Source organism: Asticcacaulis sp. P2_C5, assembly GCF_056404555.1.
The window spans coordinates 173,015-230,685 of sequence record NZ_JBFUDU010000003.1 but is presented as its reverse complement, the minus strand read 5'-3'; the positions used below and the strand labels follow the sequence as shown (position 1 = coordinate 230,685).

Annotated in this window: 46 protein-coding genes (2 of these 46 running past the window's edge); 25 read left to right on the top strand and 21 right to left on the bottom strand. The window is 61.3% G+C overall.

Annotated elements, in window-relative coordinates:
- The 3 genes in view from AC1DXO_RS06970 to AC1DXO_RS06960 are tightly spaced (at most 59 nt apart) and all read right to left on the bottom strand, a layout consistent with a single transcriptional unit that may run on beyond the window.
- Positions 1-70: the start of a type II toxin-antitoxin system VapC family toxin gene (locus AC1DXO_RS06970; RefSeq protein WP_476977393.1), read on the bottom strand. The gene continues 311 nt to the left of window position 1, outside the view; the window shows 70 of its 381 coding nt (coding positions 1-70); the start codon lies at positions 68-70; its stop codon lies off the left edge, out of view.
- Entirely contained in the window at positions 67-555 is a 489-nt protein-coding gene (locus AC1DXO_RS06965; RefSeq protein ID WP_476977392.1) for a hypothetical protein, read from the bottom strand. The genes AC1DXO_RS06970 and AC1DXO_RS06965 overlap by 4 nt, the downstream gene beginning before the upstream one ends.
- Positions 556-614: 59 nt before the next feature.
- Entirely contained in the window at positions 615-1,355 is a 741-nt protein-coding gene (locus AC1DXO_RS06960; protein WP_476977391.1) for an alpha/beta hydrolase, read from the bottom strand.
- A 74-nt stretch (positions 1,356-1,429) separates the two neighbouring features.
- Between AC1DXO_RS06960 and AC1DXO_RS06955 the strand changes: the two genes are divergently transcribed.
- From AC1DXO_RS06955 to AC1DXO_RS06945, 3 genes are all read left to right on the top strand, one after another.
- Positions 1,430-2,647 carry a glycosyltransferase family 4 protein gene (locus AC1DXO_RS06955; protein ID WP_476977390.1) on the top strand — a complete coding sequence of 406 codons (1,218 nt, stop codon included), beginning with the start codon at positions 1,430-1,432 and terminating at the stop codon, positions 2,645-2,647.
- A 158-nt stretch (positions 2,648-2,805) separates the two neighbouring features.
- Entirely contained in the window at positions 2,806-3,327 is a 522-nt protein-coding gene (infC, locus tag AC1DXO_RS06950; protein WP_476977629.1) for a translation initiation factor IF-3, read from the top strand.
- A gap of 67 nt (positions 3,328-3,394) precedes the next feature.
- Entirely contained in the window at positions 3,395-3,763 is a 369-nt protein-coding gene (locus tag AC1DXO_RS06945; RefSeq protein WP_476977389.1) for a cupin domain-containing protein, read from the top strand.
- A gap of 37 nt (positions 3,764-3,800) precedes the next feature.
- On the opposite strand, the gene AC1DXO_RS06940 is transcribed toward AC1DXO_RS06945, so the two are convergent.
- Positions 3,801-4,694, bottom strand: a complete 894-nt coding sequence (locus tag AC1DXO_RS06940; RefSeq protein ID WP_476977388.1) for a DMT family transporter — start codon at positions 4,692-4,694, stop codon at positions 3,801-3,803.
- Positions 4,695-4,917: 223 nt separating this feature from the next.
- Entirely contained in the window at positions 4,918-6,219 is a 1,302-nt protein-coding gene (locus tag AC1DXO_RS06935; protein ID WP_476977387.1) for a Y-family DNA polymerase, read from the bottom strand.
- Positions 6,220-6,307: 88 nt separating this feature from the next.
- Here AC1DXO_RS06935 and AC1DXO_RS06930 point away from each other — a divergent pair, with 88 nt between their 5' ends.
- Both AC1DXO_RS06930 and AC1DXO_RS06925 read left to right on the top strand, forming a co-directional pair.
- Positions 6,308-6,856, top strand: coding sequence for a hypothetical protein (locus tag AC1DXO_RS06930; RefSeq protein ID WP_476977386.1), 549 nt, complete (start codon positions 6,308-6,310; stop codon positions 6,854-6,856).
- A gap of 299 nt (positions 6,857-7,155) precedes the next feature.
- Positions 7,156-9,030 carry a hypothetical protein gene (locus tag AC1DXO_RS06925; protein WP_476977385.1) on the top strand — a complete coding sequence of 625 codons (1,875 nt, stop codon included), beginning with the start codon at positions 7,156-7,158 and terminating at the stop codon, positions 9,028-9,030.
- A 14-nt stretch (positions 9,031-9,044) separates the two neighbouring features.
- On the opposite strand, the gene AC1DXO_RS06920 is transcribed toward AC1DXO_RS06925, so the two are convergent.
- Together AC1DXO_RS06920 and AC1DXO_RS06915 are read right to left on the bottom strand one after the other, a co-directional pair.
- Positions 9,045-9,797, bottom strand: coding sequence for a helix-turn-helix domain-containing protein (locus AC1DXO_RS06920; RefSeq protein WP_476977384.1), 753 nt, complete (start codon positions 9,795-9,797; stop codon positions 9,045-9,047).
- 554 nt (positions 9,798-10,351) lie between these two features.
- Positions 10,352-13,315, bottom strand: coding sequence for a TonB-dependent receptor (locus AC1DXO_RS06915; protein WP_476977383.1), 2,964 nt, complete (start codon positions 13,313-13,315; stop codon positions 10,352-10,354).
- Between the two features lie 635 nt (positions 13,316-13,950).
- Here AC1DXO_RS06915 and AC1DXO_RS06910 point away from each other — a divergent pair.
- From AC1DXO_RS06910 to AC1DXO_RS06900, 3 genes are all read left to right on the top strand, one after another.
- A complete protein-coding gene (locus AC1DXO_RS06910; RefSeq protein WP_476977382.1) occupies positions 13,951-15,456 on the top strand; it encodes a glycoside hydrolase family protein in 1,506 nt (501 codons plus the stop codon).
- A 109-nt stretch (positions 15,457-15,565) separates the two neighbouring features.
- Complete coding sequence (locus AC1DXO_RS06905) at positions 15,566-16,825, top strand: oligosaccharide MFS transporter (RefSeq protein WP_476977381.1); 1,260 nt, start codon at positions 15,566-15,568, stop codon at positions 16,823-16,825.
- Positions 16,825-17,994: a glycoside hydrolase family 88 protein gene (locus AC1DXO_RS06900; RefSeq protein ID WP_476977380.1), complete on the top strand. Its 1,170-nt coding sequence runs from the start codon at positions 16,825-16,827 to the stop codon at positions 17,992-17,994. The genes AC1DXO_RS06905 and AC1DXO_RS06900 overlap by 1 nt, the downstream gene beginning before the upstream one ends.
- Before the next feature lie 9 nt (positions 17,995-18,003).
- Here AC1DXO_RS06900 and AC1DXO_RS06895 read toward each other — a convergent pair whose 3' ends face one another.
- From AC1DXO_RS06895 to AC1DXO_RS06875, 5 genes are all read right to left on the bottom strand, one after another.
- Entirely contained in the window at positions 18,004-19,083 is a 1,080-nt protein-coding gene (locus tag AC1DXO_RS06895) for a LacI family DNA-binding transcriptional regulator (RefSeq protein WP_476977379.1), read from the bottom strand.
- A gap of 106 nt (positions 19,084-19,189) precedes the next feature.
- Complete coding sequence (locus AC1DXO_RS06890; RefSeq protein ID WP_476977378.1) at positions 19,190-20,920, bottom strand: glycoside hydrolase family 43 protein; 1,731 nt, start codon at positions 20,918-20,920, stop codon at positions 19,190-19,192.
- A 1-nt stretch (position 20,921) separates the two neighbouring features.
- Positions 20,922-22,871, bottom strand: coding sequence for a glycoside hydrolase family 97 protein (locus AC1DXO_RS06885; protein WP_476977377.1), 1,950 nt, complete (start codon positions 22,869-22,871; stop codon positions 20,922-20,924).
- A 162-nt stretch (positions 22,872-23,033) separates the two neighbouring features.
- Positions 23,034-25,739: a family 78 glycoside hydrolase catalytic domain gene (locus tag AC1DXO_RS06880; RefSeq protein WP_476977376.1), complete on the bottom strand. Its 2,706-nt coding sequence runs from the start codon at positions 25,737-25,739 to the stop codon at positions 23,034-23,036.
- 125 nt (positions 25,740-25,864) lie between these two features.
- Positions 25,865-26,911, bottom strand: a complete 1,047-nt coding sequence (locus tag AC1DXO_RS06875) for a glycoside hydrolase family 43 (RefSeq protein ID WP_476977375.1) — start codon at positions 26,909-26,911, stop codon at positions 25,865-25,867.
- Between the two features lie 273 nt (positions 26,912-27,184).
- Between AC1DXO_RS06875 and AC1DXO_RS06870 the strand changes: the two genes are divergently transcribed.
- The 3 genes from AC1DXO_RS06870 to AC1DXO_RS06860 all read left to right on the top strand — a co-directional run bounded on the left by AC1DXO_RS06870 (position 27,185) and on the right by AC1DXO_RS06860 (position 32,765).
- A complete protein-coding gene (locus AC1DXO_RS06870) occupies positions 27,185-30,649 on the top strand; it encodes an arabinofuranosidase catalytic domain-containing protein (RefSeq protein WP_476977374.1) in 3,465 nt (1,154 codons plus the stop codon).
- Positions 30,650-30,723: 74 nt separating this feature from the next.
- Complete coding sequence (locus tag AC1DXO_RS06865) at positions 30,724-32,394, top strand: S41 family peptidase (protein ID WP_476977373.1); 1,671 nt, start codon at positions 30,724-30,726, stop codon at positions 32,392-32,394.
- Entirely contained in the window at positions 32,391-32,765 is a 375-nt protein-coding gene (locus tag AC1DXO_RS06860) for a hypothetical protein (RefSeq protein WP_476977372.1), read from the top strand. The genes AC1DXO_RS06865 and AC1DXO_RS06860 overlap by 4 nt, the downstream gene beginning before the upstream one ends.
- A gap of 186 nt (positions 32,766-32,951) precedes the next feature.
- On the opposite strand, the gene AC1DXO_RS06855 is transcribed toward AC1DXO_RS06860, so the two are convergent.
- Entirely contained in the window at positions 32,952-35,825 is a 2,874-nt protein-coding gene (locus AC1DXO_RS06855; protein ID WP_476977371.1) for a M16 family metallopeptidase, read from the bottom strand.
- Positions 35,826-35,880: 55 nt separating this feature from the next.
- Positions 35,881-36,318, bottom strand: coding sequence for a hypothetical protein (locus AC1DXO_RS06850; protein ID WP_476977370.1), 438 nt, complete (start codon positions 36,316-36,318; stop codon positions 35,881-35,883).
- A gap of 183 nt (positions 36,319-36,501) precedes the next feature.
- Between AC1DXO_RS06850 and bufA2 the strand changes: the two genes are divergently transcribed.
- The 6 genes from bufA2 (at position 36,502) to AC1DXO_RS06820 (ending at position 41,157) form a co-directional block, all read left to right on the top strand.
- The gene (gene bufA2, locus AC1DXO_RS06845) at positions 36,502-36,783 is read left to right on the top strand and encodes a BufA2 family periplasmic bufferin-type metallophore (RefSeq protein ID WP_476977369.1); all 282 of its coding nucleotides are present in this window, start codon (positions 36,502-36,504) and stop codon (positions 36,781-36,783) included.
- 66 nt (positions 36,784-36,849) lie between these two features.
- Positions 36,850-37,689, top strand: coding sequence for an MNIO family bufferin maturase (bufB, locus tag AC1DXO_RS06840; protein WP_476977368.1), 840 nt, complete (start codon positions 36,850-36,852; stop codon positions 37,687-37,689).
- On the top strand, positions 37,686-38,411 hold the full coding sequence (locus tag AC1DXO_RS06835; protein ID WP_476977367.1) for an HvfC/BufC family peptide modification chaperone: 726 nt from the start codon (positions 37,686-37,688) through the stop codon (positions 38,409-38,411). Before bufB ends, AC1DXO_RS06835 begins: the two co-directional genes overlap by 4 nt.
- An 88-nt stretch (positions 38,412-38,499) precedes the next feature.
- Positions 38,500-39,048, top strand: coding sequence for a YbhB/YbcL family Raf kinase inhibitor-like protein (locus AC1DXO_RS06830; RefSeq protein WP_476977366.1), 549 nt, complete (start codon positions 38,500-38,502; stop codon positions 39,046-39,048).
- A gap of 101 nt (positions 39,049-39,149) precedes the next feature.
- Positions 39,150-40,496, top strand: coding sequence for an MFS transporter (locus tag AC1DXO_RS06825; RefSeq protein WP_476977365.1), 1,347 nt, complete (start codon positions 39,150-39,152; stop codon positions 40,494-40,496).
- Between the two features lies 1 nt (position 40,497).
- On the top strand, positions 40,498-41,157 hold the full coding sequence (locus tag AC1DXO_RS06820) for a DUF3885 domain-containing protein (protein ID WP_476977364.1): 660 nt from the start codon (positions 40,498-40,500) through the stop codon (positions 41,155-41,157).
- A gap of 254 nt (positions 41,158-41,411) precedes the next feature.
- Here the strand turns inward: AC1DXO_RS06820 and AC1DXO_RS06815 are convergent, their stop codons facing one another.
- Positions 41,412-43,676, bottom strand: coding sequence for an ATP-binding cassette domain-containing protein (locus AC1DXO_RS06815; protein ID WP_476977363.1), 2,265 nt, complete (start codon positions 43,674-43,676; stop codon positions 41,412-41,414).
- Between the two features lie 95 nt (positions 43,677-43,771).
- On the opposite strand from AC1DXO_RS06815, the gene AC1DXO_RS06810 reads away from it, so the two are divergent.
- Entirely contained in the window at positions 43,772-44,989 is a 1,218-nt protein-coding gene (locus AC1DXO_RS06810) for a serpin family protein (RefSeq protein ID WP_476977362.1), read from the top strand.
- Positions 44,990-44,998: 9 nt separating this feature from the next.
- Here the strand turns inward: AC1DXO_RS06810 and AC1DXO_RS06805 are convergent, their stop codons facing one another.
- The 5 genes from AC1DXO_RS06805 to AC1DXO_RS06785 form a co-directional block, all read right to left on the bottom strand.
- Complete coding sequence (locus AC1DXO_RS06805) at positions 44,999-45,406, bottom strand: DUF1801 domain-containing protein (RefSeq protein ID WP_476977361.1); 408 nt, start codon at positions 45,404-45,406, stop codon at positions 44,999-45,001.
- A gap of 14 nt (positions 45,407-45,420) precedes the next feature.
- Entirely contained in the window at positions 45,421-45,813 is a 393-nt protein-coding gene (locus AC1DXO_RS06800) for a VOC family protein (RefSeq protein WP_476977360.1), read from the bottom strand.
- A gap of 36 nt (positions 45,814-45,849) precedes the next feature.
- On the bottom strand, positions 45,850-46,272 hold the full coding sequence (locus tag AC1DXO_RS06795) for an SRPBCC family protein (protein WP_476977359.1): 423 nt from the start codon (positions 46,270-46,272) through the stop codon (positions 45,850-45,852).
- Positions 46,269-46,592, bottom strand: a complete 324-nt coding sequence (locus tag AC1DXO_RS06790; protein ID WP_476977358.1) for an ArsR/SmtB family transcription factor — start codon at positions 46,590-46,592, stop codon at positions 46,269-46,271. The genes AC1DXO_RS06795 and AC1DXO_RS06790 overlap by 4 nt, the downstream gene beginning before the upstream one ends.
- A 411-nt stretch (positions 46,593-47,003) precedes the next feature.
- Positions 47,004-47,483 (bottom strand): GFA family protein, encoded by a 480-nt coding sequence (locus AC1DXO_RS06785; protein WP_476977357.1) that lies wholly within the window; start codon positions 47,481-47,483, stop codon positions 47,004-47,006.
- 101 nt (positions 47,484-47,584) lie between these two features.
- On the opposite strand from AC1DXO_RS06785, the gene AC1DXO_RS06780 reads away from it, so the two are divergent.
- Positions 47,585-48,679 (top strand): hypothetical protein, encoded by a 1,095-nt coding sequence (locus AC1DXO_RS06780; RefSeq protein ID WP_476977356.1) that lies wholly within the window; start codon positions 47,585-47,587, stop codon positions 48,677-48,679.
- Here AC1DXO_RS06780 and AC1DXO_RS06775 read toward each other — a convergent pair.
- Positions 48,674-49,879: a DUF5009 domain-containing protein gene (locus AC1DXO_RS06775; RefSeq protein WP_476977355.1), complete on the bottom strand. Its 1,206-nt coding sequence runs from the start codon at positions 49,877-49,879 to the stop codon at positions 48,674-48,676. The two genes, AC1DXO_RS06780 and AC1DXO_RS06775, sit on opposite strands and share 6 nt — an antisense overlap.
- A 171-nt stretch (positions 49,880-50,050) precedes the next feature.
- Between AC1DXO_RS06775 and rpmI the strand changes: the two genes are divergently transcribed.
- The 6 genes from rpmI to AC1DXO_RS06745 form a co-directional block, all read left to right on the top strand.
- A complete protein-coding gene (gene rpmI, locus AC1DXO_RS06770) occupies positions 50,051-50,248 on the top strand; it encodes a 50S ribosomal protein L35 (RefSeq protein WP_476977354.1) in 198 nt (65 codons plus the stop codon).
- 15 nt (positions 50,249-50,263) lie between these two features.
- Positions 50,264-50,623 (top strand): 50S ribosomal protein L20, encoded by a 360-nt coding sequence (gene rplT / locus AC1DXO_RS06765; RefSeq protein WP_476977353.1) that lies wholly within the window; start codon positions 50,264-50,266, stop codon positions 50,621-50,623.
- A 453-nt stretch (positions 50,624-51,076) separates the two neighbouring features.
- Positions 51,077-52,150, top strand: a complete 1,074-nt coding sequence (gene pheS, locus AC1DXO_RS06760; protein ID WP_476977352.1) for a phenylalanine--tRNA ligase subunit alpha — start codon at positions 51,077-51,079, stop codon at positions 52,148-52,150.
- Between the two features lie 54 nt (positions 52,151-52,204).
- A complete protein-coding gene (pheT, locus tag AC1DXO_RS06755; protein WP_476977351.1) occupies positions 52,205-54,589 on the top strand; it encodes a phenylalanine--tRNA ligase subunit beta in 2,385 nt (794 codons plus the stop codon).
- A 110-nt stretch (positions 54,590-54,699) separates the two neighbouring features.
- Positions 54,700-56,472 (top strand): DUF1800 domain-containing protein, encoded by a 1,773-nt coding sequence (locus AC1DXO_RS06750; RefSeq protein ID WP_476977350.1) that lies wholly within the window; start codon positions 54,700-54,702, stop codon positions 56,470-56,472.
- A gap of 17 nt (positions 56,473-56,489) precedes the next feature.
- Positions 56,490-57,671: the 5' portion of a DUF1501 domain-containing protein gene (locus AC1DXO_RS06745; protein ID WP_476977349.1), read on the top strand. The gene runs 240 nt beyond the window's last position; the window shows 1,182 of its 1,422 coding nt (coding positions 1-1,182); its start codon is at positions 56,490-56,492; its stop codon lies off the right edge, out of view.

Genomic DNA, 57,671 nt, shown 5'->3' with positions numbered 1-57,671 from the left:
ACACTATTTCGTGACCCTTTTCCTGCCATATCAGGGCAAGAATGGCAGAGGAATCGAGAACTGCCGTCATTCGCGGCCAGCTTCAAGCCTGCGTTCTGCGATAAGTTCGTCGACGACGGAGCCTGTACCTGTGTCCTGCGCGCGGGCCAGTTCCTGCATGCGTTTCACGGCGCAGGCGGGCGAAATGATACGCAATTCACCGTCAATGACCTGCGCGGTCAACTTGCCGTCATCACCGATCATCATCAGTCGGCGCAAGTCCAACGGTACAAGCAAACGCCCGTCGGAACCGATTTGAACCGCCTGCCTGTCCGACGAGCGGGCCGGCGGCTGTTCAGCAAATCCCGCCGCGGCTTGATCATATGCTTTTTGCCATTCATGATACTGCGTACTGGCCGTGCCCTCATTGCCGCCGGATGCCACGACTCTTTCCACGACTTCCTGACGCGTTGCCTTCCGGCCCGTTTCGCGGCTAACGAGATCGGCTATGTCCCAGACTCGCCCCGTCTTTGTTCCCGGCTTCGGGCGAAAACGGCCAAAGGTTTGCATATTCATGATGGCGCCTCCAACGTCTCCAAGATTACAATAATTACCCAAAAACGTCAATTTACATATTAATTGCCACTTATTGAATAAATTCGCAACTCCGTCACCATCTGCACAAGCAAGGCCAGGTCCTGATCACGGGACAGGCGGTGATCGCCGTCCTTGATCAAGTGGATATGGGCGTCCCGCGACGTCATGGTTTTCAACAGTCGCACCCCATGTTGCCAGGGTACGACCTCGTCCTTCATGCCGTGCAGGATACGTACCGGCCCGTCAAAGGCCAGGGCCGTGTTGAGGACATCATGCGCCTGCGCTTCGTCGAAAAAGGCTTGGCTCAACGGTACCGGCCGGTTATAGCCCGGCATCATGAAGACCCCGGTCTGCGCCAGTTCACGTTGCGCCGCGGGCGTCAGGGACGGCAGCATGAGCTTGGTGACGAAATCGGCCGCCGGCGCGACAAAGCCCGCCGCCGCGACTTTGCCCGGCCGCGCCAAGATCAGTGAGGCCAGCATATGCCCGCCCATGCTGGAACCCACCGCGACCACCGGCCCGTCGGTCAACATATCGGCCACAGCCAGGGCATTGTCGCGCCACCGGCCGACACGGGCTTGGGCAAAATCGCCACCGGTCTCGCCGTGGGCGAAATAGTCGAAACAGAGAAAGTCCCAGCCCCGCTCTCGCGCCACTGCGCTCAGGGCGGCGATCTTGGCGCCCTGCATATCGGACAGAAATCCGCCCAGCCATAGGATGGTCGGGCCGCTGCCCCGGACGCGCCGCCAGGCCAGACGATCGCCATTCGGTGCCGTCAACCACTCAGGCTCTTGATTCCAAACGTTTGTCATGGTCAGTGGCGTAACCCACCGTGCCTGGTTAAACAAGCCATATGCCCATCTCGACTATGTTCACAGGCTGCGTTTTGCAGGTCGTTCCGGAACTCGACACCGGCGGCGTCGAGCAAACCGTGCTCGACGTCAGCGATGCAATCCGCAAGGCCGGCGGGCGATCGATCGTAGCGACCAAAGGCGGGCGCCTGGTCGACAAGCTGAAGGCATCCGGCGCCACGGTAGTGCTGATGCCGGTGCACAGCAAGAACCCGCTGACCCAATTGAACAACCACTTCACCCTGCGTCGCCTGATCCGGCGTGAACAGGTCGATATCGTCCACGTCCGCTCGCGCGCGCCGGCAATGGCGGCGATCTCGGCAGCGCGGGCCGAAAAGATCCGTTCGGTCGCGACCTATCATGGCATCTACAACGCCAAATCAGCCCTGAAGCGCTGGTACAACAGCCAGATGACGCGCGCCGACATGACCATCGCCAATTCGGCCTATACGCGCGACCACGTGCTGAAAACCTTTCCCAATGCCTTGCCCGAACGCGTGATCAGCATACCGCGCGGCATCGACATGCACCGTTTCGATCCGGAAGCCTTCGACGTCCGCAAGATCATGGCGCTGGACGAAGCCTGGGGCACCGACCGCAACGACACGCGTACGCGCTTTCTGCTGGCCGCCCGACTTACCCGCTGGAAGGGCCAGGTGCTGATTATCGAAGCCGCCAACCTGTTGAAAAAGCAGGGTATCGAAAACTTCCTCGTCTTCATGGCCGGCGACGACCAGGGCCGCGCCGAGTACAAGGCGGCGCTGGAAAAGCTGATCGAGGTCCATGGCCTGAAGGATCAGGTCCGGCTGGTCGGCCATGTCAGCGACATGCCCAGCGCCTATACCATGTGCCATTTCGCCCTGACGCCGTCGATGGACCCGGAGGCGTTTGGGCGCACCGCCGTCGAGCCCCAGGCCATGCAGCGCCCGGTCCTTGCCGCCGCTCACGGCGCCACGGTCGAGACGGTTGTCGACGGCGTCACCGGCTGGTTGGTCAGGCCTGGCAATGTCGCGGCCTGGGCGGAGGCGATGAAAACCGCAATGGCGCTGCCCGATGAAGCGCGCTTCGCCATGGGGGTCAGGGGTCGCGCCCATGTCAAGGCCAGGTTCAGCCTCGACACAATGTGCGACAGCACCCTTGATGTTTACCGCGCCCTGCTTATCTTGAGCGAACGCCAGCGTGCCGGTCCGGTGCCGTCGGATTTTTCCGAGCCAGCCTGACATCCTGAAAATTTAACCTACTAATTAACTTTGCGAGGCTATTTGGGATTGCGACTTTGGGCGCTTCCCGTATAATCGCGCCCAACTCTTCGAGAGCACGACTCTTCAAGAGCCGATTTCCCATTAACGATCACAGGAGAAGACCTATTCGTCGCCCGATTCAAGCCCCGCCCCCTAAAGACGGCCCCCGCATCAACCAGGACATCAAGGTCCCGCGTGTATTGTTGATTGATCAGCACGGTGAGAAGCAAGGCATCATGCCGACCTCCTCCGCGTTGGAAGCCGCAGAAGAAGCCGGACTGGATCTCGTCGAAGTCTCCCCTACCGCTGATCCACCCGTCTGCAAGATTCTCGACTACGGCAAGTTCCGCTTCCAGGAGCAGAAGAAGAAGGCCGAAGCGCGCAAGAAGCAGAAGGTCGTGGAAATCAAGGAAATCAAGCTTCGCCCGAACATCGATATCCACGACTATGAAGTCAAGGCCAAGGCCATGCATCGCTTCTTCGAAGAGGGCGACAAGGTCAAGGTAACCCTGCGTTTCCGCGGCCGTGAAATGGCCCACCCTGAGCTGGGCATGAAACTGCTCAACAAGGTCAAGGCCGATTTCGAGCCCACCACCAAGGTCGAATATGAACCAAGGATGGAAGGCAAGCAGATGATCATGATTTTGGCGCCGAAATAGGCTGCCGATCTGACACGGAGAAAGCCCTGCGCGTGCGGGGCTTTTTTATGCCTGATGTGGAGTGACTATGTCGCACTTTATCCGCTTTGATCGCGCCGACCTGCCGGAGCCGGAGCATTTGTGCCCGGACCCGGAAAAGGTCATTGCCGGCGATCCCCGCTTCACCCTGTGGACCCTGGATGCGTCGATGGACGATACGCGGTTTGCCGGCTACTGGGCCTCAACACCCGGGACATGGCGCGTGGCCTACGACGAATGGGAATATTGCACTCTGGTCGAAGGCCACGCCATTATCAGCGAAGACGGCCAGCCGCCGGTCGAGCTCAGGCCCGGCGACCACTTCATCTTCCGGCCCGGTTTCACCGGCAAGTGGCAGGTGATCGAGCCCGTGGTGAAGACCTTTGTTGTGCTTATGCCCCGCCCTCAAGGAGCGTAGCGTTAGGGCACGCCAAGAGTCCTCAGGGAGCGTAGCGTCAGGGCAGGCTAACGGCCTTGCGGCGGATCAGGACCAGCGGATTAAAGCCAGTAATCAGCGCCGTGCCAAGCAGCACGATCACACCGCCGAAAACGGTTTGCAGGCCGATATGCTCGCCCAGAAATAACGCCCCCCACAGAACGCCGAACGCCGGGATCAGGAAGCCGACGCTGAGCGCGGGTGCTGCGCCAATGGCGTCGATCAGGTTGAAATAGAGCAGATAGGCGATGCCGCTGCACATCACGCCGACGGCGACGATGGCCAGGACAACCGGCGCGCTCAAAGCGTGCTCAGGCGGGAAGAAGGGTGCGGCCGGAAACATGAACAGACAGGCCGCCCACAGGCTGCCGTGAGCATTGGAAAAGCCGTCGACGCTACGCGCCTGCTTGGCATAGACGGAGGCCAGGCCATAGAGGAACCCGGCACTCAGGCCCGCCGCAACGGCGAGACCGGCCGCCGGCGTCAGGTTGGCGCTGTCCAGGCCGACCAGAATGGCGACACCGGTAATACCGAGCAGAAGACCGAGCCCCGACTTCCACGTCAGGGCGGTGCGCAGCCAGATAGCGGAGACGATGGCGCCGAAGATGGGAGCCGTCGCATTGAGGATCGACAACAGCGACGCCGGCAGGGTCTTGGCGGCAAAGGCAAACAGGGTGAATGGCAGGGCCGTGTTGAGCAGGCCCAGGATCAAAAAGTGCTTCCAGTGGCTTTTGATGTCGAGCGAGCGCCTTTGCATCACCGCCACACCAAGCAGGAACAGCGCCCCCAGCGCCACGCGCAGGGCGATCAGGAAGGGCGGCGAAACAAACGGCGCGGCGATGCGCATGAACAGGAAAGACGAGCCCCATATGGCCGCCAGGACGATCAGCTTGGTCAGGTTAAGCAGGGACATTTTAGTTTCCGATTTAACGACAGCACTTGAGCCATGGCGACTATTTAGGGACGCGTCACTCCGATTCTTGCTGTGCGACGGGTTTTGGCACTGACCTTACGGTAAGTGGCGGGAAAGTATCGACAGGATAGCTACCCCTCCGCCCGCTGCGCGGGCACCTCCCCATTCCCTTCGCAAGAGCTTCGGGTACAGGGAGGAGGGAAGTTCCGTCTGCCTCGCTCCGCTATTCCCAGAACTCCTCGGATTCGGGAATGCGATTGAACGCAATCTTTGCGCCGACGAAGTCATGCAAGCGGGCGCGCGGGCCGATCGTCACCGTGTCCTTGCCGAAACGCTGGTTCAGACCGTCGAGTGCACCCAGCAGCTTCATATGTTTCGGGTCTTCGGCCGTCTCGGTGGTCCAGCCGAACAGGTCGGGCCCAGCACTTTCCTCCGTCAGCCCCAGGCAGGTGATCGAAACCTTCTTGACGCGGCTCTCGCCAAGCTGGGTCGTGGTGCGGTTCCACAGCGTCTCCATCGCCTCAAGCAGGCGAAAACTGTCGGCGGTCAGGGCAAAGCGCGCATCGGCCTGCGCCCTGCCCTCGCCGCGAATGGACAGGTTGAGACCCGAGCACTTGTAACCCATCCGGCGCAGACGCGAACCACACTTGGCCGTCAGGCGGCGGGCGACGGCGCGAGCCTGATCGACCGGACGCAGTTCGCGCGGCAAAACATGCGAATGGCTGATACTGGCCCGTTCGGTGGTTAGCTCCGGCGGGTCGATACCGTGCAGGGCGTACCAGAAGTCGGCCCCGCCGATCCCGCCCCAGATCTGGCGCATGCGCGACGGCGACAGCTCCCACAGTTGCGCCACCTCGTGCACGCCCGCAGCCCGTAGACGCCGGTCCATGGCCGAGCCGATCCCGGCGAAGTCGTTGAGCTTCAGGTCGAGCAGGGCGCCCGGCATACGGTCCTGGCGCAGCACGGTCAGGCCCAGCGGCTTCTTCATGTCGGCCGCCGTCTTGGCCAGCAGTTTCGACGCCGCGATGCCGATCGAGGCCGTCAGGCATTCACCGACATTTTCCAGGATATAGCGTTGCATGCGATGGCCCAGGGCGCGGGCGGCGGCCTCGTGCTGCTGCGGGCCGGTCAGCCGACAGGCCACCTCGTCGATGGAACAGACCTTGTCGACCGGCATGACGCGATCGACCTGTTCCAGGATGCGGTTGTGCAGGTCGACATAGCGGTCGGGCCTGGCTTCGACGATGCACAGGCCGGGAATGCGTGCCTTCGCCTCCCTGACCTGGGTGCCCGTCTTGACGCCGAAGGCCTTGGCCTCCTGGCTGGCGGCGATGGCCGAGGTATAGTCGCTCATCACCGGCACGACGATCACCGGCCGGCGGCGCAGGCGCGGATCATCCTGTTGTTCGCAGCTGGCGAAATAGCTGTTCATGTCGAGATACAGCCAGCGCAAACCGCCGCCATCATCCCACGAAGGACTTGGCCAGCGTGAATCTATGCCTGCTCTGGTCGTTCCGTCAGCCATATCGGAACATATCAAGAACGATACCGTAGAGTCAAGATGGCACCGGACGCATTGCTTCGTCGGTACAATATCGTTATCTCCTCCGGCTATGACGACGGAGCGCGACATCATATGGCGAGGAGCCCGTGTCTACGGTTGGGAGGACGCCTATCGTCCGTTGATCGGCCATCCTGTCCGGGCGCTGGCCTGGCTGCCCATCACCTGCGACACGCCAGGCGTAGTCGGCGACCTCGACCTGCCGCATTTCAGCTTTTCCGGTGCGGTTCATATGGTCTCCGAGAATGGCAGCGCTGTATTCCTGACCTGGACGCAGGTCGGCGATCAGTTCGTACTGGCGGCCAGTGACGAGCAGTCCTGGATCGAACACACGCTGGACCGTATCCATTGCAGTACGGAGATGTGGAATCCAATTCGCGGCGCGGTGCTGGTCGAGGTCGAGCTTTACGCCGCTTCGTTCGATGACAACCCTGGCGTATTTGGCGCACGCCACCGTTTCAGTTCGGCGGACGGCGAAGGCTTTTTCTGGATCGGTACGGGAGGTCGTGACTTTGTCGGCGATGGCGACGATCTGTGGGTCGGAATCGACGTCGAACCGGCTAATATCAGCGACTTGGTCAAGATACAGTCGGTGAAATGAATTGACCGGGTTCGAAGATTCTACGGCAGGGCCAGAAGCTGGGCAAAACCGCCGTCGGTGATCCGATCAAGATGGGCGCGGAATATCTTCCTGTTGCTCGCAACTGGTGAAATAGCTGTTCAGTCGAGATACAGCCAGCCCAGACCACCACCATCCTCCCGTCCGGAACCGATGCCTGCTCTAATGGTCTCTCAACCACCACGGAACATAACAAGAACAATCTGGAGGAGTCAAGGCACCTCTGCTCCTGCTTGGCGGACGCTCTGTGAAGATGCTATGCTATCCAAAAGGGGATGACGATGCGCTTTGTTGTGAGCCTTGCCTATTCGGTTGGGATGGCTGCGGTTGCGGCCTGGCCGGTGCGCGCGGATACTCCGCATCCGCCTCAGGTCATTAGCGAATTGTCGCCGCAGATCGAACCGTCGGTCTATCCGCAGGGTTATCTCGGTCAACCCGTCGGCGTGCGCTTAAGCGACGGCCGCGAAGCCGTAATCTATGACGATCCAAGTGAGATTCCCCAGCCTGTGCCAGCCGGCGCACACAGGGTCGAGCTGGATGACGGCCGTACTGCGGTAGCGATGGATATCGTCACACCGCTTCTTCCCTACACGCTCGCGGGCTTTATTGCTCCGGCGGGCCCGACGCAGATGACCACTGGCGAGGTCAGCGGCGATGACGCCATTGCCACGATACCTTATCGTTACAAAGACATGTTCCGCCTGAAGACCGGGGTCACGATCGATACCGCCGATGGCAAACATTACACGCTGGTCGCCGGCAGCCGTGGTTTCTATGCCGGGCGTTACAGCTACGGCCCGCAGGAGCGGACGGCGCGCATGGTGTGTGTATTGACGTCCGGATCAGTTGATGGTCAGGCTACGCTGTGCGCGCTGAAGCCGGAGGACACGACGCAAAGCCAGTGGATATTCACCGGCCCCAATACGCTCACTCCCTTGTACTACCGTTATTATTTCACCTCTGGCTACGGACGCGCCCTGACTGAGATTACGACCTTTATAGCGCCACTGGATATCGAAGACGAACCCGCCCGCACCACCGAAACCGCGACTCTGGAACTGCGGGCGCCTTATTGGCGCGACCATACGGGCTATACACAATGGTGGACAGGACAGCGCCTGGTTTGGTCCGACATCACGTTTGGTGATACGGTTTCCTATGCGACGGAAAGTGGGCTGCTGACTCTGACGGCGATCGAAGGCTTTGACCTGCGCAGCCGTGTGAGCTTTGCCGCCGGACCGATCGCGGAACCTTCTGCGACAGCTTCCGTCGACACCGGCCCGGATCCGAGGCGGGCCGCCCGCCAGGGACCACTTATATCCGAAGGCCCGCTCGTCCTCGCTCCGAAAGGCAAGATCCGGCGCGTGCTGTTGAACGACGGCCGCCGAGGTTTCGCCTTCTCCGATCCGAGTGCTATCGCCGATCCTCTACCGTTCGTTTACGACAAGGTGCCCCTGTCCGGTGGCGAGGTGGCGGTGGTTCGCTACCCCCTTCCCCCCCTCCTCCCCGATAGCCTGGCTGTGGTGGTTGATGGCGACGCCGCGGTGGAGGTCACCACGGGCTCGGTCGACAGTCGGACGGCGATTCTTCGCATGCCGGTCCATTACAACAAGATGTTTCGGCTGAAGACCGCAGCGACGATAAAAGGACATGCCCTGCCGGCCGGGACGCTGGGCTTTTACGGCGGCGATTATACCGATGATCGCGGCAAAGCCAGCCGCTTATTGTGCGTCTTCGACCCTGCTGTTGCTGACCTGACACGGACCCTGTGCGCCTTAAAAGCCGAGGACGCCAAGGCCTCGGCGCGCTGGTATTTTACGGGTCCCGATACCGCCGCGCCCGACTTTATTCCCGTCCTTTCGTCACGGGACGATGTAAACCGTATCGCGCCACTGAACATCGAAGACGGCAGTTTCGCCCTACCGCACGACCTGTTTCTGGAGATGCGCGTGGCATGGTGGGGCGGAAACTATTCCGGCATCATGTGGACGATAAGCGAGCGGGTCGTCAGGGTCGAGAGCGACGATCTCGATCGTCAGGACCATCACGGCCGGCTGACCTTGGAACGGGTGCCCGGCGACGACAGGCGGACACAGGTTACCTTCCTTCCGGATGCGGCGGCTGGACCGCCGGCAGAGGTTCCGATAGCTGAGTAGATTCAGGTGGGGCCCTACGGCAGGGCCAGAAGCTGTGCAAAGCCGCCGTCGCTGATCCTGTCGAGATGGGCGCGATAGGCGGCGTAGTCGGGCGTATCCGGCGCAATGCGGCCAAAGGTGCAGGGCGCCTTGCCCAGAGGAATCAGGGCCAGCACGACCGAAATGGGTGACAGATGGCTGCCCGGCCCGGCCTTGAGCGTCGCCAGCAGGCCGTACATCTCGCCGCTGATCAGGGGGCGGCTGAGGATGGCGAGACGAAACTGGCCCTCGTCATTGGTTTGCAGATAGATGTGCCCCGACTTGTTCGGCACCGAGACCACGCCTTTTTGCGAATATGGGGCATCGACACGGTCGGCCTCGTGAAAGCTCAGGCACGCGGCGTCCGTGTCCCAGACAATATGCGTACGGTAGGCGTAGATGGCGTCGCCGCCGCCGAACGACGGCCGCAGGGTCAGGTAGTCGCCTTCCAGCCATTTGACGGCGCTGCGGGTATAGGCGCCCAGGTTTTCGGCCGCGGAGCCATGATGGGCCGGGACAGCTTCGGCAAGCGGGCGCAAGGTCATGTTCAGCGCGCTCTCCAGCCGGACCAGGGTGGCCAGGGTAAAAGGCCGGCTGCCATTGAGCGCCTTTTCCAAGGTGGACAGGCTGAGCTTTGCCGTGTCGGCCAGGGCCAGGCGCGACATGCGGCGCCGCGCCAGCTCTTCGCGGACCTTGACAGCGACCTCGCGGCTTTGCGCGATCGGGAGTTCCGTCGATTTCGAATCCATTACGCTCCTCGTTACGGACACATACGTACATATCCGCACAGCGCTGCACAAGACGTGCCGTGCACGAAGCCAGGGCGGCGGAAAATGACCGATTGATCCGCTAACGCCCTGTGGGCACGGATGCTAGTGTGGAGACGTCAATAGCCGGCACACCACCTACCTCAAACTGTTGGTTTTATTGGCACTTGATCCGCTGCGTACCTCTGGGGGGAGGTTGGATCAACTGAAAGGGGGCTGTGGCCGGCCCGACGCCCCTTGGGCCGGCCATAGAGTTCCCCGATTAGCATCTCCCATCCACGACAAAAAAAGCCGTGACTCGGGAAGAGCCACGGCCGTCAGAGTCATCCGCAGGGTCAGGGAGCTGTCCGTACGGTCTTCAGGGCTGATGGAGGAAAGTAGACACCAGCCCTGGACGGGATTGAAAAATGCAGGGGCGCCAGTTCAAGACATGAACGGACGCCCCTGTTTACGCTTTACGCTACTAACACTCGTCTCAGCTTTGTTTTGTCGCGCAATTTAACCGAAAAGTGGCGACCACTTTATCGGATTGCGCTCTAGCCCCCGAACTTGTAACGGAGAGCGACACTGTAGGTCCGGCCGTTCAGGTAGTGCTGACGCTCGATGCCCGACTCGAGTCCGGGTTCGCCGTTGAAGCGATCCAGCCCCTTGTCCGTCAGGTTGGAGCCGTTCACCGACATCGTCAGTTGCTCATTGATCTTGTAGTTGAACGAGGCATCGAGGATGCCATAGGCGCCGATATAGCGACCATCGATCGGATTCAGCGAAGCGCCGAACAGGATCGACGACGAACGCCAGGTATAGACCACCCTCGCCGAGATCTGGCCGTCGTCATAGACGCCGGTGAGACTATAGCTGTCCTTCGACTGGAACGGCTGGGCGACGTTGATGATGTTCGGCACTGCGGCGCTGCCGAAGTTGACCGGATTCTTGGTCGTTACATGCGTGTAGGAACCTGACGCGCCGAAATTGCTCCAGGGTGCCGGCAGGACGTCAAGGAAGCTTTGGAACGCCAGTTCATAACCGGTGGCATTGCCCTTGAGCGCGTTGACCGTGCGCGTAATCATATACTGGCCGCCCGAGCAGCCGTTGGTTGTGGCCGTATTGGCCGGGACGCCGGCAACGGTTTCGCAGTTGTTGACGCCATTGAAGAAGCCCTCGATCTCCTTGTCGAAGACGTCGACGGAGATATAGTTCGTCTTGCTGAAATACTTCTCGAACGAGATGTCGTAGCTGTCGGCGATCAATGGCTTGAGGTCCGGATTTCCGGCGTTTCCGAAACCGGTGACCGTATTGACGCCGACCGCCGGATTGAGATTGCCCAGCGGTGCACGGGTCAACCCCTTGCCATAGCCGAGACGCAGCAAGGTATCGGGAGTAATGTGGACGATCAGGTTCGCCGACGGCAACAGGTTGGTATAGGAGGTTTCCGCTTTGATCGCCGTCAGCACGCCGGTCGACGGATTGCTCGTAAAGGCTCGCACCAGCCCGTTGGTATTTACCGCACGCAAGCCGATATTGCCGGTCAGGCGTTCTTCCATGGCCGAGAAATCACCCTGGACATAGACGGCCTGCGTATCTTCCGCCGTGAAGCGCCGCGCGCCCTGAATTTCCGGCCACGCGCCTTCAATCGGAATACCGGCGAGAGGGAAGTTGTTACGGACCGTGTCACCCAGCAGGGCATCCGGCGAGAACACCAGATAACCGCCGCTGTAGCCCGCCTGGCCACGCATCCAGTTGGTCGGAGAGCCTTCAACCAGGCCCGGCATCGACGCAACAGAGATACCGTTCGAACGGTTTGCCGTCAGGCCCAGACCATCGGTTGTCAGGTTCTTGCCGCCGTAGCCGAAGTTCTTGTACAGGTCTTCCTGGTGAGCGAAGCGCGCGCCGAACTTGACTTTCGTGAAAACGCCGGCGTCGGCGTGATAGACGGCGTCGAACGCGGCGGCAAAGCCCTTGTCGTCCCAATGCTGGTTGGAGCCGTTGCCGTACTGATTGAAGTACCATGTGTCGGGGCTGGTCAGCGAAGGTCCCGAGAACGACACCGCGTGCGGATTGTCGCTGAAGGCGCGGGTAATGTCCCAGGTCAGGCCTGAGGCCGCGGCAAGGGTCACGCTGCGATTGTCCTGGGTGCGATCAGCCTTGATGTAGGAGAAGTCGCCCTTGACCTCCAGCTTGTCCGTGGCCTGCCACTCGAACCCGGTCGCCGCAATCCAGGTGACATAGGGGCTGTGTTCATCGCCGCCTGTCGTTTGCAAGCCCGACTTGAGGAAGGTGCCGCTCTGGAAACGCTGGCTGGTCACGACGGCGTCGCTGCCGCCGTTGCTGTTACGGTTGGCCAGGCTTTCCGTCAGGGCGAACGGCGCCGTCACCAGGTTCTGCACCGTGCGGCTGTCGCTGGGCTGCAGGAAGCGGTAGCTTTGGTGATAGAGATAGGAGGTATAGTTCAGGCCGGCGTAGAAGCGCAGTGAGTCATTGACGACCCAGTCGGCCGCCAGGTTCAGTCCCTTGCGTTCGCGCTGGATGGTTTCCTGGAAAACGTTGGCAAATGTGCCGCCCGCGGTGATGATATTGGCCTGCTGCGCACTGGTCAGCGGCACGCCCGTGAAACTGTTGGCAGCAAGGTTCGGCGTATTGGCGTTGGGGGAGCCAAGCGTCGGCACATCCGCCAGGAACCAGACATCCGTGCGACCGGCATAGGTCTGGTTGGCGCCGGCTGCTTTGGCGCCGTCTGAGCTATATTCGGCATCATCGGCGCGAATGGAGCGGCGGTAGGACGCACCGCCATTGGCCGGATTGTTGTCGGAACGCCCGGTGCTGGTCTGGTAGACGGCCGCGGCCATGACGCCGATGCGCCCGCCGCCGGCCAGGTCCCACTTGTCTGCAAAGGTCGCATAGACTTCCGGATCGAGCTCCTTGGCGAGGTCGTTATAGCGCGCCGTGACGCCGAGACCGAACGTCTTGGAGCGGAAATCGCTCGGGTGGCGCGTCCGGATATTGACCAGGCCACCGATGCCGCCTTCGATATGCTCGGCCGACGGGTTCTTGTAGACGTCGATGCCGGCAACCATGCCCGGGATCGCGTCCTCGATGTTGAATTCACGCGCACCCGCCGTGAAATAGCTGCGGCCGTCGACCTGCGACGCCGTCTGCCCCGACAGGCCGCGAATGGTCAGGCCGCTGCCGTCGCCGACCGGCGAAGCGCCCTCGCCGCCATAACGGTAGCCCTGGACGCCGGGAACGCGGGTCAGGGTTTCGGCGACGTTGGGATCGGGCAACTTGCCGATGTCTTCCGCCGTAATCGAATCGACGATTTCCGTCGCATTCTTCTTGATCTGGACCGATGACCGCATGCTGGCCCGGACACCCGTAACGACGACAGTCGTATCTTCGGGCGCCGGGGCGTCCTGGGCCGCCACTTCAGTTGCAACGACGAGGCCTGCGGCGATTGTCAGGGCAAGGCCTGAAGCACGCAATAACAGATGGTGTGATGATCTCATTTCGGGTTCCTCCGCTGGTTGGCATTTCGCCTGTTTTTTCGCCGGGTCGTTCCCGAGCTTTCTTACGTTGCGCGGGGAGCAGGAAGGTCCCGTATTTCGCTGCGCGAGGCAGATCACGGGCTGTTTCCGGCTCTCCAAATAGGTCTGATACCGTCACCTCAAATTTGGTATCGATATCACGATTATGGAGGTACACGCGTCGAACAAAAAGGTCAATCAGGCAAAGTCAGACGACCTGCGGGATGATACATTTTTGGCACATTTTTTCGGCCTAAAAACAGAATTGACAGCGGTGTCAAAGGATAAAAATTTCCACAAATAACTGTTTTTAAATGATAAAAAAAATATTATAATTGGTATGGATACCACGCCCACGCTTTGTGACCCCGCCAAAAACGGAGAGGTTCAGCGCTCCACCCCCATGGACGATAAGGTAATATATTACTAATGCAACGATTGGACTTTCCGAAATTCAAACGACTTGATGCTACCGATACCGCCTGAATCGCGCTCAAATTTGAGGGGGTGACAAAAGCTCAGTATCTTGATATCGATACCATCAATCAGGCCGTTGACAGCGGATTAGGCCGCAGACCGCGAAACGGCCTATAAATGGATCGGGAGAGGAACCCCAAGTGACCAAGACTGCCATAGTGCCCGCCCTTGCGCTCCTGGCCATGTTGCCAACCATTGGCCATGCTGCGCACGCGCGCCCTTTCCGCAGCCCCCTTGCAGCCAGCTCGCAGGTGCAGGTCTTTCCGTTTCCGCAGCCGATCCGTTACGACCATCACAATGACGACTATACCGTCCGGGTCCGCGTCCCGGGGGGTGAATGGCAGGACCTCTACGAATACACCGTCACGGTCGACTGGGACAAACCGCAGAAAGACGCCTCGATGGTGTATTTCAATTTTGCCGGCCCGGTTGAAGTCGCCGTCCAAAAAAACAACGGAAACTTTCGCGACGTCGCCATTCGCCCGACCTCGAAAGGCATCAAGTCGCTCACCAAGGACGGTATCGTCTATTTCACGCTGACAAAGCCGGAAGATTTAAGCGTCGAATTCGATGGAGACCATCTGCATAACCTGCACATCTTTACCCAGGGAATAAGGCCCGACCTGCCGGTCACCCCGGTCAGGGCGACAAGCTATGATATCGCCGCCGGCGTCAATCCGGACCTTTCGAAGGCGGTGGTCTATTTCGGCCCCGGCATATTCACACCAACCGATGCCGACGGCGTTTTCCATATCCAGTCCAACTCCACCGTCTATGTCGACGGATCGGCGATCATCAGGGGCGGCTTCAAACTGGACGGCGTCGAGAACGTCACGATCAAAAGCGACGGCTTGTTTGACAGCAACACCCTGCTGGAAATCAGAAATTCAAAAAACGTCACGATCGACGGCCCCATCTTCTTCAATCAACTGCATGGCACCTTGAGGTGCACATCGTCCGAGAATGTCCAGCTCACCCATATCCGGACGATCGGCGGCGGCCAGTGGTCCGATGGCCTGGGGAACTTCAGCTGCAGGCACGTCAGAATCGCGAACAGTTTCGTGCGCACGTCCGATGACAGCATCACCATCTACAACCATCGCTGGGACAGCTACGGCGACTCGAGCGACATTGTCGTCGAAGACTCCACACTGTGGGCGGATGTAGCCCACGCGGCCTTCATGGGGATTCACGGCAATACCCCCTCACCGGCCCACCCGGATCCCGAAATTATCGAAAATGTCCGCTTCAGCAATATCGATATTCTCGACGTCGATGAGGACGAGCCGGAATATGAAGGCGCGATCGGGATTACCGCCGGCGACGACAACCTGATCCGCAACATCGTGTTTGAAAATATCCGCGTAGACAGGATCGAGGAGGGCAAGCTCTTCAACTTTCACGTCGGTTTCAACGCAAAATACAACACCAGTCCAGGCCGGGGGATCGACGGCGTAACGCTGCGCGACATCAGCTTTACCGGCAAGGGATCGCCCGGTGCATCCGTCATATTCGGCTATGACGCCAGCCGCGCCGTGACGAACATTCATCTGGAAAACGTAACCATCAACGGGAAGAAGATAACGGCCCCTGCCCCCGGCGTTCTTCAGATCGGCGATCACGTCTCCGGCGTAACCTATCAATAGGCTTTCGGACGTATCGCGCCACACATGGCCACCGGCCGGGACTATGCGCCTCCGACCATCAAAGCGGCCACAACGACCTTCCGCCGGAAAAACGAAACAGGACCAGGATATGCAATCGGAACTACAGACCAGCGCGGCAGGCGAAAGGCGGCATACATATACGCTGCTGAGCCTGTTCCTGTTCGCCTATTTTTTCGCGCAGGCTATGACGATTTCGCTGCTGCCGCTGTGGCTCAAGGGCCCGCTGGGCTTAAGCGGAGAACAGACGGGCATAGTTATCGGTGCGAATTCCCTCGCCGCCCTGATTTCGCAGCCGATTTACGGCTTCGTGTCGGACAAGATCGGCATGCGCAAGCATGTCCTCAGCTTTCTGGCGCTGATGGTGGTCGCCAGCGTCGTGTTCTTTACCCAAATCTACGAACCCCTTCTTCGTTCGAACCTGATGCTTGGGGCGGCGGTCGGCGGCGCCTACCTCGGATTGACCTTTTACGCCGGCAGCTTCGCCCTCGAATCCTATGTCGACCGCCTGGGCCGGTACTATGGTTTCGAGTTCAGCCGGGTACGGCTTTGGGGCTCCCTCGGATTTGCCTGCGCGGCGTTCTTCTCGGGTCAGTTGTTCAATATCAGCCCGGCAATCAATTTTGCCTTCGCTTCCGGCGCCGGCCTCCTGCTGTTGCCGGTCGTTTTTCTTCTCAAGCCGGCGCTCACGGCCAACACATTGGAAGCGTCAAAATCCCTGAAACTCGCCGACTCGCTGGCTGTCCTGAAGATGGGCCGGTTTTGGGGCTATATGGTGCTGATCCTGGGCGTGACCGACCTGTATCTGGTCTTCGACCAGCAGTTTCCCGCCTATTACGCATCGCAGTTCGCCGACCTGGCGCACGGCCGCGCGATGTTCGGATATCTCAACTCGGCGCAGATCTTCGTCGAAGCCGCCGGCATGTTCGTATCGCCGTGGATTGTCGCACGCCTGGGCATCAAGTCGTCCCTGCTCCTCGCGTCGGCGATCATGATTTTCCGCATCGCCGGTTCCGGCCTGGTCTCCGGCCCGGTCGCTATCTCGGCGATGAAAATGCTCCACTCCGTAGAGCTCCCGATCCTTGTCGTCGCCAATTTCAAATATATCGCCAGGCATTTCCCGACGCACCTTGCCTCGACCATCTACATGGTTGGAGTCAGCTTCGGCCATTCGCTGGGGCTGGCCCTGCTGTCGCCCCTGGCCGGCCGCGGATACGATCATATCGGCTTTCCACATACCTATCTGTGCATCGCCGGCATCGCCCTGGTCTTCTGGGCGGGCGCGTGGTTTGCGCTCTCGCCCGACCAGACAGGGCGATCCAGCTCCATTTCTGACAGTGAGATTGCTTAGTGACTGCATTGGTCGAATCCGCCGCCAAGCCGGCCCCTGTATTGCAGAAGGCGCGCATCGACCGTGCCGTCGCCATTGCGATCGCACGCCTCCGCGCGCAGTTGCCGCGCTTTACCGACGAATTTCCAGCACCGTCGTCGATCAACGGCACATTCCCGGCCATGGACAATTCGGAATGGACCAATGGATTCTGGACCGGCAGCCTGTGGCTGGCCTATGAGCTGAGCGGCGATCCGGTCTTTCGCACTGCCGCCGAACGCCAGGTCGCCACATTCACCCGCCGGATCGACGACAGGAACAATGTTGAACACCACGATCTCGGTTTTCTTTACTCATTGTCGTGCGTCGCCGCCTACAAGCTCACCGGTAATGAAGCGGCCCGGGCGTCTGCCCTGAAGGCCGCCGACACGTTGCTGACCCGTTTTCTGCCGGTCGCGGGAATCATCCAGGCCTGGGGCGACCTTAACGACCCCGAGGAAAGCGGGCGGATGATCATAGACTGCAATCTCAACCTGCCGCTGCTCTATTGGGCCAGCGACACGACCGGCAATCCGGACTATCGCGACGCCGCCAACCAGCATATCGCCCAGGCCGCCAAGTATATTGTGCGTCCCGACTATTCGACCTATCACACCTTCTATCTCGACACGAAAACCGGCGGGCCGCGGCACGGCAGCACGCATCAGGGCTACAGCGATACATCCTGCTGGGCCCGGGGACAGGCGTGGGGCATGTACGGGTTTCCCCTGGCTTTCCGCTACAACCGGGACGCCGGACTGGTCGACCTGAGCACGCATCTCGCCGATTATTTTCTGGCCCGTCTGCCGGCCGACGGCGTGTGCTGCTGGGACCTGGTCTTTACCGACGATGTGACGGAACGCGACACCTCCGCCGCTGCCATTGCCGCGTGCGGCCTGCTGGAGATGGCGCGACAGCTGCCGCTGCTGGATACGCGGCGCGCCGACTACGAAGCCTGGGCCGGCGCCATCATGGTCAGCCTGACGAAAAACTACGGCCTGGCCGAAGATGATCCAAGCGACGGCCTGCTTTCCAATGCGGTCTACCACATGCCCAAGGGCATCGGCGTCAACGAACGCTGCTTGTGGGGGGACTATTTCTATCTCGAAGGGCTGATGAGACTCTCCCGCACCTGGGAGCCGTACTGGTGAGCCAAGCGATTACCGCGGCAGCACGCCCTGGAAGGGCCCCTTGATGCCGTGATCCGGCGCCAGCCCCGTGGAGCCGCGCTCGATCAGCGTAAACTTCATCAGGTGGTGCACCGGCTTGCTGGCCTGGCCGCTCTTGATCGCCTTTATCTGTTCGAAAAGCGTCGCCACGGAGGACCGGCCCATCGCCGCGATAGGCTGATGGATCGTGGTAAGCTCCGGCCAGATCGTCGTCGCGACCGGCGTATCGTCGAACCCGGCCACCGACAGGTCATCCGGGATCACGATATGCAGTCCGTGCGCCACCGCAATCACAGCCGCGGCCATGTCGTCATTGCTGGCAAAAATGGCGGTCGGACGATCACGGCTTTCCAGAAGCGCGCGGCCCGCTTCCAGTCCCGAGCGGTAGGTAAAGAGCCCCGACGCGATCCAGTCCTCATTGACCGGAATTCCGGCCTCGGCCAGCGCGGCCAGGTATCCCTCGTAGCGCAGGGCCGTCGGGGTGTGAGACGGGTCCCCCTTGATGAAACCGATCCTCTTGTGACCCAGTTTGACAAGACGTCGCGTCATCGCCAGGGCAGCCTTGAAGTCATCCACCCGAACCGCCGACACGTCCGGCAGGGGCTTGCCCGTCGCCAGCGCCAGGACGGGAACGCCGGCCTTGGCCAGCATATTGACGGTGGCGGGTGAGTCACACAGGGGCGGCGGCACGATAACGCCGTCGACGCCGGCGCCCAGCAATCGCTGAACCGCCGCCTTCTGCGATTCCAGCCCGGTGCATTTTTCGAGAATGAGCTGGCACCCCAGCTTGCTCGACTGTTCCAGCCCACCCAGCATGATTTCGTTCAGGTAGGACGCCGACGGATTGGAGTAAAGCACGCCGATGCGCACGCCGCCCATTCCCGAGCGGGTCGATCTCGCCGCCATGTTCAGGGAGTAGTCCAGGGCCTTTACCGAAGCCATGACCTTGGCGCGCAAGGCCTCGCTGACCGGGACATTCTGATTCAGCACGCGCGACACAGTCATCGAACCGACGCCGGCGTGCTTTGCGACATCGTGAATCGTAACAGATGACCGCGCGGCACGTTTCAACGGACAGGCAACTCCAGGATTTGTTTCTATGCGCGCCGCACCTCGACACGGTGATTCCGTGTCAATATGCCTTGCTCCAACCGGTATGCCTGACTACCGATAAAAATCAATGCAGCCCCACACTGAAACTGTCGAAGTCGGCCCAGCCGACGCGGGTCGACGTGCTCGACGGTGTTCCCGAAGGCGCCTGGGCAAACAAGCCGATCTGGGCTCCCACCCACCGGCCGGGCTTGCTGGTAAAGCCATCGCCCAGCGGCGTCCAGGTCACGCCGTCGAGGCTGTAGCTGAAGGTGACACGGGCGTCGGTCGTCTGCAACATGGCCGGCCAGATCGGGCGATAGTTAGGCGCCGGCGCCGGCACGGAGACAGGTTGGGCTGTCAGCTTCAGCCAGACATCGCCGGCGACCTTCGGACCGGTGACCTTCACTTCGGGCTGGAAGGTGTCGGCGTCCGATCGCGTGACCTGCACGACAAACGTTCCGTCCCGGGTATTTTCCACACCGATAAAGCCATAGCTGGCGCCAAAAAAGACAAGACCGGCTCTTTCGCCTTCCCATTTAGGTGACAAAGCCATTTGGGTGACCGCGCTGAAGCTCAGATTGGGCAGTTTCTGGGTGAGTTCGTTACCGGCCTCCCACAAATTGCCCGACGATGATATCGACTTCAGGCGCAAAAATCCCGGCCGGGCCGAGAGGTCGAGCCAGTCGTCACCGGGGTTGGAATTCCACTGCCACGCTGCGTTCAGGGCGCCGTCGAAGGAATCGTCCGCGACGGGCACCGTGATCTCGACCGGGCCGGCGGTCTTCGGTTTCTTATGGACCTCCACCGACTGACCGATATCGTGTCCTGCCTGACGCTCGCCGATCTGCGGCCAGTCGCGGTCTGTCCCGGCCCTGCCCCACCTCATGGGTTCGAGCCACACCCGGCGGCCATAGGAATCCGTATCCTCGAAGTGCACAAACCAGTCTTCGCCGAAGGGCGTATCGACCCACGCCCCCTGGTGAGGACCGTTGGCCGGTCCGTTTCCCTGATCCAGGACGTTGCGCGCTTCGTACGGACCGGACAGGCTGCGCGACCGGAACACACCCTGCCAGCCGTTCTTGACCCCACCCGCCGGCGCGAAAATATAGTAGTAGCCATTGCGCTTGTAGAGCTTGGGCCCCTCGATGGTGAACCATTTGGCCATGCCGAGGGAGGTTGCGACGGGGCCGAGGGTATTGCCATCGATAATCACCTGGCCTTCGCCCAGGGTTTGCGTGCCGTCGGCATTCAGCGGCTTCAGCACGACCAGATTGTTCTTGTGGGCACGTGACCCGGCGAAGGCATGGACCAGGTAGCCGCGCCCGTCGTCATCCCAAAACGGACAGGGATCAATCGCGCCAACCGTTTTGTCGACAAGCACCGGGGCACTCCACGGGCCTGCCGGATCGGTGGCGGTGACTAGGAATATGCCAAAGTCGGGATCGGGATAGTAGATCATGAAGCGGCCGTCGTGGTACCTGATCGCCGGCGCCCACACGCCACCGCCCCGGCGCGGCGTGCGGAAATGGTCATAGGGCGGGACCGCCGCCAGGGCGTGACCGATGATGTCCCAATTGACCAGATCCTTCGAGTGCAGCACCGGAAGTCCAGGCACATTGGTAAAGGACGAGGCGACCAGGTAGTAGTCGTCGCCTACCCGCGTCACGTCCGGATCCGAATAATCGCCCATCAATACCGGATTGCGGTAGGTGCCATCGCCCTGATCGGGCACCCAGGCGCCTTTGGGGATGCCGGTAGTGGTCTGGGCGGCGACCGGTCCGGCGAGAAGGGCCATGGCAAGCAGGAAGGCACGCATGTCAGATGTCTTTCGGAGAGAAGAGGATGGCTTGTCCACCCGAAGCCGCCAGTTCCAGGGTCAAACGCGTCGCGCAGCCGACATCCTTCGCTTCCATGACGACCGGTGTCAGATATAATGGATGCGTGATGTCCCCGTCGCGGAAAATCTGCGCCGTCCACGCGCCGTCGCCCAGGAAATCGAGGCCGATCGTGATGCGGTGCGAAGCTTCGTTGGCCAGGGCGCCGAGAAACCATTCCCGCCCCTTCCTGCGCGCGATGACGACATGTTCGCCGATCACGCCGGACAGGGCTCGCGTCTCGTCCCAGGTCGTCGGACACCTGTCGAACCAGGCCAGCTCGGGAAAGGGCGTCTTGGCATATTTGGCGGGCGTATCGTACCAGTAGAGAAAGGTCAGCGGGTTGTAATAGACCGCAGCCATGGCCAACTGGTGGGCGTTGGTCGTCTGGTTCTTTTCGTTGGCATAACAGATGGTGTAGTCGAGCGGGCCGGCGAGCATGCGCGTGAAGGCCAGGGTCACATTGTGCCTGGCCGGCGGAAACTGTTCGTTACCCCGCACGCCCTCCAGCGCGATATAGTTGGCCAGGGTCCGCTCCAGCCCTGCCGGCCGCAGGTTGTCATGCAGATTGACCAGAAGCCTGTAGTCCGCGCAGGTCTTGAGAAGATCGAAGATGAAATCGTTGTCGCTGCGCCGGCCTTCCCAGACAAAGCCGAACTTGATCCCGGCCACGCCCCAGGCGCTGTAGGTTCGGCAAATGTCGGCGAGCTGCCGGGTCGCCGCAACGCGATCGACATACAGGATCATGCCGATGCCCCGGGCGCGGGCATAGTCGATAATCCGTTGCAGATCCAGGTCCGGCAGAGGCGTCAGTGCATCGGACGCATCGGTCCCGTCACCATACCAGTGGGCGTCGTATTCAACATATTCAAGCTGGTGCGCCGCTGCAAAATCGACGACCTCAAGTCCGCCCTGAGTCGAATAGGGGGCGCGGATGCGTATGGCGCGGCCGGGCCGTATCCAGCTCTCGTCGGCGATAAGACCCGGCGTGGCGAGGGTGGGGATCAGTCCGGCCTGCTCGATCAGCGCGGTCGCACTGTCCGCCAGGAGCAGAACGCGCCACGGCGTTGCCTGCCCCGCCGACATGTCAAATTCCGGCTCTGACGGCGTATCGCCGGGGCCGCCCCATCCGGTCGCCCGGGCGGGAAAGCGCATCAAAAATGTGACCAAGGCGTCTCCTTGCGCCTTCACCATGAGCCGCGGGTAATGCAGCCGGTCGGACTCGCCGAGCTGCGCATATAGGCCGTTGCCGACATCAACCGTCACCGGAACGTCGGCCAGCCCCATAGGGTCGGAAGAGCCGGTGAGCGGCGGCCAGGGTTCGGGGGCGAGTTCGGACGGACGGCACATCTGATATTCGCCTTCGTCACGGCTGGCATAGAGCCTGGCATCCGCGGCAAAGCGAAATTGCGTGCGCTCGCCCATCAGCCGAACCGGGGTGTCGGCCATGCGGTATCGAAGCGCGACCCCGCTGTCGTAAGCTCTCGCAACCAGGTCGAAGTGGATATCGGCGGCACTGTCGAACAGGCGGACCGTCAGTTCGTTGTGACTTTCGTCACAGGACGAAGCGGCGCCAAATTTCGGCTGCCAGCGGCCGCTGTGCTGGCTTTGGCCTGTGGACACCAGACTGACAGACGCACCCAGCAACCTGTCGTCGGCCAGCCACAGGCCGAGGCCGGACGGGAGCAGAACGGGCTTCGCGTCGTAATCCACCGACCAGGTCGGCCGACCGCCGTCGAGACCGATCGTCAGGCCGGCCCGGCCGTTCGGGGAACGCACCGAGACAAACCGGGCCCCGATGGCTTTCGCACCGGCTGTGCCGGCAGCCACCGTCCCGGCCAGCATGGTCCCAACGATCTCGCGCCGTGAAGTCCCGTTGCCGCTGGCTCCCATGTTTGTTCCTGTTTGGACGCCGGCTTCAACCGGTCTGGATAAGGCAATATTCTGGTATCGATACCATGAAAATCCAGTACTACCGATTTGAAGCGCGGTCAATATTGCGGCTCCGGCGCGCCTGCCCGGCGCGACGGCGGCCTTACGCGTTCGCGCAAGTGCTTAAATTTGCCCGGACAGCACATGGAGGCCGGACCCCAATATCCGGGTCGTTCCACCGGGCAGCTTGACCAGGGCGGTGATGCCGGGCGGTATGTCCGCCCGCAGCTTCCACGTTCCGCTAGCGATCGACCAGCGGCTGCCGATGACACCGAACACCGAGTTATAACGGACATCCGCTGAAAGCACGCCGCACGCCCAGTCCGGAGCGAGCGTCAGGCGGTGCTCAGCCCCGGGCGTCATGTCGACATTGATGCCGCCGAGACCGCGATAGAACCAGCTCTCGATATGCCCCAGCATAAAATGGTTTTGCGATGACACGCGTTCACTATCCCAGGCTTCGGTCAGGGAGGTGGCGCCGTTGGCAAGCTGCTCGCCATAGCTTGGCTTGTCGTCGCGTTTGAGCATGGCGTAGAGCACATCGCCGCGACCTTCTTTCCCGAGCGCCTCCACGACATAGTGGAAGCCGACATCGCCGGCCGAAACATGGTACCCGCGCGCCTTGATGTCGTTGACAAGGTTGTCGAGTACGGCCTGGCGATCAGCCGGCGGCGCGATGTCCAAAGCCAGGGCCATTGCATTCGCCGTCTGGCTTCCTTTGTCGAATTGATGTGTTGCCGGATCATACAGGTTGGCCAGTATGGCCGACCTGAATTGCCCTGCCTGATCCTGATACGCCTGGCCTGGCCGGCCCAGGATCGTGGCGACCCGCGACAGGCAACGGAACATATGGCAAAGCGTCGCCGTGCAGGTCATCGCCAGGGACGTCAACTGCGCCGGGCCGGGCGCCTTCGGGCCAAAGTCGTACCAGTCGCCGATGCCGTAGCTGACGAGCCCGTCCGGTCGCACGCGCGTCAGACTATAGGCGGCAAACCTCTCCATCGCCGGATAGGCCTGCTCCAGACTGTCGATATCGCCGTAAAGACCGAAAGCAGCCCACGGCGCCAGGACGCAGGCCGCGCCCCATTCGGGTATGTTGCGCAGGTCGGAATCCCGTTCCTGGTCATCGACAAAGCGGAGATATTCCGGTGCAAACGACGGCATCATGCCGGAGGGCAATTGGGCGTCCGCCATGTCGCCTGAGATCTTCTCATAGAGCGCGGCGGCGTCGAGGTTCATCAGGATCGTATCGGCATTGAGGTAGGTCTGTTCCAGCCAACCCAGCTTTTCCCGGTCCGGACAGTCGGTAAGGTAGCTGGCCGCGTTCGACAACACCGCCTGGCGGATCAGGGCGTGGATACGATTCAGCCGTTCATCGCTGCACGAAAAGGAACCCTGGGCGAAATCATCGGTCAGGAAATCGCTGCCGACATCGACGACCTGCGATAGTGCGGCGCCCTCGACCTGCAGGTAACGATAGCCATTATAGGTAAAGGCCGGCTTCCAGGTTTCCCTGGCCAGACCTGCCGAGGTAAAGCCATATTCGATGTTCTGCGAATGCTCGGCCCATCGCGTCATACTGACCTGATCCACCGTTCCATCGTTGGCCAGGAGCTCGCCGGGATGAATGACAATACGCGTTCCGGCTTTCAATCCCCGGACCGAGAGCACGGGTTGGCCGGAGTGATTGACGCCGCAGTCGTAGACAAGGACACCGGGCTTAGGCTGACCGATCAATCTGGCGCGGAGATGCCTGAAACGCTTCATCGGCGCCATCTTGTGTGCGCGCAGGACGCCGCCAGGCCCCGTCAGGACCTCAGGCTTTCGCCAGCCTTTGATGGGCCCCTTGCCCTCGCGCCAACCCTCGATATAGGCTCGGGCATCGTAGTCCTCGCCGCCATAGATGCTGGTAAAGGTGGTCGGCCCTTCCCGTGTGACCCAGCTGTCATCGGAGGCGATCGGTGTCTCGCTGCCATCGGCATAAATAAGGCGCAACTGAAGCCACAGCTGCGGAGGACCATAGCGGCCAACGTATTTGCGGTAGCGGTCCGCCCGTCCCTCGACATTGAAGAATCCGTTTCCCAGTTCGACCGCCAGCCAGTTCAGCCCCTCGCCCACGGCGGCACTGACGTCGTATGTGTCGTAAAGCACCCGCCTGGAATAGTCCGTCCAGGCGCCGTTCAGGCCCGCCGGCGAAATTTCCCGGCCATTGACGAACAACCGGTACTGGCCAAGGCCGGCCAGCGAGACTACCGCCGAAACCGGCTTCGCAGTCGACGCCACAGCCTTGCGGAAAATCGGCAAGGCCGGATTGGGCGGCGTGTCGGGGTGCATGGCCCAGGTTGTCTGAACATAGCCCGGCCCCTGAGGCTGCGCGGCAATCCAACGGGCAAGGTTTTGGGATCTGTCGAAAATCCCGGTAACGAACTTGCCTGCATACGCGTCACCCGACGACATGCCCGCTTCGTCCCACACGGTCAGGAACCAGTCGTAACGTCTCTGCGGCAGCAAGGCCAGGTCTTCGTCCGGCCGGAAGTGGAGCGTGTCCCGGGCTATTTTCCCACTGTCGAAAACGGTGCGGGCGTTATGGTCGACAATATGAAGTCTGAACGCGCTTTGGGTCTTATTCTGCGCAGAACCGCCCGCCTTCAGTGTCCAGCGAAAGCGCGGGCGCAGGGTGTCGATACCGCGGGCGTCCTTTTGCCACTCGACTCGCCCGGAGAGCAGCGACAGCGGTGATAATCGCGCTGCGACGGCCGAACCGTTTATTGCGAACCAGCCTCCGGCCCCCGCCAGGGTTCCACCAAATGCGCGCCTGGACAGATTCATGGTCTCTTGCTCCGGAGTCTTCCGACCGGCCGGCCAGGCCGACAAATCGCTTTTTCATTCATGCATTTCGGCGGCATTCGCACAAGCCAGCGCAGCCAGGAGCTACGGCCGGAACGACAGCGCTCCTACTCGATGCTTTTTCCCATCGCCGGCGGTTTGAGGCTGAAGGACAGATCGGCATCACGGTCGACGGTGAGCTTGCCATCGCGGTATTTCAGTTCGGCAACCTGGATAACGGTGCGTTGATTCCAGTATGGATCGGTGAGCGCCTCCGATTCATGGCCCTGGTGAACGAAATAATAGATGAAGGCCCGCCCGCCATTCACGACCACGTCGGGATGCTGTCCGATACTCTTGTCCGTTGGCTTTATACCGGGTTGCGACAGCAGAAAGCCGTCCTGCTGTGTCCAGTGCAACGCGTCATCGGATTTCAGGACCATAAGTCCTTTCCAGGCGTCTGCGACGAGCCAATAGTGACCCTTGAAGCGGAAAGCCTTTGGCCCCTCGCCCCGGGTCTGCGTCACCGGCTGGTCACCCACCTTTTTCCACGTCTTCAGGTCCGGACTGTCGGCCGCCAGGATACGGCTGCCGAAGCTCTCATCCTTGTACCACATCCGATAACCGCGTTTCAGCTTGAGAACACTGGCGTCGATTGTCGTCGCCCCACTGAGATCAGGCGTATCCCCGCAGCTCCACTCCGCAAGATCCGGACTGGTCAAATGAACGATTTTAGCCCGGCTTCCAGGCTGGCCCCAGCGATGGAATATTCCCGGCACGACGGTGAGCCACATGTGATAGGTTCCGTGGTCGTAATAGAGTTCCGGCGCCCATGACGTGACGTCCGTACACGCCCCGGGGAAGCTTGCCGTGCCCTGGTAGGTCCAGGTCACGCCGTCCGGCGACGTCGCGATTCCGATGGCCGTTCCGTGCACCCATGCGACATCATCATGGTCCGGAAGACGCATTGTCGCGCGTCGATTGGTGTAAAACATCTTCCATTGCCTGGCGCCTCGATCATAGATGATCGAAACATCGGCGGCGCCGTCGAATATGGGGTCGCGGTAAAGCGGCTTGGGCGCGACCGCCGCGCCGGCCGGCCCGACCAGTGTCAGGCCCCAAAAAGCCGCTGATAAACCAAAAGCCGCTGATAAGATGGACGACACAGGTTTCATTTGGCGTTTCCCGGTGTGGCCGCTTGCAAAGGACAGGGGCAAGGTTGTCAAACCTAGCCTTGCACGATGATGCGGCGTTCTTGCAAATGATTCATTTGTCTGACATTTATGTGGTCAAGGCAAGTAAAATCTGATATCGATACCATAAAAGACGGGCGATGCACTATTAAAACCCCTTCACAGCAAGGGATTCCCGTCGTAACGAAACCGACAGACAGCGAGGACATTTGCATGAAAAATCCAGTCAAGGGATCAGGACACAGGAAATCGATCTTGAAATATCGCAATCTCGTTACCCTGTCCTTCGTCTTTCCATTGGCCTTTGCATTCGGCGTGACGGCTGCCGCTGCCTTGTCTGCCGGGACGGCGAATTCCGCCGCCGCAACAAGGCCGCAGGGCCCGTGCGACATATATGCCGCCGCCGGCGCACCGTGCGTGGCTGCGCACAGCACGACACGCGCCCTGTATGCCGGTTACAATGGCCCACTTTACCAGCTTGTACGTCAGTCCGACGGCAAGACCCTGGATATTGGCGTGGTAACATCGGGGCAGGCGCCAGCGGGCGATACCGGCGGCTATGCCGATGCGGCAGCCCAGGACATGTTTTGCGCCAATACAGTCTGTTGGATTGCGACGCTCTACGACCAGTCCGGGCACGGCAACAATCTCATACAGGCGCCAAGGGGCGGCTTTAGCGGGCCAGTCATGGGCGGCTACAACAACCTGCCCCTCGCCGGTCAGGCGCCTGTCTCGATCATGGGACATAAGGCCTATGGCGTCTTCATAACACCCGGCAGCGGGCTGCGGCAAAACGATGCGAAGGACACGGCGGTCGATGACCAGGCCGAAGGCCAATACTGGGTCATCGATGGCCGGCACTTCAATTCCGGCTGCTGTTTCGATTACGGCAATGCCGAGATCGACAGCCGCGACGACGGTAACGGCACCATGGAAACCACCTTTTTCGGCAATACGCCGTGGTGGTACCATGGCAGCGCGCCCGGCCCGTGGATCATGACGGATCAGGAAAATAATCTTGTCGGGTGCGTGAACCCCGATAAGTCAAAACTCTGCACCACCCTTCCCATCATTACGTCGCGCTTTGTCACGGCAATGGCGAAAGGGGAGCCCCATCACTGGACCACGCTCGGTGGCGATGCCCAGGACGGAAACCTATCCGTCATGTTTGACGGCCCGCGGGTCGACGCCACCTATGACCCGATGCGGAAACAGGGCGCCATCCTCCTGGGGAATGGCGGTGACAACTCCAATGGATCGCAGGGAACCTTTTACGAAGGCGTCATGACCGCCGCGGGGACTTTTCCGTCCGACGCGACGGATCAGCTGGTACAGGCCAATATCGTCGCGGCAAAATATGCTGTGGCGCCAGTGGTAATCGCTCCGCCATCGTCAACCTCGGCGCCGCCGGGCCTGCAGACCTTTGTTCCGGGCACGCTCCAGACCGTCGCCGTGATGTTTACCAACACGTCGGACGTGCCGGCGCATGCTGTGACCCTTTCGGTGACAGCGCCGAAAGGCTGGCGCGTAACAGCAAGCGGATCAAAAAAAGCCGAAAAAACCTTCGCGTCACCCGTGCCGCCGGGTCAAAGCGTGACGGCCACCTTCGAGGTCCAGGCGGCCATGACCGCCACCAACAGCGACATGATCGGAAAGGCGAAGTGGAGCGCCGGAGCAAATGGCAAGACCCGATCCGACACGGCGACGCAAAGGATACGCAATGTCTCTCCGGTCAAGATCAATGAGTTCCGCGTAAGCGACGGCTACGGATCGAATTCGACCAATAGCTTCATAGAACTCTATAACGACAGCGCGGACGCCGTAGACGTGTCGAACTGGACGCTGACCATTCGTCCGACGCGCACGGCCGCGTTTTCCGCCGTCACAGTTCCGGAAAAGACACGCCTCGCGCCCCACGCCTTCTATGTCTTCGGGTTATCGAATTCAGGCCTGGCCGTCTCCGCAAACGCCGGCGACGGTACGGTCTTTGTCCGAAGCATCGATGGAATGAAACCCGGCGACGATATCGTCATCGGGACAGGACAGAGCGCGGAAACGCGCAAGATCGCGGCCGTCGGGACGGCAGCCGGTCCAGCGACGACCATCTGGCAGCCGGTGCCGGAACATCCCTTCATTACCGTTCCGGCCGGGTCCGACAATCTGCCTGTGACGCGTACCGACGGCATTTCGATCGGCGACAAGATCGCCCTCGGCTTCGGAGCCGTCTTTCCTGTCGTTGGCCCCGTCGTTGGCCCCGACGTGGAAGATTATGAAATTGCCACCGTCAAGGCTGTGGGCAAGCCGGGAACCCAGGCCTATGTGGCGACAGATGCCGTGGCCGGCGCCACCAATATCAAGGTTACATCGGTATCCGGAATTTCGGCCGGCGACACATTCCGACTCGACATCGACAGTGTCGGCCACGGCATAGAGACCGTAAAGGTCAAAAGCATCGGCTCAGCCGCGAAACGAACCTCGGTCCGGACGGCCATCAATCCCGGCGACAGCGCCGTCACCGTCAATACCCTTGTCGGCTGGCCCACGCGGGAAAAGCTCGAATTTTCCGTTGGCGAACAGCTCAATATCGGCACGCCGGCCAATCTTGAAACCGTCACCATTACGGGCGTCGACATAGCCACCGACAATACGGCGAGCCTGCGCTTCTCGCCCGCATTGGTTCGCACCCATATCAACGATGAAGACGTCGTCGAACCCGGCAGCGGCCTCGAACTTGAAACACCGCTCAGGTTCGCCCACGCGGCCAACCTCCCCTTCAGTGTGCGTGGAACGGGCATAACGGTCGTGGCCAATACCGCGCATGCCCATTCCAGCAACGAACCCGTCCTGCCGATCGGAACCGGCGTCACGCTCGACAAGCCGCTTGGGCAGGCCCATCCCGTCGACTCCGTCGTCCGGGACGCTGAGGTAAAGTCCGCTGGATATGACGGCCATCCCAGTCAATGGCCAAGCCAATGGTACGGCGGCCCAGCCCTGCCCCTTCTGGCAGCCAGCATGGTTTTGCGCGACGCCAACGGCAACCTCGTCGACAGCCTCAATTTCGGAGGACTTGTCGATCCCTGGGCGGCCGAGGGCTACCAGGCCGAGTCCGGGTTCGAGAAGGCCGGATGCTTTGCGCCGACACCCGGCCTTCCGTTCAATTGGGATCCCGCATCGCGCGTCATGACCAATGTCAGCACCGGCCGCTATCCTGACGGACACGACACCGACAGCAATTGTCACGATTTCCTGGAGTCAGCCTCCACCCTCCTCGCTTCGGATGCGCCGGCACAGGCAAACAGCCTGAAAGTCGATAGCGCCGCCGGCTTCCGCGTCGGCCAGACCCTCTATGTCGATACCGGAAACAGGCAGGAGACGGTAGCCGTCTCCAAGGTCGGCGGGCCTGGCGCAACCACCCTGGCGACGGCGTCTGCACAGGGTGCAACATCACTCCAGGTCGTCAATGCAAAGCCGTTTGTGCAAGGTCAAACCGCGACGATTCGCGACGCCAATGGCAGTGAAGAGGTAACCATTGCATCCGTCGGCACCTGGAGTAACCGCCTGACTCTATCGGCGCCGCTCACCCATACCTATCTGAGCGGAGCCGAAATCTTCGGTTCCGGCCTTACCCTGGTGACGCCTCTGGCAGAGTCCCATCCTGCGGGCAGCCAGATTGTCACCGACCTGCCGACGCCGGGCGCACCCAACAGGTTCTCACAATGACATAAGTACCTGAGGTCATTACTTGAGAGTTGCCCCACTTGCAGCTTGGCAAAAAAACGATCATCATCGGGACCATGTTTATATCGCGCGTCACCAAAACCACCCTCGTCCTGCTGGTCAGCGTTACTGCAGCGTTTCTGGCGTCCTGCGGCGGTGGAGGCGGTGGCGGCAGTTATGGCGGCGGCGGATCGACGCCGCCGGTCGTAACACCGCCCGTCGTTACGCCCTCCGGCTGGGTCAGCGGCGTCTTTCAGGCCGCCAGCAGCTTCAAGGACCTGTGTTCGACGGTGCGCACGGGCGTCGATATCGAAGGCAATACCTTCCCCGACAAGGCCGGGACGACGCTCAGTGAAAAGAACTGGCTGCGCTCGTGGACGCATGAAACCTATCTGTGGAACACCGAAGTCACCGACGTCAACCCGGCGTCTATCGTGGCGACACTCGACTATTTCGACATCCTGAAGACCAACGCCACCACCGCGTCCGGCAAGGCGAAGGACGAATTCCATTTCAGCGAACCGACCGCCGACTATCTGGCGCGCAGCCATTCGGCCGCCAGCGCCGGCTATGGCGCCGAATTCGTCATCATCGCCGCGACTGTGCCGCGTGACGTCCGTGTGGCCTTCACCGAGCCCGGCACGCCTGCCGAGGACCTGGACGGCGGCGGCCACGAGAAGCTGGTCCGTGGCTCGGAAATCCTGACCGTCAACGGCATCGACCTGGTCAATGGTGGCTTTACCCAGGCCGAGGTCGATACCCTGAACCGCGGTCTATTCCCGCCAACGGCCGGCATATCGACCACCTTTACCGTGCGCGATCCCGGCAGTTCAGCGGTCCGGACCATCACCCTGGTGTCGCAGAACCTGGTCTCCAAATCAGTCAACCGGACGCGCGTCCTGTCCGACGGCGCCGGTGGCAAGGTGGGCTATGTCCTGTTCAACACCTTCAGCCCCTATGCCAGCGAAAGCGAACTGGCGACCGCCATACAGAACCTGCAGACCCAGGGTGTCAACGACCTCGTCCTGGACCTGAGATACAATGGCGGCGGGCTTTTGGCCGTGGCGTCGGAACTGGGCTACATGGTCGCCGGCGGCGGCCGGACCACCAGCCACGCCTTCGAACGCCTACGTTTCAACACCGGCGCCGGCGGCGTCAATCCGGTGACCGGCGAGGTCAATTCGCCCGTTCCATTTTATGCCAACGCCGTCGGTTTCAGTCTGGCGGAGGGTACGGCCCTGCCCAGCCTGAACCTGCCGCGCGTCTATGTCCTGGCCACCGACAATACGTGCAGCGCCAGCGAGGCCGTGATCAACGGTCTGCGCGGTGTCGGCGTCGAGGTCGTCCTGATCGGCAGCAAGACCTGCGGCAAGCCCTACGGCTTCTACCCGCAGGACAATTGCGGCCAGACCTACTATTCCATCCAGTTCCAGGGCGTGAACGATCTCGGTTTCGGTGATTTTGCCGACGGTTTTGCGCCGTCCAACACAACTGCCGTCTCGGGCGTCAAGCTGCCCGGCTGCCAGATCTCCGACGACTATCAGCACGAACTGGGGGAAACCAGCGAAGGCATGTTGGGCGCGGCGCTCAGCTACCGGCAAAGCGGGGTGTGCCCTTCCACGCTCAGTAGCTCGGCCAAGTCCGGTGCCGTGCAGAGCCGCAAGTCAGTTACCACATCACCCGCGATTGCCGCGCCCGAACCGTGGATCATGGAAAACAATCTCGACATGACGAAGGTTGGCGGATGAGCCGGCACCGGCACACCGCTTGGCTGGGTTTGCCGGCGCTTGTGCTGACCATGGGCGCCTGTGCCTCGGTATCGGCGGTGCCGGTGCCAGCGACAGTGGACCTGGGTGATGCCCGGTCACGGTCCGCTGTCGAGACCGCCCTGGCGGCAGCCATGAAGACCGCGCATGTCGAGCTTGGGCCCGTGGCGTCGGACCAGACCCCGGTCGTGACCGTCCTGCCACGCCGCCCGGGGCCCATGGAAGGCAATTCCACGGCTATGCCGGTTGCGTTCGATATCGTTATCAACAATGGCAAATGCTATGCCAGGCGACGCGATACCCAGGCGATGTACGAGTTGCGCGGCGCGAACTGTAGGCCTCAGACTCACTAACCGGTTCTTCCTTTTGACGCCCTCTGCAGTGGAATGCCCCCTCCGTCAGCGACGCGCCTTTTACACGACCTGAAGGTCGCAAGGCTTGCGCTGCCACCTCCCCCGAACGCCCTCCGGGCTACAGGGGAGGACTATGCTTTTCATGCGAATATTATTAAGCTTTGCCACCTGCGACACGACGTCAGGTCAATGGCTATCTTTCAGCCCGACCGGTACCGCCCGGGCGCGCAGGACAGCGTCGGGCTTCAAATAGGTCTTGGCCAGGCGCTGAATATCGTCCTTGGTGACAGCCATGTAGCTCTTGTACTGGTGGACGCGGTACTCCCACAGGACACTGTTGCCATACAAGCCGCCCATGGTCTGCTGCCAGTCCTCATTGTTCTTGTTCTCGTCGCTGAGATACTGGATCAAAGGATTGCGCGCCCGGTCCAGTTCGTCCTGGGTGATGCCAGTGGCCGCCAGATCCGCCGCGATGCGCAACACCGTATCGTAGAAGACCTGGTCCTTGTCCGGCGCGATGGTTCCGCTGGCTTCGAGATAGCCAAAGCCCTTCATCGATTCCGAGGCCTTCAACCCGACACCGCCGTCATAGGCCATGCCCTGCTTGGCGCGCAGCTCTTCATCGAGACGGGCGTTGAACACCTCGCTGAGAATGGTCAGGCCGCGCGTGTCAGCGATATTGCTGAAGGCGTCGGTCGCCGGGAAGACGACCGCCGACACGGCCTGGTCCGGCCGACCTTCGTGATAGAAGACCTGCGGCATGCGGTCTTTCGGCAGGGCGATATGGTCGCCGCCCGGCGCCGGCGTGAAACTGTCGGGCACCTTGGGCAGGTTGCCGAAGGTCTTTTCGACCTGAAGCAGGGCAGCATCCTCACGGATATTGCCGCTGATCGTCACCTCGACCGGGACATTGTTCATGGTGCGGCGATAGATGGCGATGATGTCTTCAGGCTTGGCGGCATCCATCTGCGCCCGTGTCGGGAAGACATAGCGCGGATCGTTGTTCGACATCCACGCCGCCAGGCCGAAACCGATGGCCAGGTCCGGTGACCCACGCAGTTGTTGATAGATATAGTCGAGCCCGCCCTTCATGCTTTCGAACGATTCCGGACGGAAGCCGGGATCGACCGTATAGGCCATCAAGAGCTGCATCTGGGCCGCGAAGCTGTCGCGCGTCGTGTAGCCGGTCAGGACCGCGGCATCTTCGTCCAGATCGTAGTTCAGGCTGACGGTCCGCGTCGACAAAGCCTTGTCGATACGAGCGGTGGACAGCTTGCCCAGGCCGCCATCACGGATATCGTAGATCTTCAACTGCTGCAGCGAGATATTTTCCGACGGGGAAAACAGCTGATAGCCGCCGCCGAAGCGGACCTTGACAATGATCTGGTTCTTGACCAGCGGATTGGACTTGATGTTGACCTTCACGCCATTGGCGAAGGTGTAGCGGCTATAGTCGAGGACATTGACCTTGACCGCGCTGACCGGCTTCACGGTCGGGCCGAAATCGGTATAGGGCCAGATGACGGAACTGGTCTGGGCCGAGGGACCGTCGCTCGAGTCGGTCTGGGCTTCGTCCCACGCCGCCTGCAGGGCCGCCGCGTCGAAAGCGGCCGCGTCCTCGCCCTGGCGGCTGATAAGAGGCCCCTTGCCGGCAAAGATGACCTTGATCTGCTCGGCGACACCTGCCGCGGTGATGCCGGGCCGGATCTTCAGCCAGTCGGCCTTATACTGATCGCCGGTCTCGAAGACATTGTCCTGGTTGAGACTGTCGAGAATGTCATTGGCAATGTCATCGCTGAACCGCGTCTTGTAGGTCTGGACCAGATTGTCCATCTGGGCGTCGGTTGTGGCGACATAGTCGGTGACGTCTGCCTCAGTCACGCCCTGGGCCTTGAAACGATTGAGGATGCGCAGGGCCTGGACAAACGCCTCCTTCTGACGGGCGGGCTTGGGCACCACCCACAGACTGGTGACGTTGCCGCCGAGGCGCGAATTGTCATAGCTGACGGCAGCGCTGAGAAAGGCGGCCGTCGGGTCTTCCGAGGCCCTCGCATATTGTTCGTTGAGGACAGTGACCGCGATATTTTTGAGGAAGCCGATGGTGCGCGTGCGATAGCGGTCGGGCACGTCGATATAGGGCCGGAACCAGGCGGCGCCCAGGCCTTCGGCCAGGTTCTTTTCGGTATAGACCACGGTTTGGGGACCGGTAACCGTGGTCGTGCCGTAGTCGATCATATGGACCGGACCGCTTCGCGCCGGCGCCCAGTTGCCGAAGGTGTCGCGAATGCGTTCTTCCATGCGGTCGACGTCGTAATCGGCGACCACGATCAGGATGGCCAGCTCGGGCCGGTACCAGTCGTGATAATAGTCGAGCAGGGCTTCGCGCGGCGCGTTGCGGATCGAGTCGAGCGTGCCGATCGGATCGCGCCGGGCATAGAGCCCGTCGTGATAGGCGGCCTCAGTAAAGGCCTGGTCGGCGCGGCTCGATGCCGAGGCGCGCATGCGTTCCTCGCCCAGGATGACGCCGCGTTCGTGAGCGATGGCGTCGGGATCGAAGGTCAGGTTGCCGGCGATTTCACGCAGGATGAACAGCGCGCTTTCGATCGGCTCGACCTCGTTGCTGGGCAGGTCGAGGACGTACTTGGTCGTCTCATAGTCGGTAAAGGCGTTGACGTCGGAACCGAAGCTGAAGCCTTCGCGCTTCAGGGTCTTGGTCAGTTCGCCGTCGCTTTGGTGGGTCGAGCCCCTGAAAGCCATGTGTTCGACGAAGTGGGCCAGGCCGCGCTGGTCATCGCGCTCCTGCAATGAGCCGGCGGCGATCTCGAAGCGCATCGAGGCGCTGCGCGCCTTAGCCTTGTTGCGATAGATGACATAGCGCATGCCGTTGGGCAGGCGGCCGTAACGCGCATTGGCGTCGGGCTTGAGCTCGGCCAGGGTATGCGGCCAGTCGGGTCCGGCCACGGCCTCGGCCAAGGTACTGGCGGCATGGACGGGTGCGGTAAAAAAGGCCGCGATCAGACTGAACGCGGTTACGATCCGCCACATGCGCCACTGCGCCATACACGTCCTCAAAATTCCCGGACGCGACCCGCGCATCCGCTAAATAATACTTTAGTCAGCTTGAGCTGACTTCTTCGGCAACGCAGCCATCGCCCTCGAAGCTGACCGACTTGACCGTCTGGTCTACGCCGACGACGAAGCGTGTCTCGCAGTGGGTCTCGCTGGTCGACGGCGGGACATATTGCGAGCTGTAGGTCGTCACCGACCGGGTCTTGGTTTTGCCCTTTTTGTCGGTATATTGCTGCGTATAGGAGCCCGTCGGGACCTGCATGTAGGAATTGCCGGAATGATAGACCTGGGTGCGGTGATAGACCCACATTTCGCTGCCGTCGCTGAGCGGCGCGATATTGTCGGGAACACCCCATTCGACCTTCAACTGGTCAGTCGTATAGCCGACCTTCAGGTTCATACGCTGCTGGTAACCTTCGGTCGTCGCACAGGCGGCAAGTATCCCCACCACGCCAAGTACGGCGGCTATTTTCACGATTTTCATGGTCATTGTCCGGCATCCCTCCCTGGAATAGCGCACCGTAACAAAAAGACTTTCAGCGGTACAGTGGGTTAATGGCCCGGCGAGGGCGGCGCGACAGAAGTTTTTGCGGTGATGTAACCTTGTCGTGCGAGGTGGCGTAATCCTCAATGCCACTTCGGCAAAACCCTTCTGAGGAACGCCCCCATGATCACCCTGAAAACCGGTACCGCCATTGCTTCCGCCGCCGCCCTGCTGGCCATGTCGACCTTTGCCAGTGCAGCCACCGCCCCGGCCGGTTCGACCGGTTCCGCCATCTCGGCAAACGACACAGTCCATTGTTACGGTGTCAACAGCTGCAAGGGCACGTCCGACTGCAAGACCACGACCCACGCCTGCAAGGGCCACAATTCGTGCAAGGGCGACGGCTTCAAGGCCATCAGCGCGCAACAATGCCTGGCCGACGGCGGTACGATCGGCGACCTGTAACCAACCCCAGCGGCCCGGCGTTCCAACCCGCCGGGCCGTTCTCTTCCCGTTTCTCGCAGGTCACCCATGTCGACAAATCCCTCTTTTTCCGGCTTCGGCCTGGGCCTGCGGCCGGTGCATTATGCGGATTTCCTGGCCGCGCCCCAGCCTGTCGATTTTCTCGAAATCATTTCCGAAAACTTCATGATCGACGGCGGCCGCCCCCTGTCGGTGCTGGATAAACTTCGCCAGCGCTATCCCGTCGCCATGTATGGCGTGTCGATGTCGCTGGGCGCCGCGGACGGGCTCAATCCCGGTTATCTCAAACGCCTGAGCGCCCTGGCCGACCGTCTGGAGCCCCTGTGGATTTCGGACCACCTGTGCTGGACCGGCACGGGCGGTGTCAACAGCCACGATCTTCTGCCCCTGCCCCTGACCGAGGAAGCCCTGCGTCGGGTCTGCGACAATATCGACCAGGCCCAGACAGCGCTGGGCCGGACGTTGCTGGTCGAGAATCCATCGTCCTACGTCACCTTCGCTGAGGACAGCTACAGCGAATGGGCCTTCCTGGCGGAGCTGTCGAAGCGCAGCGGCTGCGACCTGTTACTCGACATCAACAACATCTTTGTCAGCGCGCACAATCACGGTTTCAGCGCCCGCGACTATATCGCCGGCATACCCGCGGATCGCGTGCGGCAGATACACCTGGCCGGACACACAATCGGCGATCCCCTGCTGATCGACACCCACGACCAGCCCGTGCCTGAGGGCGTATGGGAGCTGTTCGAAGCCCTGTATCCGCGCCTCGGCCCAGTCGCGGTGATGATCGAACGTGACGACAAGATTCCGCCCTTGCCCGATCTGCTGGATGAGGTCGGCCGCGCCCGGCGGACTGCCGCCAATGCGGTTATGGAGATGGCGTCATGAGTCTGGCCGACCTGCAGACCCGGTTCATGGGGCGAATCCTCGATGACGACACGGCCAGCCTAACGCGCGGCGAGGCTGTCTATCATTTCGCCTATCGCAATCGCCTGGCCGAAACCTTAGGTGAAAATTTCGAGCGAGTCTGGGCGTGGCTGGGCGATGAGGCTTTTCGCGCCGCGACCACCGCCCATATGCGCCACCGGCCGCCGTCGTCCTGGACGCTCGACGACTTCGGCGAAGGATTCGACGAGACGCTGAGCGCGCTTTATCCGCAAGATCCGGAGATAGGCGAACTGGCCTGGCTCGACTGGGCGCTGCGGCGGGCCTTTTCCGGGCCGGATGCGCCGCAATTGGATGCGGTCCACCTGGCCCAGGCCGACTGGTCGACGACACGGCTGGTCCTGGCGCCGACCTTTCGGCTGAGACCGCTACGCACCAATGTGGTCGCGCTATGGCAGGCCCTGGCGCATGGTGAAGCCCCGCCGGTAGTGCAGATACTCACTGGCGAGGCCGGGCTGGCCGTATGGCGCAATGGGCTGGAGCCGGTATTCCGGACGCTGGACCATGACGAATATGCGGCCGTGCAGGATATCAGCAAGGGCGCGGCTTTCGCTGCCATATGCGAAGACCTGGCAGCGCGCTATCCGGACCTGGACACGACAGAAGCCGCGTCGCAGTGGCTGAGGCAATGGATCACGTCCGGAATGGTGTGCGGGGTGTCCTGATAGTCTTTTTATCGCGGTGTTACATAAATCCAATATCATTTCAGCGGATGAGGATTATGGTGGCGGGCATCAAATCGGAGCGATCGCCATGAAGTCCGTCGTCGCACTTACCGCCATTCTTTTCGCCGCTTCCGTGAGCGCGTGCGCTGCACAATCCGGCTTCTCCGTCGCGACTGACGATGCCGTCGATGGGCGGTTCCAGCAGACCCAATATTTTGACAATTACGGCTGTACCGGCGGCAATATATCGCCGCACATCACCTGGACCGGAGCTCCGGCCGGAACACAGAGCTTCGCCCTGACCATATTCGACCCCGACGCGCCGACCGGCCACGGCTGGTGGCACTGGCTGGTTATCGATATTCCGGCCAGCAGCCAGGGCCTTGAACGCGGGGTCAGCGGGACCAACGGACTGCAAACCTTTGGAATCGTTGAAACCAATAACGATTTCGGCCGCGGCATGTATGGCGGCCCCTGCCCGCCTCCGGGCCAGGACCATCACTATGTCATCACCGTCTACGCCATGAAGGCGCCGCAACTCGATCTGGCGCCGACAACGCCGCCGGCCGAGGTCGAGGCCCGTCTGAAGGCCGAATCCCTGGCCACGGCCCAGACCGTCGTCATGGCCAAACGTTGAAATTTGCGCATCCACGGATATCGGCCAAGCCTCTGATTTCTATCACGCACTTGCGATAAAGAAACGTTCGCAATCGGACTCAAATCGGCTATAAACCGGCCATGTCCGAGTTTAAACCCGCCTCCCCGCCGCTGGAAGACCTTGCCGTGCCGCAAGCGGATCCGGCCCGGCTTTGGGAGGCGGAGGCGCGCGAGGACGATGATCCGCGCAACGAACGCACCTTCTTCCGGGGCAGGCTGCTGCGGACCATCCGCCTGTTTATTCGCGACAACGGCCCACTGGCCGCCATGTTCGCCGTCGTCTTCGTCAACCTGGTCGGCTTCGGCATCGTCGTGCCGTTGATGACCTTTTTCGCCGACAGCCTGAATGCCGATCCGTGGGAAGTGACCTTGATGTTCACCACCTACAGCCTGGGCCAATGTATCGCCGAGCCGGTCTTCGGGCGATTGTCGGACCGTATCGGGCGCAAGCCGATCCTGCTGGTTACCACGGCGCTCAGTGTCCTGTTTTATGTCGCCCTGGCCTTCTCGCCCAATATCTGGGTCGCCATAGCCATTCGTTTCTTCAGCGGGGTCAGCTCCGGCAATATCTCGACCATTCAGAGCTATGTCTCGGACGTCTCGCGGCCTGAGCAGCGGGCGACCCGAATGAGCCTGATTGGGGCGGCATTTTCCCTCGGTTTCGTCATTGGTCCGTTTATCGGCAGCGCGTTTACGGTGACGGGGAGCGCTACACCATTCCGCCTGCCGCTGTTTGCCGCCGCCGCCCTGTCGGGTATCGCCGCCTTTGGGGTGCTGTTCTATGTCCGCGAAACGCGTCAACGCAGTCAGAGCCATTCGGGACCTCAGCCCAAACTGCTGGCCACCATGCGCGAGGCCGTAAAAAGCCCTGTCATCGTGCGCGTTATCCTGGCGACCCTGTGCTATATGGGCGCCTTTGCCGGCCTGGAATCGACCTTCGCTATGTGGGCCAACGACCGGTACAACTGGGGACCGCATCAGGTCGGCGCAATCTTCCTGTTTATCGGCCTGACAGCGGCGATCATGCAGATGGTGCTGATGCGACCGCTGGTCCGCCGCTATGGCGAAAGCAAGGTCCTGGCCGGCGGCCTGTTCCTGTTCGGTCTCAGCTTCGTGTTGCAGGGGCTCAACCATTCGGGCTGGCTGATCACGCCATTGGTCATGCTGGGGACCCTGGGCCAGGCCGTTATCTTCTCATCGATCTGCGCCATCATCTCGCTGTCGACTTCGCCTGACCGCCAGGGGGCCATGCTGGGGCTTAACATGGCGACGGGCGCCATCGCGCGCATCACCGGCCCGATGTTCGCCGGCTTCTTCTTCAGCACGCTCGGCCACGACGCCCCACTCTATATGGGCGCCGCCCTGACCATTCCGGCCGCCCTGCTGGCCCTGCAGGTCGGCCGCCTGCGCAAACCAACGGTGACCTGACGTGGATAGTTTTCAGAGCCGCTGGCAGCATTTTCATCCCGACTCATGGCCGTTGGCGCACGTGCTGAAGGACAGCCAGGGCTGGAACCTGACGCGTTTCCATCTGTTGCCGCAGGGCCGGGCGGCGGCGCGCGACCATCTCGAACTGCGCAGCCTGCTCGACAGGTATAATGCGCTGGGTGATGTTGCGCTGGGCCAGGAACAGGCCTGCTGGCTGATCATCCTGAAGTCGCCGAATGAGGACGCCCGCCACAGCGCCCGTCGCCGCCGCGTCCAGGCGCGTTACAACATGAGGCCCGGCTGGTCGTTCTACAGCGACAGCGACCGGCTGAGCTACGAGGTCCAGGCCGCGCAGGTGACGTGGCGCGCCGGGCATTTCAACCGGCTGCTGCTGCATATCTATCAGCGTCGCCTGTGGGACATCATGTGGATGAACGCTGCGACTGGCGCCATCTTCGCGCCCTACGAAGCCGGGGTCGAGGTATCAAAACCGACGCCCCAGGGCCTGATGGGTGTCATTTCGGCGCACTATGGCTGGTTGCCGCAGGACGGCCAGGGCTTTGTCAATTTCAACCCGGCCCAGATGCAGGGCACATCGTTCCGCGTGACCAAGCCGTGCAGCGAAGCGATTTCGCGGGCGATCACCAAGCCGGACACGTAGACCAGGAAACACAAGCAATCTTATACATCCCTGAAAATTCGAAGAATTTTTGGGGAGGGGGACCGCACGAGCGCCAACGCAAACGGTAAGTCCAGTATGAATGGCGCGAGATGTGGTGGTGGGGTTTCTTGCTTGCTTAACGTCGTACAAACGGCATCAAAGTAAGCAAGAAACCCCACCACCACCCGTCGGCCAGCGCTTCACTTCGTTTCGCTTGACCTTGGGCGGTCCCCCTCCCCAAATTTCTTCGAAATTCAGGGATGTATAAGAAGGCGTTGCGACAGATAGCGCCCAGTCAGGGTATCCGCCTTGGCCAGATCCGCCGGCACGCCCTCGAACTGCACAGCTCCGCCCGCCTGCCCTGCCCCCGGCCCGAGGTCGATCACCCAGTCGGCGCGTGATATGACATCGAGATTGTGCTCGATGACGATGACCGTTGAACCCGCATCGACCAGCCGGTCGAACAGGCCAATCAGGGTATCGACATCGTTCATGTGCAGGCCGGTCGTCGGTTCGTCCAGCACGTAGATATTGCCCTTCTTGCCCAGTTCGGCGGCCAGTTTCAGACGCTGGCGTTCGCCGCCCGACAGGGTCGACAGCGGCTGGCCCAGGGTCAGATAACCCAGCCCGACATCGTCCAGCCCCTGCAGGATCTTGGCGACCGCCGGCTCCGTAAAGAATCCGGCGGCGTCGGACACGCTCATCTCGTAGACATCGCTGATCGACTTGCCGCGCAGCCTGTGTTCCAGCACCTCGGCGGTGAAGCGCCGGCCTTCGCAGGTCTCGCAGACCGTCACCATGGGATCGAGATGCGCCAGGTCGGTATAGATGACACCCAGGCCGTTACAATCGGGACAGGCGCCCTTGGAATTGGCCGAAAACAACGCTGCGTCAACGCCATTGGCCTTGGCAAAGGCCTTGCGGACATTGTCGAGGATACCGGTATAGGTGGCGGTGTTGGAGCGCCTGGACCCGCGCGCCAGGTTCTGGTCGATGATGATGGTGTCGGGATAGACCGATGGCAGACAGCCCTGGATCAGGCTCGACTTGCCTGAGCCGGCGACACCCGACACGGCGGTCAGCACACCGCGCGGGATGGTGACCGACACGTCCTTGAGATTGTTGAGCCGGGCATGGGCGATCTTCAGCTCGCCGTCGGGCTTGCGCACCTTGTCCTTGATCGGTTGGTGCCGGTTCATATGGTTGCCGGTCAGGGTGCCTGAGGTCAAAAGGCCGGCATAATCGCCTTCATAGACAATCTCGCCGCCCTTGCTGCCGGCGAAGGGTCCCATGTCGACCACATGGTCGGCGATGGCGATCATGTCGGGCTTGTGCTCGACGATCAGCACCGTATTGCCCTTGTCGCGAAGTTGCTGCATCAGCCCGGCCAGCCGGCCGACATCATGCGGGTGCAGGCCGACCGACGGCTCATCGAAAACGTAGGTGATGTCGGTTAGCGACGAGCCGAGATGACGGACCATCTTGACGCGCTGGCTTTCACCGCCTGACAAGGACGAGCTTTCGCGATCGAGACTAAGATAGCCAAGGCCGATGGTGACCAGATTGTCGAGACGGGCGGCCAGGGCGGCCAGCATGGGCCCGACCTGCGGTGCGTCGATCCCGCGGACCAGGGCGGCGAGATCGCTGACCTGCATGGCCGACAACTCAGCGATGTTATGGCCGTGGATCTTGCTTGCCAGGGCCGCGGCGTTGAGCCGGGCGCCGTGACAGGCCGGACAAACGGCGCGGGTGAAGATACGGTCATATTCGAGCCGCATATGCGGCTGCAGGCTTTCCGGGTCCTTGCTGCCCAGGCCTTTCTTCAGCTTGGCGACAACGCCCTCATAGGTCAGGTTGATCTTGCCGACCTTGACCTTGCGCCCGTCATCGAGGTTGAACAAAAGCTCGCGTTCCTCGGGCGTATAGTCTCGGATGGGCTTGTCGACATCGAACATGCCGGATTGATGGTAGGTCGCCGACCACCAGCTATCAACCTCGAAGCCCCTGGGCAAAAGCGCGCCCTGTTTCAGCGACTTGCTCTCGTCGACCACGGCGCTCATGTCCATGGCGGCGATCTGGCCGATGCCTTCGCAATCACCGCACATGCCGCGTGGATCGTTGTAGGAATAGAGTCCGGGCGATCCCAGCCGCGGCTCGGCCAGGCGTGAATAGAGAACACGCAGCATCTGCGCCGTGTCGGTGACGGTCGCCACGGTCGAACGGGAATTGCCGCCCAGCCGCTGCTGGTCGACAATGATGGCGGCGGAGATGTTTTCGAGCAGGTCGGCGTCCGGCTGGCCGTAATGCGGCATGAACTGCTGGACAAAGGCAGGATAGGTCTCGTTGATCAGGCGCTGGCTTTCCGCCGCGATGGTGCCGAAGACCAGGGACGACTTGCCCGAACCAGAGATGCCGGTGAAGACGGTAATCCGGCGCTTGGGGATGTCGAGCGAGACGTTTTTGAGATTGTTCTCGCGCGCGCCGCGGATGGTGATCGAACCGTAGTCGGGCTGGGTCAAGGGATGGTCCTTTTCGTTAATGCGGCTTGAGCCGACTATAAAATGCTTTACTGATCGCGCTATTCCAAAAAAGGGCAGTATCAAAGGATATCGACATGTCCGACGCAGCCGGCCAACTCACCTTTCAGCAGACCTACATTGCCGCGTCGCTGGCAGAATATTCTCCCGGCGAAAACCTTGTTATCGGCCCCAATTCAGCCGAGTTGCAACTGGCGCTTCTGGCGGCCGGTACGGCAGGCCAATCGTTCCGCGAGATCGTCCGGGCGCTAGGGGTACAGGCTGAAACTGTGGAAGCCTTTATTGAATCAAACTATCTGGCCGAGCTTTTGCACCGCAGGGAGTGCCTTAACCGCAACGGCAACAAGGAAGGGACCTGGGTGCGCAGTCGTTCCTGCTTCGTCACCAACGGCCGGATCATGTCGTCATTCGAGCAAAATCTTGACCGCTTTGACGCCGCCTTTATCACCGCCTCATGCGCTGACGGAATGACGGAGAAGGTCAATGCTTGGGCTGCCCGGGCAACGGCGACGCCTTCTACGCCCAAAGGCCTGATAAATCCTCTGCTCAATCGTCCACTCGATCCTTTGGCGGTTTTTGTCGCCCTGACAGCGGACGCCTTTGAACTGACGTTTACGTCTCCGTTCGATCCTGAAGACACGCACGAAGCCTCCTTTTCAAGTGGTGACGGCAAACGGCAACCATGTGACCTTATGTTCAAAGCCTTTTCGTGGTGCGACGGGGCCGTCTATTTCGAGACGATTGATGGGACATGCGGGGCCGTCCTGCCCTATGGCCAAGACGGGGATTTCAGCCTTCGACTTACCAAGATATCGACGAAGGTTGCCCGCGGGGGCAAGCCCATGACCCAGTGGTTCGGAACTCACAAATCCTCGGCAATCAAGACAAAAGCGTCGGAGTTCGAATTGAGAGTTCCCCGTGCGGATATCGCCGGCGATAGAGATACGGCGCCGACACGCGGCCGTCTTGGTATTTACGCCATGTATGGCATTGAAGCGGACCTTACTGGCATGCTGAGCGAGGCCATACCCGGCAATCCTTATATCGGTGAATCGCGTGAAGTATCATCGCTAAAAATGAACGAAATCAAGACAGAAGGCGCAGTTGTGCAGATGGATGTCGCCGTTGCCATGGCGATGTGTCCGCCAATTCCTCAGCTTGTGCTGGACAGCACCTATCTTGTTGAAGTCGTGACCGGTAATGGCCTGCCGTTGGCTGGGCAGCATGAAGATATTCTCATGTTCGCCGTGGTCAACAAACCGGGACGCCTGCCGCCCCCTGCAGCCGACTCATAAGGAAAGCCGTCACGCTTCCTTCTTGACCGCTTTTACCCGCGCCGACGCCTTCTTCGGCTTGCTCTGGTTATAGACGATGGCGGCGCGGACCAAGTCCTGCAGGGCGCGTTCGTCGAGCTGTTCGCCTTCGGAAATGTCGATCGCCCGCCACACCTTGCCGCTAAAGCCATTGTTGAACAGCTTTTCGGGATCGGCCAGGCTGGCGCCGTGGGAAAAGGTCAGCTTCACCTTGTCCTTATGAGGGTTGCCCACAACGATATTGCCGTCGCGCGACCACACCGGACTGCCCATCCATTTCCATTCCTCGACAATGGCTGGGTCAGCCGCCAGGATGGTCTGGCGCACCCAGGCCAGGGTCTTGCCGCGCCAGTCCTCGAGCCCGTTGATCAACTGATCGATCTGTTCCGTCGCCGTCACGTCGCGCTCCCGATCTACCAGCGCGCCAGCTGGGTGAGTTGAACAAGGTTGCCGCAGGTGTCGTCCAATTGGGCGATGGTCGAGCCGGTAACCTCGGTTGGCGTCATCTTGAAGGCGGCGCCCGCCGCGCTGATGCGATCATAGTCGCCCTTGATGTCGTCGGTAAAGAACATGATGGCCGGCTGGCCCTGCTGATACAGCGCTTCCTGATAGGCCTTGCCCGCCGGGTTGTCGTTAAGCGCCAGTTGCAACTCCGTACCGTCCGGCTCCTCGGCAGAGGCGACTGTCAGCCAACGATAGGGACCATTGCTGAAATCGGCCTTTTTCACCAGACCCAGCACGTCGGTATAGAAGCGCAACGCCTTTTCGTGGTCGTCGACATAGAGTGTAGTCAGCTTGATCTTCATGGGAAGTCTCCGTGAGTTATGAGGGAATGAGTGGGATCAGTCGGCTTTCGCCAGAACGGTTTCCAGCTTGGCAAAAAAGCCCTGCCAGCCGTGGCGAGCGCCGTGAAAGGCCTGGTTCTGGTCGGGCCGGAAACCGGATTGCTCCATCCGCAGTCGGGTGCCCGCCGAGGTCGGGGTGAGCGTCCAGGTGACGACACTCTCCAGGCCATAGGCGTCCCAGCTATAGGCCAGGGTGGTGTGCGGCGTGACCTCGATGACCTGGCAGTCGATCACCACATTGACGTCCGGCCGGGGCTGGTTGCGCAGGTTGAAGCGATGTCCCGTCACGGGCACGAAATCGTTCCTCATCAGCCATTCTTCGATCAGGTGTGGCTGGGTCAGGGCGCGCCAGATCTTTTCCGCCGGAAACGGCACCTCGCGTTCGATGACGACCGAGCGCAGTTCAGTCGATACGTTCATTGGTCCATCCTTTTAAGCAGGTCTTCGAGATCGTCGAACCGCGTCTGCCAGAAGCCGGCCATTTGGCTGGTCCAGTCGACCAGCGGGGCCAGGGCCTCCAATTGCGCGCTGTAATGCGTCTGGCGGCCTGCCTGCCGACCGCGCACCAGCCCGGCCTGTTTCAGAACGCCGAGATGTTTTGAGACAACCGGTTGCGACACGCCAGCCTGGTCCGTCAGGGCGCCAACCGTTGTCTCGCCTTCGCGGCACAACCGCTCGAAGATGGCCCGTCGTGTCGGATCGGCCAGCGTCCTGAAAAGTATATCGTGAGCGTCCGGCATGTCGAACTCATACCCCAATGGCTATGAATTGACGTATAGCTGTACAGCTATATGTTGGCAATAGGAAATGCAGGGAGGCCACCAATTTTTTGAATCCCCGCATGCCTCGGCGGCTGTGAATCCAACCTGCCGGATTCAACATCTCCTGAAGAGCATGGTCAAAACACAGGCTTGAAATGGCTTAGCACCCTCCTCCCTGTGCGGAGCATGGGGAGGTGGCGGCGCAGCCGCCGGAGGGGTATTTCATCGACCTGTCAATTGTTCAGGCACCGCGACATGCCCAACTGAGATGATCATTATATAGAAACCTCAGTAAGGCTCACCTTTAGGAATACCCCTCCGTCGGCTTCGCCGCCACCTCCCCATTGCTGCGCAACAGGGAGGAGGGAGATAACCTTGCCGCCGCTATTACTATTCCGGCGTGCCGATCATCGCCCGCCAGCGCGCCATCAACGGTTCATAGCTCTGCGGCACGGTGGCGTAACTCAGCGCGTCGTCGGCGATCGCGACGAACGGCTGTTTCGAGCGCGTCCAGATATGGCCCGCCGGCGTCAGCCACGAAACGTCGTCGAAAGTGCCGCCCTTCATGTTGAAGGTCTCGGCGCCGGGTTTGCGGCCGTGAAACAGTCGCGAGCCGCACTTCGGGCAGAACTCGCACCATTTGATGGCGCAGCTGTCGGCGGTAGCATGGAACAGCGCCACCTCGCCTTCGATCTCGACGTCAGCGCTGCGCACCTTCACCGACTCTCCAAAGGCCGAGGATGACTGCTTCTGGCAGTCGGTACAATGGCAGAGATAAAAGACGACCGGCGCGGCCTTCAACCGGAAGCGCACGGCGCCGCACTGGCAACCGCCGGTCAACGGAAATGGCGGAAGGGTGACATACTCCATGGAAGTTTCTCCGATCGAATTTCCCAAGACGTTAACCGCGTTTCTTTACCCGGTGCAGGGCGATTTCGTCTATAATTCCGGCGGGGAATTAGGGGGATGTTATGCGGCTTTTCATACTGGGACTTTTCATCTCTGTCATGGCTGCGACCGTCGCGCCGGCGCAGGCGCAGATCGTGATCGGACACGGAACACTCTGTACCGCCGCCAATGCCCAGTTCAACACCTTCGAAGTGGAAGATGACAAGCGGCTGGACGGCAAGCCGTATCGTTTCGATCGTCATAGCCCGCTTTTACGTGGCGAGACCCAGATCACAGCATGCGAAGTTGACGGTCACTTCATCCGCATCAATGTCGCGGCCTTCATGCCGGGTCGCGGTCCGTGCGGCGCCATACCCTTCGGATTTGTCAGCGTGTGGCTGGACGGCGTCAAGGTCGTCGACAGGCGTGAATGGAACGAACACGAGCAGTGCCTCGCTGTCCTGGCGAGTTATGCCGACAGCGATACGGTCCGTGTCAGCCGCATCATCGTCAACGATCGTCTGCACCTGACAGTGTGCCAGAAGGACTCAAAGGTGCCAGACAAGGCAGAGGCGTGCGAACTCAGCGATCTGTCAGGGGGGCGGCCGGATCCGGAGTCGTTATATTATGGGCCGGTGAAACGCACGCCGCATGTCTGGCGACTCGTGACCGGCCCTCAGGATCCATGTGCAGTTGTCACGCGGCAGTTGAATGGTCCGGCGCCGGACGGCGGTGTCTTGCGAGCCGTACTGGCCGGATCGAAGGACCTGCAGGGGCTGGGTATCGACCCGGTGCGCAGCTACAGTCTGGATGTTGATAATGACGGCCGGGTGGACACGGTCGACCTGTCCGTCATGGGCGGCGGAGACTGGGACTGGCGTGGCCCGGATTTGCAGACCTTCAGCCTGCGCAAGGCGTGGCCGGAGGACGAAGAGTTGCTGACCGCCATGCATCCTGACAGTTTCCGCTTTGTGCGTATAGGTGGCCGCATCTATGCCTGGCACATCAATGACGAACGCCGGGGCTTTGGCCATGTCTCTGATGGTGAGGTCGGCGCCAACCTGTTCGGTGATATGGATGGGGTGACGACGCGACATCTTATCGAGTTGCACAACGACGGGACCGCGACAACGGTCTGCGCCTGGACGCCACTGCCACACCCGGAAGAGTTTCTATAGCTTCAGCCGGATGCGCAGGCGGCTAAGGAGCCCCGCCAGGACGACGCACAGGATCGCAAACAGCAGAGACTTGATCAGGCCCGGAAGACCCGTGAGGAACGGCTCGGGCGGGATCAGGCCGAAGCCATAGATGATGACGTAAAGGAAATACGGCATCAGGTAACAGAGCAGGGTGTCCGTGCCGGCGGGTTTAATCAGGTCGAACCAGCGCCCCTTGCCCGCCACGTCGCACAACCAGTAGACGGCGACGAAGACGACCAGGGTGATGGCGCTGCAGGCGAACAGCCAGGCGGGAGTCGCCCCCAGCTTCGAGATGCCCCAATACGGCCGCGTCACCAGGGTCAGCACGACCAGGCCGGCCGCAATGGCGGCGAAGACCAGGGTCATGCGGAGGTTGTCGCCCTTTTCGCGGTAGATCTGGAACAGGCGGGCGATGACCAAACCGCCGAGCGTAAGGCCGGTCAGGGTGCCGCCGATGATCGGCTCAGGGATAATGTGCAGGGGTTCGGGCACCAGGCCAGCCGCCCAGACTATGCTGAGAACAGCAAACAACAACCAGGCGCCGACAAGAACGACGAGCCGGCCGTGCGCCAGGACGGCGATGATGCCGGCGGTGAGGTAGGCCCAGCCGATCAGGCCGAGAATCCCCCACCACTGCGGGCCGAAACGTTCGAGGTGGCCGTCTTCGCCGCCGCGATAGATGACCGCCAGGCCCAGCAGAACCGCCAAGCCGGCCGCCTGGATGCCATAGCGCAGCCAGGCCGGCATGGCGCGTGGCCAGGCATTCCATACCAGAATAAAGGCCAGGCAAGCCACCACATCCCATTGGCCATGGACGAAGGGCGTGGCGTCGCGGTTAAGCGTTTCACCATTGACCAGAAAGACGCCCATGATCAGCAGGGCCAGGGCGCGCAGGCAGACATGAACGATCAGGCGCGGGTCGCTGTCGCCCTTTGCCCGGCGCGCATCGATGGCGAAGGGCAGAGACAGGCCGACGATAAACAGGAAGGCCGGAAAGACTGTGTCCGCCAGGCCCATGCCATCGACGCCGGACTCGACGTGTTCGAGCCAGGCAGGAACATCCTTCAGCGACCACAGGTCGTTGACGAAGATCATCAACACCATGGTCAGGGCGCGCACTATATCAATGGCGCCGACGCGGGTGGCGAGATCGCTGGGGCGGGATTCGAGGCTGCTCATGAGCCAAGGCGTAACCGATAATTGCCGAACCGTCGAATCTTCAGACTCTTCTTGCCAGACTTGGCCTTTTCCTGTATCAGCCGCCGTTCTCATCACCGGCCGGGCCCATGACATGCCTTGGCGGGTGCATAACCCCTTATAGAGGGCGGTTCCAACAGGACCGTACAGAAAATGTCAAAACTGAAGACCAAGTCGGGCGCCAAGAAGCGCTTCCGCTTTACTGCCTCGGGCAAGGTGAAGGCTGGCGTCGCCGGCAAGCGTCACCGTTTGATCTCGCACAACAGCAAATATATCCGTCAGAACCGCGGCACCGCGGTCATGTCGGCTGCTGATACGATCAAGATCAAATCCTACATGCCGTACGCCTAAGAGGGAGCAAGACACATGGCCCGCGTAAAAAGAGGCGTCGTTTCGCACGCCAGACACAAGAAGGTCCTGAAACTCGCCAAGGGTTTCTATGGCCGCCGCAAGAACACCATCCGTACTGCCAAGGCTGCCGTCGACAAGGCCGGCCAATACGCGTACCGCGACCGCCGCACCAACAAGCGCAACTTCCGCGCTCTGTGGATTCAGCGCATCAACGCGGCTGCCCGTCAGGAAGGCTTTACCTATTCGCAGTTTATCCACGGCCTGGTCGTGGCCGGCATCGACATGGACCGCAAGGTTCTGTCCGACGTCGCGATGAACGACGAAGCCGGTTTTAAGGCCATCGCTGCCAAGGTGCGCACGGCGCTCGCCGCCTGAGCCTGTTCGGATTTCTGATACCAGAACCCCGCAGGCCTCAGGCCGGCGGGGTTTTTGTTTGGGATTCCGCGGTATCCGGTTCGTTCAACTCAGTGACGGCACGTCTTCGGCTGTGGAATTTTGGATCACGAAAAGCACCACCCTTCGCTAAAGCTTCGGGTGGCAGGCGAAAATCAGAAAAGCACGAATAGCTGTTGAAACGCCAACGCCCGAAGGGCAATCAATCGTGATGTGGCTTTCCCGCATGACGGCGCTTCGCGCAGATACGCCCGCCTCTCCCGTTCATGCTTTTCTGATTTTCGTGCTTTTCGTGATCCAAAATTCCACTGTCGGAGACGGGTATCCACTAACTTGCGCTGGCCCAATCTGACCCAGCCCGCCTGCGCTCAAATTCCCCTTTATGCGATGGATGCTTTCGCCTAAAGACAGCCTCTCCTTTTCGAAGTTAGCCTGATGACCGTTTACGCCGAACTCCAATCCGAAATCGAAGCCGAAATCGCTTCCGCCGCCGACCTTGGCGCCCTGGACGCCGTGCGCGTGGGCGCCCTGGGCAAGACCGGCCGCATCTCGGGCCTGCTCAAGACCCTGGGCAGCCTGCCGCCGGAAGAGCGCAAGACCACGGGTGCTGCCATCAATGCCGTGCGCGACGCCGTGCAGAGCGTGCTCGACACCCGCAAGGCCACGCTGGAAGCCGCCCACCTGGAACAGCGCCTGGCCAGCGAGCGTATCGACCTCAGCCTGCCTTCGGCGCCGCGCCCCAAGGGCGGCGTGCACCCGACGCTGCAGGTCATGGATGAGATGATCGCCATCTTCGCCGACCTGGGTTTCGACGTCGCCGAAGGGCCGGATATCGAAGACGATTTCCATAACTTCACCGCGCTCAACTTCCCGGAAAAGCACCCGGCGCGCGAGATGCACGACACCTTCTTTTTCAAGCCCGACGAAAACGGCGTGCGCAAGCTGCTGCGCACCCACACCTCGCCGGTCCAGATCCGCACCATGGTCTCCGGCAAGCCGCCGTTTCGCCTGATCGCGCCCGGTCGCGTGTTCCGCTGTGATAGCGACCAGACCCACACCCCCATGTTCCACCAGATCGAAGGCCTGGTGATCGACAAGGGCGCCCATATGGGTCAGCTGAAATGGGTGCTCGAAACCTTCATTTCGCGTTTCTTCGAAACCGGCGAAGTCACCACGCAGTTCCGCCCGCACCACTTCCCCTTTACCGAACCGTCGGCCGAAATGGATGTGCGCTGCTCGTGGGAAAAGGGCGAACTCAAGGTCGGCCAGGGCGAGTCCTGGCTGGAAATCCTCGGCTGCGGCATGGTCCATCCCAATGTCCTGAAGGCGTGCGGTGTCGATCCGGACGAATATCAGGGCTTTGCCTGGGGCATGGGCGTCGACCGCCTGGCCATGCTGAAATACGGCGTGCCGGACCTGCGCGACATGTTCGCCGCCGATGCAAGGTGGCTGAGCCACTACGGGTTTAGCGCCTTTGCGGCGCCGAACAGCGCTTCCGGCCTTTCATAAGACAAGGAGGCTCAGCCTCCTTGACCTCGAAACACTTCTTAGAAATTACTCACGATGAAGTTCTCCCTAAGCTGGCTTAAAGATCACCTCGACACCACGGCCGATATCGATCAGGTCGCCGCCGCCATGACCATGGCCGGCCTGGAAGTTGAGGATATCCACGATCCGGCAAAAGCGTTGAAACCGTTCAGCGTCGCCAAGGTCGTGTCCGCCGACAAACACCCCAATGCCGACAAGCTGCAGGTTCTGCAGGTCGACACCGTCGACGGCCGCAAGGAAATCGTCTGCGGCGCCCCCAATGCCCGCGCCGGCATGACAACCATCTATGCCCCGATCGGCGCCTATGTGCCCGGTCTCGGCGTAACCCTGGTCGAAAAGCCGGTGCGCGGCGTCGTCTCCAACGGCATGATGTGTTCGGGCAAGGAACTGGAACTATCGGAAGAGTCCGATGGTATACTCGACCTTTCCGATGATCTGGAAGTGGGCACGCCGGCCGCCGTCGTCTTCGGCGCAGAACCGGTCATCGATTTCGAAGTCACCCCCAATCGTCCCGACTGGCTGGGCGTTCACGGCATTGCCCGCGATCTCGCCGCCACGGGTCTCGGCACCTTTGTCGAAAAGGCGATTGCCACCGTGCCGGGCCGCTTCCCCTGCCCGATCACCGTCAAGGTCGATGGCGACGCCTGTCCGGAATTTTCCGGCCGCGTCATCCGCGGCGTGAAGAATGGCCCCTCGCCGCAATGGCTGCAGGACAAGCTGAAATCGATCGGCCTGAAGCCGATCTCCGCCCTGGTCGATATCACCAACTACCTGTCGTACGACCGCGCCCGGCCGCTGCACGTCTATGATCTGGCCAAGCTATCGGGCAGCGTGATTGTCGCCGGGCTGGCTCCGGATGGCGAAGAGCTGCTGGCGCTCGACGGCAAGACCTATGCCCTGACCGGTGAAATGTGCGCCATCATGGATTCCTCCGGCGTCATCGGCATCGGCGGTATCATGGGCGGAGAGTCGACCAAGGTCGACGACGCCACGACCGACGTCTTCGTCGAAAGCGCCTGGTTCGACCCGATCCGCACCGCCCAGGCGGGCCGCGCCCTTACCATCAGTTCGGACGCCCAGTACCGCTTCGCCCGCGGCGTCGATCCGGAATCGCTGGTTCCCGGCCTGGAACTCGCGACACAACTGATCCTCGACCTGTGCGGCGGTGAACCGTCCGAAGTAACCTTCAGCGGCCAAGCTCCCGCCCGACGCACCAATGTCGATTTCGATCCGGCCTATGTCAAACAACTGACCGGCCTCGACGCCAGCAATGACGATATCAAGCGTATCCTGCGCGCCCTGGGCTTCGCCGTGACCAGCAACGGCGATCGTTACGATGTCGCCGTGCCATCGTGGCGCCGCGACGTCGACGGCAAGGCCGACCTGGTCGAGGAAGTCGCGCGTATCTACGGCTTCGACCGCCTGCCCGCCACACCCCTCCCTACCGTCAATCCGCGTCCCGGCGGCGTGCTGACCGCCCAACAGGCCAAGGCCCGCACCGCGCGCCGCGCCCTGGCCGCCTTCGGCTATGCCGAAGCGGTCACCTGGTCGTTCATGCGCCAGGACTGGGCGACCCTGTTCGGCGGTGGCGCCGATGCCCTGGTGCTGGCCAATCCGATCGCCTCGGAACTGAACTGCATGCGCCCGTCGGCCCTGCCCAACCTGTGCGAAGCCGCCGGTCGCAACGCCGCGCGCGGCTTTCCTGGCGTCCAGCTGTTCGAGATCGGACCGATCTATCAGGGCCTGGAACCTGGCGACCAGAAGCCGGTCATCACCGCCATCCGCGCGCCGGATAAGTCGCGGCATTGGCAGGCCATTGGCGAGGACAGCCTGTTCGCACTCAAGGGCGACCTGATGGCCCTGCTCGATGCCATGGGCGCGCCCGTATCCGCCTTGCAGCTGGTCCAGGGCAGCAACAACAGCTACTGGCACCCTGGCCGCTCGGCGCGGCTGCAACTGGGTCCCAAGCAGATTGTCGCCGAATTCGGTGAACTGCACCCAGCGGTGCTGAAGGCCATGGACCTGGAAGGGGCCTATGTCGGCTTCGAAATCCGCATCGACAACCTGCCGGCGCCGAAGAGCAAGGGCGGCAAGTCTAAGGGTGCGCTATCTCTGTCCAACCTGATGCCGCTCAGCCGCGACTTCGCGTTTCTCGCGCCGGACGCTTTGGCTGCCGGCGACCTGATACGTGCCGTCAAGGGCGCCGACAAGGCGCTGATCGGCGATGCTTCGGTCTTCGACCTCTATACCGGCGCGGGCGTGCCCGACGGTCATAAATCCCTGGCGGTGGCGGTCACCCTGACACCTGTCGACAAGACCCTGACCGAGCCGGAAATCGACGCCATCTCGCAAAAGGTCATCGCCGCCGCGGCCAAGCTTGGGGCCAGCCTGCGGAGTTGATTTTCGCAACTACTGCCATGACGGGCATCATGTAATCCGTTTCAATCCCCCTAGCATTCCGCATATCTTGTGTTACTTTAACGCAAAATAAGAATTGTAAGGGGTGGCGCATGCGGGAAGAGTTAGCGGAAACGACGGGCGACGTGCGCCCTGAGCCCGCATCCGACGTCAGCGAAAAGTCGACACTGTCCACAATGGCCGGCCTGGCGACTCTGGCCGCTGCGGCTATACCGCTGAGCGCCTGCGGCGGTGGAGGCGGCGGTGGAGGTGGAGGCGGAGGTGGTACCTCACCACCCCCTCCCCCCGTGCTGAACTATACCGAAACCGAGGCCGCGCGCTTTTTGCTGCAGGCCCAGTTTTCGGTAACCGACGCTGATATCACGGCGGTGCGGCAACAGACCTATTCCGGCTGGCTCGACAATCAGTTCGCTGCCGCCGACAGCCAAACGGCCACGGCCTGGCTCGACAGCCAGGGTCACGGCACGCCCAAGGCCGACGGCAATTATTTCAATCCGATCATGGGCGACTGGATGGCCTGGCGGATGATGATGACCGGCGCCGACCAGTTCCGCAAACGCTGCGCCCTGGCCCTGTCGGAAATCCTCGTCACCTCCCTGACCCCGATCGACGGCTTCTGGCCACCCTATGTCATCGCCGGCTATTGGGACCTGCTGTGCCGCAGCGCCTTTGGCAACTACCGCACCCTGCTCGAAGACATGACGCTGAACCCGTCGATGGGCTTCTATCTCAACACGCGCGGCAATCAGAAGGAAGACGCAGCCACCGGCCGCGAACCCGACGAGAACTACGCTCGTGAAATCACCCAGCTGTTCACCATCGGCCTCTACGAGCTCAATATCGACGGCACGCCCAAGACCGACCTGCTGGGCAACAAGAAGGAAACCTACGTCCAGTCGGACGTTACCAACATGGCCCGCGTCTTCACCGGCTATGACTGGAACTATGGCCGCGTCACCTGGCAAAACACTGTCTTCCTGCCCTATCCGATCCCGACGACCGAATTCACCCGCGACGCCATGGCGTTCGACGCCAACAAGCATTCCTTCCTGGCGGCGACATTCCTGGGGGTTACCATTCCGGCGGGCACGCCCGGGCCAGCGGCGCTGAAGACCACGCTCGACACCCTGTTCAACCACCCCAATGTCGGCCCCTTTGTCTGCAAGCAGCTGATCCAGCGCCTGGTGACCTCGAACCCTTCGCCCGGCTATGTCCAGCGCGTCGCGGAAAAGTTCAACAACAATGGCTCCGGCGTCCGCGGTGATATGAAGGCGGTGTGGAAGGCGATCCTCACCGACACCGAGGCTCGCACCCTGCCGACCTCCAACACCGCCGGCAAGTTGCGCGAACCGCTCATCCGCTGGTCGCAATGGGCGCGGACCTTCAATGTCGGCAGCGCGACCGGCAAATGGGAGATCTACGACACGTCCAACGGCGACTGGGGATTGGGCCAAAGTCCACTGCGCTCGCCGTCGGTGTTCAACTATTTCCGGCCGGGCTACGTCCCGCCCCAGACGGCCATCGCTACCAGCGGTGACGTCGCGCCGGAATTCCAGATCCATAACGAGACGACGACGGCCGGCTATGTCAACTTCCTGGCCTCGGTGATCCGGGACGGCTACGGCGACGTCAAGCCGGACTATTCGACCGCCATGACCATGGTCACCAACAGCAAGACGTTGCTCGACTGGCTGAACCTGCATATGGCGGCCAACCAGATCTCGGCCGCGACCATCACCGCCATGCAGACGGCGCTCGACGCCACTACGGTGACTGCTGCCTCGACCAATGACCAGAAGCTGGACCGCATTTGCGGCGCCGTCCTGATGGTCATGTGCTGCCCTGAATATCTGGTCCAGAAATAAGTCCGGAACAAACCGTCATGTACAAGAACAATATTCCCGACCTGAACCGCCGCGCCTTCATGAAACGCGCCATGGCCTTGTCCGCCATGGGCGCCGCTGCCCCGATGGCGCTCAACCTGGCCGCTGCCGGTGAGGCCGCCGCCATGGATACCAGCGACTATAAGGCGCTGGTCTGCGTCTTCTTTTATGGTGGCAACGACTACGCCAATACGGTTGTGCCCTATGATACCGCCAATTACGACCTCTACAGCGCCCTGCGTGGCGGCGGTCCTGGCCGGACGCGCGGCAATATCGCCTATGGCCGTGACGAACTGACGCCGACCGCCCTGACGCCGGTCGTGGCTCAGACCCTGACGGACAATCTGCAATTTGCCTTGAATCCGCGACTGACGGACCTGACCTCGCTGTTCCATGCCGGCCATGCCGCCGTCCAGCTCAATGTCGGCCCGCTGGTCGTGCCGACGACCAAGGCGCAGTTCCAGAGCAACGGCGTGCCGCTGCCGCCCAAGCTATTCTCGCACAACGACCAGCAGTCGGTGTGGCAGGCCCTGGGTTCCGAAGGCGCCACCGTCGGCTGGGGCGGACGCATGGGCGACCTGGCCCTGTCCAGCAATACCAACAGTCTGCTGACCTGTATCTCGGGCTCCGGCAATGCCGTCTTCGTTTCGGGTAACGACGCCCTGCAGTACCAGATCAGCCCGGATGGCGCGATCCCGATCTGGGCGGCCAAGGGCTGGGCCTTCGGCTCGAGCCAGGTATCCGATACCTTGCGCACCCTGATCACCCAGCCCCGCACCCACGTGCTCGAAAACGAGTTTACCCGGGTCACCCAGCGTTCCATGGTCATGGAAGGCATCGTCAATACGGCGCTCAATCCGGTTACGCTTACAACCAACTTCGATGTCGACGGCAAGCCGAACGGCTTGGCCAACCAACTGAAGATCGTCGCCCGCCTGATCGGTGCGCGTGCCGCCCTGGGCTCGAAGCGTCAGGTCTTCTTCGTCTCGATGGGCGGTTTCGATAACCACGACGGCCTGATGGAAAACCATCCCGGCCTGATGGCAGGCTTCAACGAGGCGATCAACGCCTTCTATGCGGCGACCGTCGAACTGGGCGTGGCCGACAAGGTGACAACCTTCACGGCGTCGGACTTCGGCCGCACCCTCAGCTCCAACGGCAACGGCTCCGACCATGGCTGG

What these genes read in the sequence shown, in the direction of transcription:
- bufB (WP_476977368.1), top strand. Translation starts at nt 36,850, where the DNA reads ATGTCGACAAATCCCTCTTTTTCCGGCTTCGGCCTGGGCCTGCGGCCG.
- AC1DXO_RS06915 (WP_476977383.1), bottom strand. Translation starts at nt 13,315, where the DNA reads ATGAGATCATCACACCATCTGTTATTGCGTGCTTCAGGCCTTGCCCTG.
- pheS (WP_476977352.1), top strand. Translation starts at nt 51,077, where the DNA reads ATGACCGTTTACGCCGAACTCCAATCCGAAATCGAAGCCGAAATCGCT.
- AC1DXO_RS06905 (WP_476977381.1), top strand. Translation starts at nt 15,566, where the DNA reads ATGCAATCGGAACTACAGACCAGCGCGGCAGGCGAAAGGCGGCATACA.
- pheT (WP_476977351.1), top strand. Translation starts at nt 52,205, where the DNA reads ATGAAGTTCTCCCTAAGCTGGCTTAAAGATCACCTCGACACCACGGCC.
- AC1DXO_RS06930 (WP_476977386.1), top strand. Translation starts at nt 6,308, where the DNA reads ATGACGACGGAGCGCGACATCATATGGCGAGGAGCCCGTGTCTACGGT.
- AC1DXO_RS06955 (WP_476977390.1), top strand. Translation starts at nt 1,430, where the DNA reads ATGCCCATCTCGACTATGTTCACAGGCTGCGTTTTGCAGGTCGTTCCG.
- AC1DXO_RS06860 (WP_476977372.1), top strand. Translation starts at nt 32,391, where the DNA reads ATGAGCCGGCACCGGCACACCGCTTGGCTGGGTTTGCCGGCGCTTGTG.
- AC1DXO_RS06875 (WP_476977375.1), bottom strand. Translation starts at nt 26,911, where the DNA reads ATGAAACCTGTGTCGTCCATCTTATCAGCGGCTTTTGGTTTATCAGCG.
- AC1DXO_RS06800 (WP_476977360.1), bottom strand. Translation starts at nt 45,813, where the DNA reads ATGAAGATCAAGCTGACTACACTCTATGTCGACGACCACGAAAAGGCG.
- AC1DXO_RS06790 (WP_476977358.1), bottom strand. Translation starts at nt 46,592, where the DNA reads ATGCCGGACGCTCACGATATACTTTTCAGGACGCTGGCCGATCCGACA.
- rplT (WP_476977353.1), top strand. Translation starts at nt 50,264, where the DNA reads ATGGCCCGCGTAAAAAGAGGCGTCGTTTCGCACGCCAGACACAAGAAG.
- rpmI (WP_476977354.1), top strand. Translation starts at nt 50,051, where the DNA reads ATGTCAAAACTGAAGACCAAGTCGGGCGCCAAGAAGCGCTTCCGCTTT.
- AC1DXO_RS06855 (WP_476977371.1), bottom strand. Translation starts at nt 35,825, where the DNA reads ATGGCGCAGTGGCGCATGTGGCGGATCGTAACCGCGTTCAGTCTGATC.
- AC1DXO_RS06925 (WP_476977385.1), top strand. Translation starts at nt 7,156, where the DNA reads ATGCGCTTTGTTGTGAGCCTTGCCTATTCGGTTGGGATGGCTGCGGTT.
- AC1DXO_RS06940 (WP_476977388.1), bottom strand. Translation starts at nt 4,694, where the DNA reads ATGTCCCTGCTTAACCTGACCAAGCTGATCGTCCTGGCGGCCATATGG.
- AC1DXO_RS06775 (WP_476977355.1), bottom strand. Translation starts at nt 49,879, where the DNA reads ATGAGCAGCCTCGAATCCCGCCCCAGCGATCTCGCCACCCGCGTCGGC.
- AC1DXO_RS06810 (WP_476977362.1), top strand. Translation starts at nt 43,772, where the DNA reads ATGTCCGACGCAGCCGGCCAACTCACCTTTCAGCAGACCTACATTGCC.
- AC1DXO_RS06890 (WP_476977378.1), bottom strand. Translation starts at nt 20,920, where the DNA reads ATGCGTGCCTTCCTGCTTGCCATGGCCCTTCTCGCCGGACCGGTCGCC.
- AC1DXO_RS06780 (WP_476977356.1), top strand. Translation starts at nt 47,585, where the DNA reads ATGCGGCTTTTCATACTGGGACTTTTCATCTCTGTCATGGCTGCGACC.
- AC1DXO_RS06835 (WP_476977367.1), top strand. Translation starts at nt 37,686, where the DNA reads ATGAGTCTGGCCGACCTGCAGACCCGGTTCATGGGGCGAATCCTCGAT.
- AC1DXO_RS06795 (WP_476977359.1), bottom strand. Translation starts at nt 46,272, where the DNA reads ATGAACGTATCGACTGAACTGCGCTCGGTCGTCATCGAACGCGAGGTG.
- AC1DXO_RS06935 (WP_476977387.1), bottom strand. Translation starts at nt 6,219, where the DNA reads ATGGCTGACGGAACGACCAGAGCAGGCATAGATTCACGCTGGCCAAGT.
- AC1DXO_RS06885 (WP_476977377.1), bottom strand. Translation starts at nt 22,871, where the DNA reads ATGGGAGCCAGCGGCAACGGGACTTCACGGCGCGAGATCGTTGGGACC.
- bufA2 (WP_476977369.1), top strand. Translation starts at nt 36,502, where the DNA reads ATGATCACCCTGAAAACCGGTACCGCCATTGCTTCCGCCGCCGCCCTG.
- AC1DXO_RS06945 (WP_476977389.1), top strand. Translation starts at nt 3,395, where the DNA reads ATGTCGCACTTTATCCGCTTTGATCGCGCCGACCTGCCGGAGCCGGAG.
- AC1DXO_RS06865 (WP_476977373.1), top strand. Translation starts at nt 30,724, where the DNA reads ATGTTTATATCGCGCGTCACCAAAACCACCCTCGTCCTGCTGGTCAGC.
- AC1DXO_RS06825 (WP_476977365.1), top strand. Translation starts at nt 39,150, where the DNA reads ATGTCCGAGTTTAAACCCGCCTCCCCGCCGCTGGAAGACCTTGCCGTG.
- AC1DXO_RS06880 (WP_476977376.1), bottom strand. Translation starts at nt 25,739, where the DNA reads ATGAATCTGTCCAGGCGCGCATTTGGTGGAACCCTGGCGGGGGCCGGA.
- AC1DXO_RS06965 (WP_476977392.1), bottom strand. Translation starts at nt 555, where the DNA reads ATGAATATGCAAACCTTTGGCCGTTTTCGCCCGAAGCCGGGAACAAAG.
- AC1DXO_RS06830 (WP_476977366.1), top strand. Translation starts at nt 38,500, where the DNA reads ATGAAGTCCGTCGTCGCACTTACCGCCATTCTTTTCGCCGCTTCCGTG.
- AC1DXO_RS06850 (WP_476977370.1), bottom strand. Translation starts at nt 36,318, where the DNA reads ATGAAAATCGTGAAAATAGCCGCCGTACTTGGCGTGGTGGGGATACTT.
- AC1DXO_RS06750 (WP_476977350.1), top strand. Translation starts at nt 54,700, where the DNA reads ATGCGGGAAGAGTTAGCGGAAACGACGGGCGACGTGCGCCCTGAGCCC.
- AC1DXO_RS06785 (WP_476977357.1), bottom strand. Translation starts at nt 47,483, where the DNA reads ATGGAGTATGTCACCCTTCCGCCATTTCCGTTGACCGGCGGTTGCCAG.
- AC1DXO_RS06920 (WP_476977384.1), bottom strand. Translation starts at nt 9,797, where the DNA reads ATGGATTCGAAATCGACGGAACTCCCGATCGCGCAAAGCCGCGAGGTC.